This window comes from Pseudomonas sp. W15Feb9B, from assembly GCF_000828175.1.
In the GTDB taxonomy this organism is placed as follows: domain Bacteria; phylum Pseudomonadota; class Gammaproteobacteria; order Pseudomonadales; family Pseudomonadaceae; genus Aquipseudomonas; species Aquipseudomonas parakoreensis.
On the sequence record NZ_JTKF01000005.1, the window covers coordinates 287,695 to 345,365 of the forward strand.

The 57,671-nt window shown below is 57.9% G+C and carries 47 protein-coding genes and 1 pseudogene (2 of these 48 only partly in view); 32 read left to right on the plus strand and 16 right to left on the minus strand.

Going from position 1 to position 57,671, the window contains the following annotated elements:
* From OC71_RS03565 to OC71_RS03585, 5 genes are all read left to right on the plus strand, one after another.
* Positions 1-3,082 carry the 3' portion of an efflux RND transporter permease subunit gene (locus tag OC71_RS03565; protein WP_041064272.1) on the plus strand. 107 nt of this gene lie to the left of the window's left edge, so 3,082 of the gene's 3,189 nt are visible here — the last part of the coding sequence; the start codon falls outside the window, past its left edge; it ends in the stop codon at positions 3,080-3,082.
* Positions 3,082-4,503, plus strand: a complete 1,422-nt coding sequence (locus tag OC71_RS03570) for an efflux transporter outer membrane subunit (RefSeq protein ID WP_041064275.1) — start codon at positions 3,082-3,084, stop codon at positions 4,501-4,503. The genes OC71_RS03565 and OC71_RS03570 overlap by 1 nt, the downstream gene beginning before the upstream one ends.
* Before the next feature lie 257 nt (positions 4,504-4,760).
* The gene (locus OC71_RS03575; RefSeq protein ID WP_041064278.1) at positions 4,761-5,816 is read left to right on the plus strand and encodes a tetratricopeptide repeat protein; all 1,056 of its coding nucleotides are present in this window, start codon (positions 4,761-4,763) and stop codon (positions 5,814-5,816) included.
* Positions 5,817-5,956: 140 nt separating this feature from the next.
* The gene (locus OC71_RS03580) at positions 5,957-7,459 is read left to right on the plus strand and encodes an ATPase domain-containing protein (RefSeq protein ID WP_041064281.1); all 1,503 of its coding nucleotides are present in this window, start codon (positions 5,957-5,959) and stop codon (positions 7,457-7,459) included.
* Positions 7,456-9,126 carry an ATP-binding protein gene (locus OC71_RS03585; RefSeq protein ID WP_041064284.1) on the plus strand — a complete coding sequence of 557 codons (1,671 nt, stop codon included), beginning with the start codon at positions 7,456-7,458 and terminating at the stop codon, positions 9,124-9,126. The genes OC71_RS03580 and OC71_RS03585 overlap by 4 nt, the downstream gene beginning before the upstream one ends.
* 114 nt (positions 9,127-9,240) lie before the next feature.
* Here OC71_RS03585 and OC71_RS03590 read toward each other — a convergent pair whose 3' ends face one another.
* The 5 genes from OC71_RS03590 to OC71_RS03610 are packed head-to-tail and all read right to left on the minus strand — an operon-like array spanning position 9,241 to position 15,794.
* Positions 9,241-9,618: a response regulator gene (locus OC71_RS03590; RefSeq protein WP_016774860.1), complete on the minus strand. Its 378-nt coding sequence runs from the start codon at positions 9,616-9,618 to the stop codon at positions 9,241-9,243.
* 44 nt (positions 9,619-9,662) lie between these two features.
* Positions 9,663-10,877 carry a hybrid sensor histidine kinase/response regulator gene (locus OC71_RS03595; RefSeq protein WP_041064291.1) on the minus strand — a complete coding sequence of 405 codons (1,215 nt, stop codon included), beginning with the start codon at positions 10,875-10,877 and terminating at the stop codon, positions 9,663-9,665.
* Positions 10,871-11,464 (minus strand): chemotaxis protein CheB, encoded by a 594-nt coding sequence (locus OC71_RS03600; protein ID WP_041064293.1) that lies wholly within the window; start codon positions 11,462-11,464, stop codon positions 10,871-10,873. Before OC71_RS03600 ends, OC71_RS03595 begins: the two co-directional genes overlap by 7 nt.
* The gene (locus OC71_RS03605) at positions 11,461-12,294 is read right to left on the minus strand and encodes a protein-glutamate O-methyltransferase CheR (RefSeq protein ID WP_041064296.1); all 834 of its coding nucleotides are present in this window, start codon (positions 12,292-12,294) and stop codon (positions 11,461-11,463) included. The genes OC71_RS03600 and OC71_RS03605 overlap by 4 nt, the downstream gene beginning before the upstream one ends.
* Complete coding sequence (locus tag OC71_RS03610; protein WP_041064301.1) at positions 12,294-15,794, minus strand: response regulator; 3,501 nt, start codon at positions 15,792-15,794, stop codon at positions 12,294-12,296. Before OC71_RS03610 ends, OC71_RS03605 begins: the two co-directional genes overlap by 1 nt.
* A 260-nt stretch (positions 15,795-16,054) precedes the next feature.
* On the opposite strand from OC71_RS03610, the gene OC71_RS03615 reads away from it, so the two are divergent.
* The 12 genes from OC71_RS03615 to OC71_RS03670 all read left to right on the plus strand — a co-directional run bounded on the left by OC71_RS03615 (position 16,055) and on the right by OC71_RS03670 (position 29,244).
* Positions 16,055-16,417, plus strand: coding sequence for a response regulator (locus OC71_RS03615; RefSeq protein ID WP_041064307.1), 363 nt, complete (start codon positions 16,055-16,057; stop codon positions 16,415-16,417).
* Between the two features lie 82 nt (positions 16,418-16,499).
* A complete protein-coding gene (locus OC71_RS03620; protein ID WP_041064310.1) occupies positions 16,500-17,792 on the plus strand; it encodes a glycosyltransferase in 1,293 nt (430 codons plus the stop codon).
* A gap of 145 nt (positions 17,793-17,937) precedes the next feature.
* Positions 17,938-18,807 carry a phospholipase gene (locus tag OC71_RS03625; RefSeq protein WP_041064316.1) on the plus strand — a complete coding sequence of 290 codons (870 nt, stop codon included), beginning with the start codon at positions 17,938-17,940 and terminating at the stop codon, positions 18,805-18,807.
* 68 nt (positions 18,808-18,875) lie between these two features.
* On the plus strand, positions 18,876-19,781 hold the full coding sequence (locus OC71_RS03630) for an AraC family transcriptional regulator (protein WP_041064319.1): 906 nt from the start codon (positions 18,876-18,878) through the stop codon (positions 19,779-19,781).
* Positions 19,782-20,014: 233 nt separating this feature from the next.
* On the plus strand, positions 20,015-21,325 hold the full coding sequence (locus OC71_RS03635; RefSeq protein ID WP_041064323.1) for a sugar ABC transporter substrate-binding protein: 1,311 nt from the start codon (positions 20,015-20,017) through the stop codon (positions 21,323-21,325).
* 173 nt (positions 21,326-21,498) lie between these two features.
* Positions 21,499-22,425 (plus strand): carbohydrate ABC transporter permease, encoded by a 927-nt coding sequence (locus OC71_RS03640; protein ID WP_041064327.1) that lies wholly within the window; start codon positions 21,499-21,501, stop codon positions 22,423-22,425.
* An 8-nt stretch (positions 22,426-22,433) separates the two neighbouring features.
* Positions 22,434-23,264 (plus strand): carbohydrate ABC transporter permease, encoded by an 831-nt coding sequence (locus OC71_RS03645; protein ID WP_034154211.1) that lies wholly within the window; start codon positions 22,434-22,436, stop codon positions 23,262-23,264.
* A 118-nt stretch (positions 23,265-23,382) separates the two neighbouring features.
* On the plus strand, positions 23,383-24,486 hold the full coding sequence (locus OC71_RS03650; RefSeq protein WP_041064336.1) for an ABC transporter ATP-binding protein: 1,104 nt from the start codon (positions 23,383-23,385) through the stop codon (positions 24,484-24,486).
* Between the two features lie 17 nt (positions 24,487-24,503).
* The gene (locus OC71_RS03655; protein WP_041064339.1) at positions 24,504-25,979 is read left to right on the plus strand and encodes a mannitol dehydrogenase family protein; all 1,476 of its coding nucleotides are present in this window, start codon (positions 24,504-24,506) and stop codon (positions 25,977-25,979) included.
* Between the two features lie 152 nt (positions 25,980-26,131).
* Positions 26,132-27,628, plus strand: coding sequence for a xylulokinase (gene xylB, locus OC71_RS03660; RefSeq protein WP_041064342.1), 1,497 nt, complete (start codon positions 26,132-26,134; stop codon positions 27,626-27,628).
* A 13-nt stretch (positions 27,629-27,641) separates the two neighbouring features.
* Positions 27,642-28,580, plus strand: coding sequence for a carbohydrate kinase (locus OC71_RS03665; RefSeq protein WP_041064345.1), 939 nt, complete (start codon positions 27,642-27,644; stop codon positions 28,578-28,580).
* A gap of 46 nt (positions 28,581-28,626) precedes the next feature.
* A complete protein-coding gene (locus OC71_RS03670; protein ID WP_371260334.1) occupies positions 28,627-29,244 on the plus strand; it encodes a hypothetical protein in 618 nt (205 codons plus the stop codon).
* A 111-nt stretch (positions 29,245-29,355) separates the two neighbouring features.
* Here the strand turns inward: OC71_RS03670 and OC71_RS03675 are convergent, their stop codons facing one another.
* Complete coding sequence (locus OC71_RS03675) at positions 29,356-30,657, minus strand: OprD family porin (RefSeq protein WP_041064350.1); 1,302 nt, start codon at positions 30,655-30,657, stop codon at positions 29,356-29,358.
* Between the two features lie 374 nt (positions 30,658-31,031).
* Between OC71_RS03675 and OC71_RS03680 the strand changes: the two genes are divergently transcribed.
* The 7 genes from OC71_RS03680 (at position 31,032) to OC71_RS03710 (ending at position 41,570) form a co-directional block, all read left to right on the plus strand.
* The gene (locus tag OC71_RS03680; RefSeq protein ID WP_041064353.1) at positions 31,032-33,080 is read left to right on the plus strand and encodes a type VI secretion system tip protein VgrG; all 2,049 of its coding nucleotides are present in this window, start codon (positions 31,032-31,034) and stop codon (positions 33,078-33,080) included.
* Positions 33,071-33,928 (plus strand): DUF4123 domain-containing protein, encoded by an 858-nt coding sequence (locus OC71_RS03685; protein ID WP_041064356.1) that lies wholly within the window; start codon positions 33,071-33,073, stop codon positions 33,926-33,928. The genes OC71_RS03680 and OC71_RS03685 overlap by 10 nt, the downstream gene beginning before the upstream one ends.
* A 29-nt stretch (positions 33,929-33,957) precedes the next feature.
* Complete coding sequence (locus OC71_RS03690; RefSeq protein WP_041064358.1) at positions 33,958-37,509, plus strand: LysM domain-containing protein; 3,552 nt, start codon at positions 33,958-33,960, stop codon at positions 37,507-37,509.
* A 13-nt stretch (positions 37,510-37,522) separates the two neighbouring features.
* The gene (locus OC71_RS03695; protein WP_041064361.1) at positions 37,523-38,500 is read left to right on the plus strand and encodes a tetratricopeptide repeat protein; all 978 of its coding nucleotides are present in this window, start codon (positions 37,523-37,525) and stop codon (positions 38,498-38,500) included.
* The gene (locus tag OC71_RS03700) at positions 38,446-39,474 is read left to right on the plus strand and encodes a tetratricopeptide repeat protein (RefSeq protein WP_177327900.1); all 1,029 of its coding nucleotides are present in this window, start codon (positions 38,446-38,448) and stop codon (positions 39,472-39,474) included. Before OC71_RS03695 ends, OC71_RS03700 begins: the two co-directional genes overlap by 55 nt.
* A 141-nt stretch (positions 39,475-39,615) precedes the next feature.
* A complete protein-coding gene (locus tag OC71_RS03705) occupies positions 39,616-40,608 on the plus strand; it encodes a tetratricopeptide repeat protein (RefSeq protein WP_256198911.1) in 993 nt (330 codons plus the stop codon).
* 5 nt (positions 40,609-40,613) lie between these two features.
* Entirely contained in the window at positions 40,614-41,570 is a 957-nt protein-coding gene (locus OC71_RS03710) for a tetratricopeptide repeat protein (RefSeq protein WP_256198912.1), read from the plus strand.
* Positions 41,571-41,663: 93 nt separating this feature from the next.
* Here OC71_RS03710 and OC71_RS03715 read toward each other — a convergent pair whose 3' ends face one another.
* A complete protein-coding gene (locus OC71_RS03715; protein WP_041064366.1) occupies positions 41,664-41,960 on the minus strand; it encodes a hypothetical protein in 297 nt (98 codons plus the stop codon).
* Between the two features lie 484 nt (positions 41,961-42,444).
* Here OC71_RS03715 and OC71_RS03720 point away from each other — a divergent pair, with 484 nt between their 5' ends.
* Positions 42,445-42,714, plus strand: coding sequence for a DUF2790 domain-containing protein (locus OC71_RS03720; protein ID WP_041064369.1), 270 nt, complete (start codon positions 42,445-42,447; stop codon positions 42,712-42,714).
* A 90-nt stretch (positions 42,715-42,804) separates the two neighbouring features.
* Positions 42,805-43,203, plus strand: coding sequence for a hypothetical protein (locus OC71_RS03725; RefSeq protein ID WP_041064372.1), 399 nt, complete (start codon positions 42,805-42,807; stop codon positions 43,201-43,203).
* Here OC71_RS03725 and OC71_RS03730 read toward each other — a convergent pair.
* The gene (locus OC71_RS03730; protein ID WP_041064375.1) at positions 43,200-43,469 is read right to left on the minus strand and encodes a DUF1652 domain-containing protein; all 270 of its coding nucleotides are present in this window, start codon (positions 43,467-43,469) and stop codon (positions 43,200-43,202) included. The two genes, OC71_RS03725 and OC71_RS03730, sit on opposite strands and share 4 nt — an antisense overlap.
* A gap of 370 nt (positions 43,470-43,839) precedes the next feature.
* Here OC71_RS03730 and eco point away from each other — a divergent pair, with 370 nt between their 5' ends.
* Together eco and OC71_RS03740 are read left to right on the plus strand one after the other, a co-directional pair.
* The gene (eco, locus tag OC71_RS03735) at positions 43,840-44,325 is read left to right on the plus strand and encodes a serine protease inhibitor ecotin (RefSeq protein ID WP_041064378.1); all 486 of its coding nucleotides are present in this window, start codon (positions 43,840-43,842) and stop codon (positions 44,323-44,325) included.
* Positions 44,326-44,346: 21 nt separating this feature from the next.
* Positions 44,347-44,652 carry an NIPSNAP family protein gene (locus OC71_RS03740; RefSeq protein WP_003225174.1) on the plus strand — a complete coding sequence of 102 codons (306 nt, stop codon included), beginning with the start codon at positions 44,347-44,349 and terminating at the stop codon, positions 44,650-44,652.
* Positions 44,653-44,676: 24 nt separating this feature from the next.
* On the opposite strand, the pseudogene ilvA reads toward OC71_RS03740, so the two are convergent.
* From ilvA to OC71_RS03755, 3 genes and pseudogenes are all read right to left on the minus strand, one after another.
* Positions 44,677-45,678: pseudogene (ilvA, locus tag OC71_RS03745) on the minus strand (threonine ammonia-lyase, biosynthetic); the annotation flags it as partial.
* Between the two features lie 340 nt (positions 45,679-46,018).
* On the minus strand, positions 46,019-46,942 hold the full coding sequence (locus OC71_RS03750; protein WP_041064381.1) for a magnesium transporter CorA family protein: 924 nt from the start codon (positions 46,940-46,942) through the stop codon (positions 46,019-46,021).
* A gap of 7 nt (positions 46,943-46,949) precedes the next feature.
* The gene (locus OC71_RS03755; RefSeq protein WP_041064384.1) at positions 46,950-48,524 is read right to left on the minus strand and encodes a RimK family protein; all 1,575 of its coding nucleotides are present in this window, start codon (positions 48,522-48,524) and stop codon (positions 46,950-46,952) included.
* Positions 48,525-48,616: 92 nt separating this feature from the next.
* Between OC71_RS03755 and OC71_RS03760 the strand changes: the two genes are divergently transcribed.
* Positions 48,617-49,735 carry a peptidase C39 family protein gene (locus OC71_RS03760; RefSeq protein ID WP_041064387.1) on the plus strand — a complete coding sequence of 373 codons (1,119 nt, stop codon included), beginning with the start codon at positions 48,617-48,619 and terminating at the stop codon, positions 49,733-49,735.
* Positions 49,736-49,865: 130 nt separating this feature from the next.
* Here the strand turns inward: OC71_RS03760 and OC71_RS03765 are convergent, their stop codons facing one another.
* Positions 49,866-51,011 (minus strand): PQQ-dependent sugar dehydrogenase, encoded by a 1,146-nt coding sequence (locus tag OC71_RS03765; RefSeq protein WP_041064390.1) that lies wholly within the window; start codon positions 51,009-51,011, stop codon positions 49,866-49,868.
* Positions 51,012-51,063: 52 nt separating this feature from the next.
* Positions 51,064-51,405: a hypothetical protein gene (locus OC71_RS03770; protein WP_041064393.1), complete on the minus strand. Its 342-nt coding sequence runs from the start codon at positions 51,403-51,405 to the stop codon at positions 51,064-51,066.
* Between the two features lie 192 nt (positions 51,406-51,597).
* On the opposite strand from OC71_RS03770, the gene OC71_RS03775 reads away from it, so the two are divergent.
* Positions 51,598-52,470 carry a Ku protein gene (locus tag OC71_RS03775; RefSeq protein WP_041064669.1) on the plus strand — a complete coding sequence of 291 codons (873 nt, stop codon included), beginning with the start codon at positions 51,598-51,600 and terminating at the stop codon, positions 52,468-52,470.
* 135 nt (positions 52,471-52,605) lie between these two features.
* Here the strand turns inward: OC71_RS03775 and lpxO are convergent, their stop codons facing one another.
* The 3 genes from lpxO to OC71_RS03785 form a co-directional block, all read right to left on the minus strand.
* On the minus strand, positions 52,606-53,505 hold the full coding sequence (gene lpxO, locus OC71_RS03780; RefSeq protein WP_041064672.1) for a lipid A hydroxylase LpxO: 900 nt from the start codon (positions 53,503-53,505) through the stop codon (positions 52,606-52,608).
* A gap of 473 nt (positions 53,506-53,978) precedes the next feature.
* On the minus strand, positions 53,979-54,470 hold the full coding sequence (locus OC71_RS28270) for a hypothetical protein (protein ID WP_161794893.1): 492 nt from the start codon (positions 54,468-54,470) through the stop codon (positions 53,979-53,981).
* A 176-nt stretch (positions 54,471-54,646) separates the two neighbouring features.
* Entirely contained in the window at positions 54,647-55,114 is a 468-nt protein-coding gene (locus OC71_RS03785; protein WP_041064396.1) for an anti-virulence regulator CigR family protein, read from the minus strand.
* A gap of 396 nt (positions 55,115-55,510) precedes the next feature.
* On the opposite strand from OC71_RS03785, the gene OC71_RS03790 reads away from it, so the two are divergent.
* Both OC71_RS03790 and OC71_RS03795 read left to right on the plus strand, forming a co-directional pair.
* Positions 55,511-57,097, plus strand: coding sequence for an ABC-F family ATPase (locus OC71_RS03790; RefSeq protein WP_041064399.1), 1,587 nt, complete (start codon positions 55,511-55,513; stop codon positions 57,095-57,097).
* Between the two features lie 278 nt (positions 57,098-57,375).
* On the plus strand, positions 57,376-57,671 hold the 5' portion of the coding sequence (locus OC71_RS03795; protein WP_041064402.1) for an MFS transporter. It continues 892 nt past the right edge of the window; 296 of the gene's 1,188 nt are visible here — the first part of the coding sequence; its start codon is at positions 57,376-57,378; its stop codon lies off the right edge, out of view.

Below are 57,671 nucleotides of genomic sequence, written 5' to 3' on the forward strand. Positions count from 1 at the left end.
ATACCCGGAAGTGGTGCCACCGACCGTGGTGGTACGCGCCAACTTCCCGGGTGCCAACCCCAAAGTCATCGGTGAAACCGTGGCCGCTCCGCTGGAGCAGGCCATCACCGGCGTCGAGAACATGCTGTACATGTCCTCGCAGTCCACCGCTGACGGCAAGATCACCCTGACCATCACCTTCGCGCTGGGCACCGACCTGGATAACGCGCAGGTACAGGTGCAGAACCGGGTGACCCGTACCGAGCCGAAACTTCCCGAGGAAGTGACGCGCATCGGTATCACCGTCGACAAGGCCTCGCCCGACCTGACCATGGTTGTGCACTTGACCTCGCCGGACAAACGCTACGACATGCTCTACCTGTCCAACTACGCGATCCTCAACATCAAGGATGAGCTCGCGCGTCTGGGCGGTGTCGGTGACGTGCAGCTGTTCGGCATGGGCGACTACTCGCTGCGGGTCTGGCTCGATCCGAACAAGACCGCTTCGCGCAACCTGACTGCCACCGACGTGGTGACGGCGATTCGTGAGCAGAACCGTCAGGTTGCTGCCGGTCAGCTCGGTGCGCCCCCTGCTCCGAATGCCCAGAGCTTCCAGTTGTCGGTCAACACCCAAGGCCGTCTGGTGTCCGAGGAAGAGTTCGAGAACATCATCATTCGCTCCGGCGACAACGGTGAGATCACTCGTCTCAAGGACATCGCGCGTGTCGAGCTGGGTTCCAGCCAGTACGCCCTGCGTTCGTTGCTGAACAACCAGCCAGCGGTAGCGATCCCGATCTTCCAGCGTCCAGGCTCCAACGCCATCGATATCTCGAACGAAGTTCGCGGCAAGATGGAAGAGCTGAAGAAAGGCTTCCCGCAAGGCATGGACTACAGCATCGTCTATGACCCGACGATCTTCGTGCGCGGCTCGATCGAGGCGGTGGTTCACACCCTCTTCGAAGCGCTGATCCTCGTGGTGCTGGTAGTGATCCTGTTCCTGCAGACTTGGCGCGCCTCGATCATTCCGTTGGTGGCGGTGCCGGTGTCGTTGATCGGTACGTTTGCGGTCATGCACCTGTTCGGCTTCTCGCTCAACGCCCTGTCGCTGTTCGGCCTGGTGCTGGCGATCGGTATCGTGGTGGACGACGCCATCGTGGTGGTGGAGAACGTCGAGCGCAACATTGAACTGGGGCTCAACCCGTTCGATGCGACCAAAAAGGCCATGGGTGAAGTGACCGGCCCGATCATTGCGACCGCACTGGTGCTGTGTGCAGTGTTCGTTCCGGCGGCATTCATCTCCGGCCTCACCGGTCAGTTCTACAAGCAGTTCGCGCTGACCATTGCAATCTCGACCGTGATCTCGGCGTTCAACTCGCTGACGCTGTCGCCAGCGCTGGCCGCCGTGTTGCTCAAAGGGCATGACGCGCCGAAAGACCGCTTCTCCAGGATTCTCGACAAGATCTTCGGTGGCTGGCTGTTCCGCCCGTTCAACCGTTTCTTTGACAAGGCCAGCCATGGCTATGTCGGCACGGTGCGCCGCGTGATCCGCAGCAGCGGCATCGCTCTGCTGCTGTATGCAGGCCTGATGGTGCTGACGTTCTTCGGTTTCTCCAGCACACCAACCGGTTTCGTACCCGGCCAGGACAAGCAATACCTGGTGGCCTTCGCGCAACTGCCGGACGCCGCGAGCCTGGATCGCACCGAAGACGTGATCAAGCGCATGTCCGACCTGGCGTTGAAACAACCGGGCGTGGAAAGCGCCGTAGCGTTCCCGGGCCTGTCGATCAACGGTTTCACCAACAGCCCGAACGCCGGCATCGTGTTCGTGACCCTGAAACCGTTCGACGAACGTAAAGACCCGAGCATGTCCGCCGGTGCCATCGCCGGGGCCTTGAACGGTCAGTACGCGAACATTCAGGAAGCGTACATGGCGATTTTCCCGCCACCGCCGGTACAAGGTCTGGGCACCATTGGTGGTTTCCGCCTGCAAATCGAAGACCGGGGCAACCTGGGCTACGACGAGCTGTACAAGGAAACCATGAACATCATCGCCAAGAGCCACAACGTGCCGGAACTGGCCGGACTGTTCACCAGCTACACCGTGAACGTGCCGCAAGTCGATGCCGCCATCGACCGCGAAAAGGCCAAGACTCACGGCGTGGCCGTCAGCGACATCTTCGACACCCTGCAGATCTACCTGGGTTCGCTGTATGCCAACGACTTCAACCGCTTCGGGCGCACCTATCAGGTCAACGTTCAGGCTGAACAGCAGTTCCGCCTCGAATCCGATCAGATCGGTCAGCTGAAAGTGCGTAACAACAAGGGCGAAATGATCCCGCTGGCGACCTTCATCAAGGTCAGCGACACCTCGGGCCCGGATCGCGTGATGCACTACAACGGCTTTATCACCGCGGAAATCAACGGTGCGGCAGCCCCTGGCTACAGCTCCGGCCAGGCCGAAAAAGCCATCGAGAAACTGCTCAAGGATGAATTGCCGAACGGCATGACCTACGAGTGGACCGACCTGACCTACCAGCAGATTCTGTCCGGCAACACCGCACTGTTCGTGTTCCCGCTCTGCGTATTGCTGGCGTTCCTGGTACTCGCGGCTCAATACGAAAGCTGGAGCCTGCCACTGGCGGTGATCCTGATCGTACCGATGACCCTGCTGTCGGCCATCACCGGGGTGATTGTCTCCGGCGGCGACAACAACATCTTTACCCAGATCGGTTTGATCGTACTGGTGGGCCTGGCTTGTAAAAACGCGATTCTGATCGTCGAATTCGCCAAGGACAAACAGCTGGAAGGCCTCGACCCGCTGGCTGCGGTACTGGAAGCCTGCCGTCTGCGTCTGCGGCCGATCCTGATGACTTCGTTCGCGTTCATCATGGGTGTAGTGCCACTGGTGTTCTCCAGCGGTGCCGGTGCCGAGATGCGTCACGCCATGGGTGTGGCCGTGTTCTCCGGGATGCTCGGGGTGACCTTCTTCGGTCTGTTGCTGACACCCGTGTTCTACGTGTTGATCCGTAACTTTGTCGAACGCGGGGAAGCCCGCAAAGCGGCCAGAGCGCACGCTCTTCAAAAGCCACTGGAGGCGCAATAATGAGTCTGAAAGTCTTCCTGCCGAGTCTTCTGGTGCTGGCGCTGAGCGCCTGCGCCGTCGGCCCCGACTACAAGACCCCAGCCACGGAGGCGGCCAATATCACGGCCGCCACCGATGGCGCCGCCGGGCAAAAGAACTTTGACCGTTCGAAATTCGAAGGCATCTGGTGGCAGCAATTCGACGATCCGACCCTCAACCAGTTGGTGACTCAATCGCTGCAAGGCAACCGTCAACTGCGCGTGGCGTTCGCCCGCTGGAAAGCCGCCCGGGCGATCCGCGACGACGTCAGCAACGATGCGATGCCGACCATCACCAGCCGCGCCAGCAGTGATCTGGCCAAGGGACAAATTCCCGGCCAGACCACCAAACGGGTCAACAGCGAGCGCTACGATCTGGGCCTGGACATGGCTTGGGAGCTTGATCTGTTCGGCCGGATCCAGCGCAATCTGGAAGCCAGCGACGCCGACCAGCAGGCGGCCGAAGCCGATCTGTATCAACTGCAAGTCACGATGATTGCCGAACTGGTCGACGCCTACGGTCAACTGCGCGGTGCGCAACTGCGCGAGAAAATCGCCGTGGCCAACCTGGAAAACCAGCAGGAGTCGCGCAAGATCACCATCAGCCTGCGTGACGCCGGCGTCGGTGATCAGCTCGACGTCGAACGTGCCGATGCGCGTCTGGCCTCGGTCGAAGCCAGCGTGCCGCAACTGCAGGCGGAACAGGTACGGCAGAAAAACCGCATCGCCACCCTTTTGGGTGAGCGTCCGGACAAAATGACCGTGGACTTGAGCCCGAAAGACTTGCCGGCAATTGCCAAGGCTTTGCCAATCGGTGATCCGGGTGAGCTGCTGCAACGCCGCCCGGACATCCTCAGCGCCGAACGCAAACTGGCCTCGGCCACCGCGCGGATCGGCGTAGCGAAAGCCGACCTGTTTCCACGGGTCAGCCTCAGCGGGTTCTTGGGCTGGACGGCCGGGCGTGGTTCGCAGATCGGCTCCTCGGCGGCCAACGCCTGGGCACTCGGCCCGAGCATTACCTGGGCGGCGTTCGATCTGGGTAGCGTGCGCGCCCGCTTGCGGGGTGCCGATGCCGATGCCGAAGGCGCACTGGCGACCTACGAGCAACAAGTGTTGCTGGCGCTGGAGGAATCGGAAAACGCCTTCAGCGATTACGGCAAGCGTCAGCAACGGCTGATCTCGCTGATTCGTCAGAGTGAATCGAGCCGCAAGGCTGCCGACCTGGCTGAAATCCGCTACCGCGAAGGCACCACCGACTTCCTCGTGCTGCTCGACGCCCAGCGTGAACGGCTGAACGCCGAAGACAGTCAGGCCCAGGCCGAGGTTGATCTGTATCGCGGCATCGTCGCGATTTACAAAGCCTTGGGTGGTGGCTGGCAGCCAGAAACCGTCGCCAGCAAGTAAAAGTTTTCAAAGCGCTCCTTTGGTTGGCCGCAACCAACCAATTTTTTGCCCCGCGTATCATTCGGTCGCGGGGCTTTTTTGTGCCCGCCCCTATAGGAGCTGACGCAGGCTGCGATCTTTTGATCTTGAACATCAAAGTCAAAAGATCGCAGCCTGCGGCAGCTCCTACAGGCCAATTCGCAGCATGGGTTTGACTCATGGCCTTCTCTGACCGAAGCTTGCCCCTCTGCTAAAGAACACCCGTTCACGGAAATCGCATGCCTCAGTCCCGCCGCTACCTGCTCATCAGCCTTGGCCTCGTGCTGATCATCGTCGTTGCCTGGTTATCTCTGCGCTCCACCGCCCCGGTAGTGCCCGAGGCGATCAAGCGCGGCTACAGCGAAGCCCTGACGGCGGCCCGCTCCGGGCAGCCCGGGGCGGCACGGCAGTTGTACCAGCAATTGGGGCGCCCGGACTTGTCGGCCAAGCGCAGCGTCTGGCTGCTGGCCGAACTGCCCAACTATCCAAGCCCACAAGCGCTGAAGCTGGCCGACGCCCATCTGCAGAACGAAGCCCCCGAAGTCCGGCTGGCAGCGATTCAAAGTGTGGTCGGGCTGGTGCCTGGCGGGCAACGCAGCCTGCTGCTCGGGCCGATGCTCGACGATGACGACCAAAACGTACGGTTCGCCGCGATCAACGCCCTCCTCGGTCTGACGCCGGATGAACTGGGGCTGTATTTCGCCCCGCTGCAGCAGGCGATCGATGGCTGGGAACAAGCGCTCAAGGGACAGCCGGAAAGCGCCGCCACCTATGCGCAACTGGCACGCCTGTATCTGCACAACGCCGAACTCAAACAGGCCCAACAAGCGCTGGACAACACCCTGCGGCTGGAACCGGGCAACCTGCCGGCGCTGGTGATGCAAATCGATGTGCTCGACCGCCAGGGCCAGAGCGACGCCGCGCGCCAGTTGCTCGCCAAACAACTGCAGACCCAGCCGGATTCCGCCTATCTGCAACACGCCTTGGGCCTGTGGCTGTTGCACCACGGCCAGCGCGAATTCGCCCTGCTCGGCTTGTCCAAAGCCGTCGAACTGGAACCGGACAACAAGGATTACCGCTACGACCTCGCCACCACCCTGCATGCCGCCGAAGAACTGGAAGCGGCGCAAAAACAACTGCAGGAAGTCGTGCAGCGTCACCCAGCCGACCGCAAGGCGCGAGTGCTGCTGATCAATTACTGGAAGGAAAGCGGCCAGTTGCAGAACGTGCAGATTCTGCTCGCGCAACTGGAGCAGATGAACCCTGATGACCCGGCGTTACAGCAGGGACTCTGAGCCTTTACCCGCTGATTCAATGACATTTTGATATCGAAACATCGGAACCGTCATGACTGGCAGCGGTCAAGTAATCAGGTAGAGCACAACGGCTGGTAAAGCCTGCTGCCTCGATTCCCCTAGTCATGAGAGGGCATTCTTTGTCTACGTCCAACGAGTTGATCAGTGCAAAAGCCGCCACCGGCATCATTGGCCTGGATGACATCCTCGCCGGTGGTCTGTCCCGAGGGCATGTGTTTTTGCTCGAGGGTGAACCCGGTACAGGCAAAACCACCGTCGCGTTGCATTTCCTGTTGGCGGGCGCCCGTGCCGGCGAACGCTGTCTGTACATCACACTGTCGGAAACCGAGCGTGAACTGCGCCAGGGCGCAGCCTCTCACGGCTGGGAACTGAACGAGAACATAGAGATTTTCGAGCTGACACCGCCGGAAAGTCTGCTCAACGCCGAACATCAGCAAAGCCTGCTGTATTCCTCAGACCTTGAGCTCGGTGAAGCCACCAAGCAGATTTTCGAAGTGGTCGAGCGCTTCAAACCGACCCGCGTGGTGCTCGACAGCCTGTCGGAGATCCGCCTGCTGGCGCAAAGCTCGCTGCGTTACCGTCGGCAGATTCTGGCGATCAAACATTACTTCGTGCGTTACGACGCCACGGTCCTGCTGCTTGACGACCTGACCACCGAGTCCCTCGACAAGACCGTGCACAGCGTCGCCCACGGCGTCATCCGCCTCGAAGAGCTGACCCCCAATTACGGTGCCGAGCGCCGCCGCGTACGCATCATCAAGTACCGCGGGCAGAAGTACCGTGGCGGTTACCATGACTTCACCATCATGGGCGATGGGGTCCATGTATTTCCGCGCCTGGTCGCTGCCGAACACCGTGGCGACTATCCTCGCCTGCAATTGACCAGCGGCATCAAGGAAATGGACGCCCTGCTCGGTGGTGGCATCGAGACCGGTTCCAGCACATTGATCCTGGGCCCGGCCGGTACCGGCAAATCGCTGATTTCAATGATCTTCGCCGCCGCTGCCGTAGCACGCGGCGAAAAAGCGGCGCTGTTCATCTTTGATGAAGAGCTGGGTTTGCTCTTCGAGCGGATGAAAAATATCGGCATCGACCTCAAGGCCCTGCAAGCGACCGGCAACCTGCTGATCGATCAGGTGGACGCCGCCGAACTGTCCCCCGGCGAGTTCTCGCACCGGGTGCGTCGCTGCGTCGATGAGGGCAACATCAAGACCGTCGTGATCGACAGTATCAACGGCTATCAGGCCGCGATGCCCGAAGAAAACGCGCTGGTGCTGCACATGCACGAGTTGCTGCTGTATCTGAACCGCAAAGGTGCGGCGACATTCATGACGGTTGCCCAGCACGGTCTGGTCGGCGACATGCAGGCGCCGGTCGATATCACTTACCTGGCCGACACGGTGATCCTGCTGCGCTACTTCGAAGCCATCGGCAAAGTCCGCCGAGCCATTTCCATCATCAAGAAACGCACCGGCAACCACGAGTCGACCATCCGTGAATACCGCATTTCAAGCCAGGGCATGACCATTGGCGAACCGCTGGAAGCATTCCAGGGTGTGTTGCGGGGCGTACCGACTTACCTTGGCGCCAGCAATCCGCTGTTGCGGGAAGAAGCCTTGTGACAGCCTCCGTTTCACTGCCGGAACGGGCGCTGATTCTCGCGCCCATGGGCCGCGACAGCCAAGTGGCGCTGATGATCCTCAATGAGGCGGGTTACGGTGGGGTCATCACCCCGGATCTGGGCGCATTGTGCACAGAACTGGAACCTGGCGCCGGGCTCTTGTTGATTGCTACCGAAGCGTTGCGCGGCCCGGAACTGGAAACGCTTCTGCATTTTCTGGAGCAGCAACCGGCCTGGTCGGATCTGCCGATCGTCTTGCTGACGCACCACGGCGGCCCCGAACAAGGCCCCTCCTCACGCCTGAGTGAATTATTGGGCAACGTGACCTTTCTCGAGCGTCCGTTTCATCCGGCGACCCTGGTCAGTCTGGTGTCCACCGCCCTGCGCGGGCGACGACGACAGTACGAAGCCCGTGATCGCCTGATCGATCTGAGTGAAAGTGAACGGCGCCTGCAATCAACCCTTGAAACCCTCGAGCAGCAAGTCGAGGAACGCACCGCGCAGCTTCGCCACAACGAGGAAGCCTTGCGTCAGTCGCAGAAAATGGAAGCGGTCGGTCAGCTTACCGGCGGTATTGCTCACGACTTCAACAACATGCTCACCGGGATCATCGGCAGCCTTGAATTACTGCGCCGACGACTGGCTCGCGGGCGCCTTGATGACCTCGACAGCCTGATCGATCTGGGTGTCACCTCAGCCAACCGCGCCGCCGGCCTGACCCACCGTTTGCTGGCATTTTCCCGCCGGCAATCGCTGGACTCCAAAGCCGTGCAGATGAATACCCTGGTGCTGTCGATGGGCGAGTTGCTGCAACGCAGCCTCAACGAAAGCATTCAGCTCGACATGCGCCTGAACGACGATTTGTGGGTCGCTGAAGCCGACCCCAATCAACTGGAAAGCGCCCTGCTCAACCTGGTGCTCAACGCCCGGGATGCGATGCCCGAGGGTGGCAAACTGGTGGTCGAAACCAGCAATCAGATCCTTAAACAGGAATTCACCGAGGCCTACACCAACCTCGAACCTGGCGAGTACGTCATGCTCAGCGTCACCGACAACGGCAGCGGCATGCCACAGAGCGTGATCAACCGCGCGTTCGATCCATTCTTCACCACCAAGCCCATCGGCCAGGGCACCGGTTTAGGCTTGTCGATGATCTATGGCTTCAGCAAACAGTCCCGTGGTCACGTCTCAATCGACAGCGAAATCGATCAGGGCACCACGGTCAAACTGTACCTGCCGCGCTTCCGCGGCGAGGAACTGGAGCATCCGGTGTCCGCTATTCAACAGGCTCCGGAGGCGCTGGACGGCGAGACGGTGTTGATCGTCGAAGACGACCCTGCCGTGCGCGTGCTGGTCAGCGCAGTGCTCAGTGAGTTGGGTTATGCGTTTGTCGAAGCCGGCGATGCCGACGGCGCGGTACCGATCCTCAACTCGACGCAGCGCATTGATCTGTTGATCAGTGACGTCGGCCTGCCGGGCATGAACGGCCGGCAACTGGCGGAAATCGGTCGGCAGTACCGGCCGGGGCTGAAGGTGCTGTTCATTACCGGTTATGCCGAGCACGCCGCTGTGCGCGGCGGGTTCCTCGACCCGGGCATGCAGATGATCACCAAGCCGTTCACCTTTGATCTGCTGACCGCCAAGGTCCGCGAGATGATCAAGAACTGATCCCAAAAACACCTGTAGGAGCTGCCGCAGGCTGCGATCTTTTGATCTTGTTTTTTAAAATCAATAGATCGCAGCCTGCGGCAGCTCCTACAGGGGCATTTCAGTATTTTTTGATCAGGCCAGCAGTTCCTGAATCTTTTCCTGCAACACGTCCAGATCGAACGGTTTTTCCAGGATCGGCGCCTTGCTGGTGATCGGGCTGCCGGTCTCGCGGATTTCCTGCGGGTAGCCGCTGATGAAGATTACTTTCAGGTCCGGACGCAGCTTGACTGCCGGCTCGGCGATTTGCACGCCGGAGATCCCGCCCGGCAGGCGGAAGTCAGTGATCAGCATGTCCAGATGCGGTTTGCTCGCGAGAATCTCGAACGCCTGCTCGCCGTTTTCGGCCTGCAACACGCGGTAACCCTGCCCCGACAGATAGTCTGTCAGCACCATCAAGATAACCGGTTCGTCCTCGACGACGAGTACTACATCTTGTGCATCTACGCTCATGGGAAGCCTTTGTTCGGTCAATAGCTGCTGATACGACCGTGCGGTCACTCAGAGGTTGCGTCGGATATGCCGTTTTCCTGGATTGGCAGACAAACGCGAAACAGGGCGCCCTCGTTGATTTGACTCTCGACGACGATGGAACCGCCATGGGCGGCGACGATCTGCTCGGAAATGAACAGACCCAGCCCGAGACCAGCCACTACCGTCTTGGCGGAAACCCGTTCGAACTGTTGAAAAATACGCTTCTGATTCTCTTCACTGATGCCGATGCCCCGGTCTTGAACCTCGACCCGCGCCTCATCACCTTCACGGTACACCCGCACCTGGATCGGGCTGCGACCACCGTAGCGCAGAGCATTGGTCAGCAGGTTGGACACCACCTGCTCAATGCGGAACTCGTCCCAATAACCTTCCACCGGCCCGGACGCAGTGAACGACACTTCGGTCTCGGCGGCCTCTATCTGCTGGGCAAAATTCTGCAGCAGGTTGCTCACCAGTTGCACCAGATCGAAACGCTCCGGACGGATCGACAACTTGCCGGTACGAATCCGCGAGACGTCGAGCATGTCTTCGATCAGGCGGATCAGGCTTTTGATCTGGCGCTCGTCGCGATCGACCATCGCGTGCATCTTGTCGAGGGTGAACGCGGCGGCGTTGTCCCGGGCCAGGTGCATCTTGCGCAATTGGGTTTCGAGTATCAGGCCATTGAGCGGCGTGCGTACCTCGTGAGCGACGATTGACATGAAGTCATCGCGCATACGCACCGCCTGCTCCAGTTCCAACTGGGTGCTCTGCAGTTGTTGCAGCAGCGCTTCCTGCTCGCGGCGCGCCTGCTCCAGGGCTTCGACCTGTTGCTTCATGGCCTTGCTCTGGCGGTACAGGTCGACGAACACGTTGACCTTGCTCTTCACCGCGTGAATGTCCAGCGGCTTGTGCAGGAAGTCCACCGCCCCGCTCTCGTAGCCCTTGAACGCGTAATTGAGTTCACGGCCGGCGGCGCTGACGAAAATGATCGGGATATTTTTGGTTTTCTCGGTGCCGCGCATCAACTCGGCGAGTTCAAAGCCGTTCATGCCCGGCATCTGTACATCGAGGATGGCCATGGCGAACTCGTGTTGCAGCAGCAGCGAAAGTGCTTCGTCCGCCGACAGCGCCTTGTACACCGTGCGGTCCTCGCGCTTGATCAGCGCTTCGAGGGCCAGCAGGTTCTCCGGCAGATCGTCGACGATCAGCAATTTGGCCTGGATATTACTCAGCATGCGATTCGTTCCAGCTCGACAAGCAGACGGCCGATGCCGTGAATGGGTAGGACATGGTCAGGCTGCTGAATCTTCAGCGCAGCCAGAGGCATGGTGGCGACCTGCGCGTCCTGCGGGTCTTGAACAATGGTCAGTCCACCGCGCCGTTTGACTTGCGCCAGACCGCGAGCACCATCGTGATTGGCACCGGTCAGCAACACGGCAGCCAAGGTTGCGCCGTAAGCATCAGCGGCGGATTCAAACAGGTAATCAATGGCTGGCCGGGAATGGTGCACGCGGTCTTCAAGACTCAGCGACAGACTGCGATCCTGCTCAACCGACAGGTGGTAACCGGGTGTCGCGAAGTAAACCGTACCGGGAGCGATGTCCTGTTTGTCGGTCGCCTCTTCCACCGGCAGCATCAGCCGTCGGGCGAATACTTCGGCCAACTGGCTGCGGCGCTCTTCCGGCAGGTGCAACACGACGATGATTGGCAGCACATAGCCTTGGCGCAGCGGCACGAGCAGGGTCAGCAGGGCCTCGACCCCACCAGCCGAAGCGCCGACCACGATGGCCTCGACACGAGGCAAATCCAAGGCGTCGTTCATAATTTGCGGTAGATCCGTTCTTGTTTGACCAGCGGCTCGAACTGATTCGAGTAGCCGGAAAAATCCAGCGTTTCCTTGCTGCCCAGCACCAGAAAGCCACGGTGGCACAGCGATTCATGAAACAGACCGAAGGCACGGTCCTGAAGTTTCTTGTTGAAGTAAATCAGTACGTTGCGGCAGGAAATCAATTGAGTTTCGGAGAACACACTGTCGGTCGCCAGGCTGTGATCGGCAAAGGTCACGTTCTCGCACAGGCTCTTGTCGAAAATCGCGTAGCCGTAGGCGGCGGTGTAGTAATCGGCGAAGGAGCGCTGGCCGCCGGCCTGCTGATAATTGGCGGTGTAGGCGCGCACGTTCTCCATCGAGAAAATCCCCTGCTTGGCCTTGTCCAGCGAGCGCGGGTTGATGTCGGTGGCGTAGATGATCGTACGCTCGAGCAGGCCTTCCTCGCGCAGCAGAATCGCCATCGAATAGACCTCCTCACCGGTGCTGCACCCGGCAATCCAGATCTTCAGCGACGGGTAGGTACGCAACAGCGGCACCACTTCCTGGCGAATCGCCAGAAAGTGCGACGGATCGCGAAACATCTCGCTGACCGGAATCGTCAGCAACTGCAGCAGCTGCATGAACGCGGTCGGATCGTGCAGCACTTTCTCCTGCAACGCCGAGATCGTCGCGCACTCGAACTGGCTCAAGGCGTGCTGCACCCGGCGCTTGATCGAAGCGCCCGAGTAATCACGAAAATCGTAGCTGTACTTGAGGTAGATCGCCTCAATCAACAAGCGTAATTCGATTTCGCTGTTGCGCTCCACGGAGTGACTGCTGTCCACTAAATGCGTTCCATCTTCGGTAACCACACGCGAATCAACGAGAACAGGCGATCCAGGTCGATGGGCTTGGCCAGGTAATCGTTGGCGCCCGCCTGCAGGCAGCGCTCCTGATCGTCTTTCATGGCCTTGGCCGTCACCGCGATGATCGGCAGTTTGCGCCAGCGCGGATCCTTGCGGATTTCAATGGTGGCTTCAAAGCCGTCCATCTCCGGCATCATCACGTCCATCAACACCAGATCGATGTCCTCGACTTCATTCAACTTATCAATCGCTTCGCGACCATTACGGCCGATCACCACGACTGCACCTTTGTGTTCCAGCGCACTGGTCAGGGCGAAGATGTTGCGTACGTCGTCGTCCACCAGCAACACCTTGCGGCCTTCGAAGACCTTGTCGCGGCTGCGGGCGGTCTTGAGCATCTTCTGCCGTTCATGGGACAACTGCGATTCGACTTTGTGCAGAAAGAGTGTGACCTCATCCAGCAGGCGTTCCGGCGAGCGCGCGCCCTTGATGATGATCGAACGCGAATACTTGCGCAGCTCGGCTTCTTCATCGCGGGTCAGATTGCGCCCGGTGTAGACGATCACTGGCGGGAACGAGCAGATGTCCTCGGTGGACATGCGCTTGAGCAGATCGTTGCCGAGCATGTCCGGCAACTTCAGGTCGATCACCATGCAGTCGTAGATCGTGGTACGCAGTTTCTCCAGCGCATCCTGCGCCAGGCCGACGGCCGTGATCTCGATGTCATCATCACCGATCAGGCGGGCAATGCTTTCGCGCTGCAGATCGTCATCTTCGACCAGCAGCACGCGTTTGACTTTCTGGGTCAGCTTGGCTTCGAGACGGGCGAACACGTCCTTGAGCTCTTCACGGGTGGTCGGCTTGACCGCATAACCGATCGCGCCCATGTGCATCGCCGCTTCAACGCGGTCCTCGACCGAGATCACATGCACCGGGATGTGCCGGGTTTCGGCATGTTCTTTCAGGCGTTGCAGCACCGTCAGCCCGGAATGGTCCGGCAGACGCATGTCGAGCAGGATCGCATCCGGTACGAATTCGCGAGCCAGGTCGTAACCTTCGTCGGCACCGTGAGCCACCAGGCACTGGTAACCCAGTTCGTGGGCCAGATCGTAAAGAATGTGGGCGAAATTCGGCTCGTCTTCGACCACCAGAATGCAGCGGGTGGCGAACGGTGCCTTGCCACGGTCATCGGCAAAGCGCGGGATGTGCACCGGGGCCATGGGCGATACCGCAATCGACGGCGGCGCCACCGGGGCCGGGCTCGATACCGGCGGCGGCGTAAAGGACAACGGCGCGGTCGGTGTGTCGCCCGGCTCGCTGTATTGCTGTGGCAACACCAGGGTGAACACACTGCCCTGCCCCGGCGCGCTGCTGACGCTGATCGAGCCGCCGAGCAAGGCCGCCAGATCCCGCGAAATCGACAGACCAAGGCCAGTGCCACCGTACTTGCGGTTGGTGGTGCCGTCAGCCTGGCGGAACGCTTCGAAGATGCTTTCCTGCTGATCCGCAGCGATACCGATCCCCGAATCGCGCACAATGAAGGCAATGCGCTCGTCTGGCTGGCCGGCGATGGTCAGGCTGACCGCGCCGTGTTCGGTGAACTTCACGGCGTTGGACAGCAGATTCTTGATCACCTGCTCCAGGCGCTGGCGGTCGGTGTACAGCATGATCGGCGCATCCGGCTGCAACTCGACGCTGAAGGTCAATTGCTTGTCCGCCGCCAGCGGCTCGAACACGCTGCGCAGGCCGTCGGCCAGCCGCGCGACACTGGTATTTTCCGGGATCACTTCCAGCTTGCCGGCCTCGACCTTGGAAATGTCGAGAATGTCGTTGATCAGGTTCAGCAAATCGTTGCCGGCGGAATAGATCGACTCGGCGAACTTGACCTGCTCGGCCGTCAGGTTGTCCTGCGGGTTCTCGGCCAGCAGCTTGGCGAGGATCAGCGAACTGTTCAGCGGCGTGCGCAGTTCGTGGGACATGTTGGCGAGGAATTCGGACTTGTACTTGCTCGAGCGCTGTAGCTCCTCGGCGCGCTCTTCAAGCTGCACCTGAGCCTGATTGAGCTCGGTGTTCTTCTGGTCCATGGCGTCGCGCTGCTCGGCCAGGGTTTGCGCCTGTTCGGCCAACTGCTCATTGGTCTGTTCGAGCTCGACTTGCTGGGTTTCCAGATGCGCCTGGGATTCCTTGAGAATCCGCGACTGTTCTTCCAGCTCTTCGTTGGCGGTTTTCAGCTCTTCCTGCTGCACTTGCAACTCTTCGTTGAGCTGCTGGGTTTCGGCCAGCACTTCCTGCAGACGCTGGCGATAACGCGCCGCTTCGATCGAGGTGCCGATGTTGCCGGCAATCAGTTCCAGCAAATCGATATCGCGGTCGGTGAGCGGACGCAAGAAGCCCAGCTCGATCACGCCGTTGACCCGGTCGTCATCACTGGTCGGCACCACCAGCACACTGCGCGGCAGGCCCGCGCCCAGGCCGGAGCTGACCTTGAAGTAGTCGGCCGGAACCGAATCCAGCCGAATCAGTTGCCCCTGCTGGGCCACCTGGCCGACGATGCCTTCGCCGCTGTAGATCTGCTGATCCTTTTCTTCCTGCTCGCGGGAGAACCCGTAGGACGCCACGCGCTTGAGGCCGCCGTGTTCTTCACGCACGTACAGCGCCGCCACCGCCGTGCCGAGGTATTGCGCGCAGAACTGCAGAATATTGCGCCCCAGCAGGTTCAGCGTCAGTTGTCCCAGCACCTGCTCCGCCAGCTCGGTCTGGCCGCTGCGCATCCATGCCTGGCGTTCCAGCCGCTCGGCGCTGGCCTGTTGCGCGGCGAGAGTGGCGCTGTAGCTGTCAGACAGACGAACCAGATCACGGCGACCGACATACGCCAGCAAACCGCTGATCCCGGCGATAAACAGCAGGTACAGGGTGATGCTCCAGATTGTGGTGCGCCGCACCTCTTCGTTGCGCGTGGTGCGCAACTGCTGCTCCATGTCGATCACGTCTTCGAATTGCTTGCGGATCTCGTCGGTCAAGCGCTTGCCGCGCCCGGCCTTGACCGCGCCCCGGTAATCACCGCTGGAGCGCTGCAGATCGATCATCGATTGTGCGTAGTTGGCCCACTCGGTCTGCAGCGCCTGCAAACGACGCAGACGATCGGTCTGCACCGGGTTGTCGGCGGTCAGTTCGAGCAAGGTGTTGAGGGCCACGTTGATCCGCGGCTTGGCGGTCTCGTACGGGTCGAGGAAATGCTCATCGCCACTGAGCAGGAAGCCGCGCATGCCGGTTTCCAGATCAACCGTGAGTTTCACCGCTTCGTTGGCGTTATTGATGACGCGATCGGTGTGCTCCACCCACTGGATCACCGACAGCAGATAAGTAATCAGGGATACAAAGAACACGGCGCTGAGTGCGCCAACGCCCAGCGGCAATCCGATGTTGCGCGTCAGGAGTTTGCGAAACCGTGTTTCATCAATCGAAGACGGAGTGGGCATGGGGCGGCCTTGTCGAACTGTCGAAACCCGGGAGTTTGCCCCAAAACCGTCGTATGGATCCATTTTTCTGACTGCTTTGGCAGCAATTTCCTACATTTTCCTGCGCTTACCGAGCACCAACCGTTATCCTTGCGCCGCGAAGAGCAGCTAATCTTTTTTCCGTTGAATCGGGAACTTGTGGCCATGCGCCACTTACTCATGCAAGAGCCCGGCATTTTCGACCGGCCGCCATTCCGATTTCCTTTTTTGAGAGCCCCAATATGTCCACCCCAGCGCCCACCATCCTTGTAGTAGAAGACGACGACATCGTACGCATGCTCATCGTCGATGTGCTGGAGGAACTGGAGTTCAGTGTGCTGGAGGCGGACGACGGTGAGTCTGCGCTGAATATTCTCGGGGATCAGAGCAAGGGTATCGACTTGATGATGACCGATTACGGCCTGCCGGGCATGACAGGCAGTGAACTGGCCGGCAAGGCACGTGAACTCCGCGCCACCCTGCCCGTCCTGTTCGCCAGCGGTTACGCCGAAAACATCGACGTACCTGCCGGCATGCACGTAATTGGCAAACCGTTCTCCATCGATCAATTGCGTGACAAGGTCAAGGGCATCCTGGGCCAGTGATTGGCCTTGATCCGGCAGCGGCTGCAGATGTGGTCTAATTGCGCGCCATTTTTAGCCGCCTGCCTGCAAGGAACACTTGTCAATGACTGCATCTCCCGCCACGAAAGTTCTGGTCATCGGTTACGTCTGGCCCGAACCGCGCTCTTCGGCAGCCAGCGGGCACGTGATGCAGATCCTCGATACATTCCTGCAGCAAGGCTGGGACATCACCTTCAGCAGCCCGGCCGGCCCGGGCGAGCACAAGGCTGACCTGACCGCGCTGGGCATCCGTGAGGTGCCGATCGAACTCAACAACAGCAGCTTCGATGTTTTCATCCGTAAACTGGCCCCGGATATCGTGCTGTTCGACCAATTCATGATGGAAGAGCAGTTCGGCTGGCGCGTCGAAAAGCAATGCCCGAATGCCTTGCGGGTGCTGGAGACTTCCGACCTGCAGAGCCTGCGCCACGCCCGCCACCAACGGCTCAAGGAGCATTTGAAAGACGACCCGGACAATCAGGACTTCAGCGCTCTGTTCGCGCCGGCGCTGCGCGAGGAGTTCGAGTTGATGGCCGATACGGACCTGGCCAAACGGGAAATCGCCGCGTTGTACCGCTGCGATCTGAATCTGATGATTTCCGAAGTGGAAATCCAGTTGCTGGTCGAACAGTTTCAAGTCCCTGGCGACCTGCTGCACTGGTGCCCGCTGATGCTCGAACCGCCGCGCGGTTCGTTCATTCCCTTTGAAGAGCGCGCGCACTTTCTGAGTATTGGCAACTTCCGTCACGCGCCCAACTGGGACGCCGTGCTGTGGATGAAGACCGCCGTCTGGCCGCTGATCCGCCAGCAATTGCCCAGTGCCCAACTGCATATCTACGGTGCCTATACGCCGCCCAAGGCCACAGCCCTGCACAATGCGGCGCAGGGGTTTCATGTGATGAACTGGGCAGAAGATGCACTGCAAGTGATGGCGCAAGCGCGGGTTTGCCTGGCGCCTTTGCGCTTTGGCGCCGGGATCAAGGGCAAGCTCGTCGATGCGATGCTCTGCGGTACGCCCAATGTCACCACGCCCATCGGTGCCGAAGGCATGGGCGGTGCGCTGTCATGGCCGGGTGAAGTAGCGCTGTCGGCACAGGCCCTGGCCGATGCCGCGGTCGCCCTGCACGAAGACCAACACCGCTGGACCGCCGCACAACAGGCCGGCGTCGCATTGTTGGACGCGCGTTATCGGCAGACTGATCATGGCCCTGCGCTGATCGCTCGCTTGCACTATTGCCGCGACAACTTGTCGGCATTAAGGCGCGCCAACTTTACTGGCAGCATGCTGCGTCACCACTTGCACAAAAGTACCCAATACATGGCGCAGTGGATCGAAGCCAAAAATCAGAAAAGTTGATAAGCCAAAATCGCGAAAACCCAGTACCAACACTTTGCAAAGAGTGCTGACTTGTACTTTTTCCGACTGCATCAAAGAATAACTTCCGAACTGACCGAGTAATGTGACTGGTCGGAATAAAACTTTATCTGCAACGGAATGCATCATGAGCAACTACCCTTTAAAAAACTGGATAGCGTCCGCACCCGGTATCGACCAACTGACGCTGGGTGAAGTGGTCTGGCCTGGAGCCCATAACGCCGGGCTGGATTACGACTTTTCGTACCCGGCGTATGTGCAGCCGGCGAAAAACTGGTTTGTCTGCCAGGATGGCCCGTTCATTCAGCAACTTAATGAAGGCGTGCGCGTTTTCGACGTGCGTCTGCATGCCGATGAACACTGGCTGGGCATCAAGAAGTTCCATACGTTTCATGGCATGAAACTGTTCCGGGGGCGTGCCTTGAGCGAACTTGTAAAAAGTCTCAAGGTCTTCCTGACTGACAACCCGAACGAGTTCATCGTATTGGACATACATGAACTCAAGGCCATCAATAATCAACCATTCGATTACAAGGGCTTGCACGAAGTCATCACCACGGAGCTGGGTTCGCGGCTTATTCCCAGAAACAACAGCCAGCTGACCATTGAACAACTTAAAAAGATCAGTCCGATACAACGAGTGGTGTTGGCAAGCGACTCGCATCCGGATTTCAGGTCGCCCCTGTACTGGCCGCAAATCCGTCATGAGTGGAGCGGTTCAGATATCACCTCTGCCGAGCAACTCAAGCAACACATCACACGAACACTGGCCAATCCGCCGCCGTCCGGCAGCCTCTGGTCATTATCGGCCACCAGCTATGGCGAACTGGCCGGCGTAAAGCGGATCACCCGCGAACTCAATCAATGGTTTGGCCCGGACTCGGGCTGGGCGCCAAAGTGCAGCATTATCAATGCCGATTTCGTCGGTGCCACGCGGCTCGCGGAATATTGCCAGCAGATCAACCATGCCAAAGGCCTGGTCAAGGCTCGGGGCTGAGGTGCTGGCACTGTCCGTGACGCGCGTGCATGATGAGCATCCGGACATAACAACAGAACGTATCGGACATGACTCGGGCAACCAGAATCACTGATCCCTCCTACGAGCTGATGGACGATCACAACGGGTTGTCCATCATCTACCGTCAGCATGGTTTTCCCTGCCCTTTAGTGCGTTGGCATTTTCACAAGGAATACGAACTGCACCTGATCGTCGCCAGTTCCGGCAAGGTCTTCATCGGCGACTACATCGGCAACTTTTATCCGCAAACGCTGTTCCTTACCGGGCCCAATCTGCCGCACAACTGGATCAGCCAGGTGGCCGAAGACGAAGTGGTGGAAAAGCGCGACATGCTGGTGAACTTCACCGATGAGTTGTTCGACAGCGGGCACCAGGTATTTGCCGAACTCAAGACTCTGGCGCCGCTGCTGGAGCGCGCGCAATACGGCATCGAGTTTCGCGACAAAGACACGATCCGCCAGGCCATGACGCTGATGCAGCGAATTGCCGATACGCGCGGTATCACTCGTCTGGGGCATTTTTTCATTCTGATGGAGTTGCTGGCGGCGACAGACGACTATCAGTTGCTGTCCGGCGCCACCAACACGCAACTGGCCGACGAGCACAATATCGACCGCACCAACCGCGCCGTCGATTTCATCTTCGACCATTACGCCCGGGAGCTGACGCTGGAAGAAGTCGCCGAGCATCTGGGGATGAAGCCGACCTACTTCAGTCGCGTATTCAAACAGGCCACCGGGCGCAACTTCATCGAGTTCGTCAATCGCCTGCGCATCAGCAAATCCTGCGAACTGCTGGCCGACGGCGACAAGCCAGTGACCGAGGTGTGTTTCGAGTCGGGGTTCAACAATATTTCCAACTTCAATCGGCGCTTCCAGCAACTCAAGGGCATGACGCCTTCACACTATCGACGCCTCGCGGTGCAGCGCCTGACGGAACAGAATCACGCATAACAGCCACATCAAAAGATCGCAGCCTGCGGCAGCTCCTACACCGATCCCTGTAGGAGCTGCCGCAGGCTGCGATCTTTTTTGCCAGTGCAAAAAAGTATCGGTTCAAGTGCGATGGATGATTTGTCAGTCCGTCGATAGAGGGCTGTAATCAGCACACATTCTTCCTGCACAGGAAGACACAAAAACAATAACTGTCCTTCTGCTTCCCAACGGACGTAGAAAAGGAGTGCACGATGCAACCCACTGCAAAAGCTCTGCTTGCCCTCACTTGCATGACCCTCAGCAGCGTCAGCCTTGGCGCCCAGACCCTGACCATCGCCACCGTCAACAACAGCGACATGATCCGCATGCAAAAACTCTCGAAAACCTTCGAGGCCGAGCATCCGGAGATCAAGCTCAATTGGGTGGTGCTGGAAGAAAACGTGTTGCGCCAACGCCTGACCACCGACATCGCCACCCAGGGCGGGCAGTTCGATGTGTTGACCATTGGCATGTACGAAGCCGCACTCTGGGGCGCCAAAGGCTGGCTGGAACCGATGAAGGACCTGCCGGCCAGTTACGCCCTCGACGACGTGTTCCCGTCAGTGCGCGAAGGGCTCTCGGTCAAGGGCTCGCTGTACGCTTTGCCGTTCTACGCCGAAAGCTCGATCACCTACTACCGCACCGACCTGTTCAAGGACGCCGGTCTGACCATGCCCGAGCGTCCGACCTGGGAACAGATCGCCGGCTTCGCCGAAAAACTCACCAACAAGGACAAAGAGCAATACGGCATCTGCTTGCGCGGCAAGGCCGGCTGGGGCGAGAACATGGCGCTGATCACTACCGTCGCCAATGCCTACGGTGCGCGCTGGTTCGATGAGAAATGGCAGCCGGAATTCAATGGACCGGAGTGGAAAAACGCGCTGAACTTCTACGTCGACACCATGAAGAAATCCGGCCCGCCGGGCGCTTCCAGCAACGGTTTCAACGAGAACCTCGCGCTGTTCAACAGTGGCAAGTGCGCGATGTGGGTGGATGCGTCTGTCGCCGGTTCGTTCGTCACCGACAAGACCCAGAGCAAGGTCGCCGATCACGTCGGCTTCACCTTCGCCCCGCATCAGGTCACTGACAAAGGTTCGGCGTGGCTGTATTCGTGGGCACTGGCGATTCCGACCAGCTCCAAGGCCAAGGACGCCGCCAAGGCCTTCAGTGCGTGGGCGACCTCCAAGGAATACGGCGAGCTGGTGGCCAAGACCGACGGCATCGCCAACGTACCACCGGGCACCCGCGCCTCGACCTACAGCGATGCTTACATGAGCGCGGCGCCGTTCGCCAAGGTCACGCTGGAATCGTTGAAAGCGGCAGATCCGAGCAAACCGACGCTGAAACCGGTGCCGTATATCGGCATTCAGCTGGTGACCATTCCTGAATTCCAGGGCGTGGGCACCCAGGTCGGCAAGCTGTTCTCGGCGGCGCTGATCGGCCAGACCACGGTGGATCAGGCCTTGGCCGCCGCGCAGCAAACCACCGAACGCGAGATGAAGCGCGCGGGTTATCCCAAGTAACCACTACTTGACCTGTGGGAGCTGGCTTGCCAGCGATGGCGATTGAGCAGCCAACATCAATGTCGGATGTGCCTGCCTCATCGCTGGCAAGCCAGCTCCCACAGGATTCGCGTCGATGTCAGGACGGTTGTCTTTCCTGAACATGTATCTGCACCCAAACGGTTGTGATCACCATGAATACTTCAACTGCCAAAGCCCACCTCGACCTGGCGCAACCCCAGCGCAAAGTCCGCGTACGCAATCCCGGCTGGTTTCTGGTCAGCCCTTCGGTGGCCCTGTTGCTGCTGTGGATGATCGTGCCGTTGGGCATGACCCTCTACTTCTCGATGATTCGCTACAACCTGCTCGATCCGGGGGTGAACGAATTCGTCGGGCTGGAGAACTTCACCTACTTCCTGACCGACTCCGGTTTCCTGCCCGGCGCCACCAATACCCTGTTGCTGGTGGGCAGCGTGCTGCTGATCAGCGTGGTGTTCGGCGTGTTGATCAGCGCTTTGCTCGAGGCCAGCGAGTTTCTCGGTCGCGGCATCGTGCGGGTGATGCTGATCTCGCCGTTCTTCATCATGCCCACGGTCGGCGCGCTGATCTGGAAAAACCTGATTTTCCATCCGGTCTCGGGGATTCTCGCTTACGTCTGGCGGCTGTTCGGCGCCGAGCCGGTGGACTGGCTGGCGCACTACCCGCTGCTGTCAATCATCATCATTGTTTCGTGGCAATGGCTGCCCTTCGCGATCCTGATCCTGATGACCGCCATGCAGTCCCTCGACCAGGAACAGAAGGAGGCCGCGCGTCTGGATGGCGCCGGCCCCGTCGCGATCTTCTGGCACCTGACCCTGCCGCACCTGGCGCGGCCGATTGCCGTGGTGGTGATGATCGAAACGATCTTCCTGCTGTCGGTGTTCGCCGAGATTTTCACCACCACCAACGGCGGCCCCGGCTACGCCTCGACCAACCTCGCCTACCTGATCTACAACCAGGCGCTGGTGCAGTTCGACGTCGGCATGGCCTCGGCCGGCGGCTTGATTGCCGTGGTCATCGCCAACATCGCCGCGATCATTCTGGTGCGGATGATCGGCAAAAACCTGACTGACAAAGCCTGAGGCCTGCCATGACCCTTCAACAATCCCGCCGGCTGCAAAGCCTGCTGCTCGGCACCCTGGCCTGGGCCATCGCGATCGTGATTTTCTTCCCGATCTTCTGGATGGTGATGACCAGTTTCAAGACCGAAATCGACGCGTTCGCCACGCCGCCGCAATTCATCTTCACGCCGACGCTGGAGAACTACCTGCACATCAACGAGCGCAGCGACTACTTCAGTTTTGCCTGGAACTCGGTGGTGATCTCGTTCAGTGCCACGGCGCTGTGCCTGCTGATCGCGGTGCCGGCTGCCTACTCGATGGCGTTCTACGAAACCCAGCGCACCAAAGGCACGCTGCTGTGGATGCTCTCGACCAAGATGCTGCCGCCGGTGGGTGTGCTGATGCCGATCTACCTGCTGGCCAAGAGTTTCGGCCTGCTTGATACGCGCATCGCGCTGATCGTGATCTACACGCTGATCAACCTGCCGATCGTGGTCTGGATGGTTTACACCTACTTCAAGGACATCCCCAAAGACATCCTCGAAGCCGCCCGCCTTGACGGCGCCACGCTGTGGCAGGAGATGGTCCGCGTGCTGCTGCCGATCGCCAAGGGCGGCCTCGCGTCCACCGTGCTGCTGTCGCTGATCCTGTGCTGGAACGAGGCCTTCTGGTCGCTGAACCTGACCTCGTCGAAAGCCGCGCCACTGACCGCATTGATCGCCTCGTACTCCAGCCCCGAAGGCTTGTTCTGGGCCAAGTTGTCAGCGGTCTCGACCCTGGCCTGTGCGCCGATCCTGATCTTCGGCTGGATCAGCCAGAAGCAACTGGTGCGCGGCCTCTCATTCGGTGCCGTGAAATGAAGATTTAAAAGCAAAAGATCGCAGCCTGCGGCAGCTCCTACAGGGGCACTGTGTAGGAGCTGCCGCAGGCTGCGATCTTTTGATCTTAAAAAAAACAACAATGCGGAGGCCCATCACCATGGCCAACCTGAAAATCAAGAATCTGCAAAAAGGCTTCGAAGGTTTCTCCATCATCAAGGGTATCGACCTTGAGGTGAACGACAAGGAATTCGTGGTCTTCGTCGGCCCGTCCGGCTGCGGCAAATCCACCCTGCTGCGGCTGATCGCCGGGCTGGAAGAAGTCAGCGGCGGCACCATCGAACTCGATGGCCGCGACATCACCGAAGTCAGTCCGGCCAAGCGCGATCTGGCGATGGTGTTCCAGACCTACGCACTGTACCCGCACATGACCGTGAAAAAGAACATGTCGTTCGCCCTCGATCTGGCCGGTGTGCCAAAAGCCGAAGTCGAGAAAAAAGTCGGCGAAGCGGCGCGCATTCTCGAGCTCGGACCGATGCTCGAGCGCAAGCCGAAACAGCTCTCCGGCGGCCAACGGCAACGGGTCGCCATCGGCCGCGCCATCGTGCGCAATCCGAAGATCTTTCTGTTCGACGAACCGCTGTCCAACCTCGACGCCGCCCTGCGCGTGCAGATGCGTCTGGAGCTGCTGCGTCTGCACAAGGACCTGCAGGCGACCATGATCTACGTGACCCACGATCAGGTCGAAGCGATGACCATGGCCGACAAGGTGGTGGTGCTCAATGGCGGCAAGATCGAGCAGGTCGGCTCGCCGCTGGACCTCTATCACAACCCGGCCAACGTGTTCGTCGCCGGGTTCCTCGGCACGCCGAAAATGGGCTTCCTCAAGGGCAAGATCGCCCGCATCGACGGCCAGAGCTGCGAAGTCTCGCTGGACGCCGGTACACGCATCACCCTGCCGTTCAACGCCGCCAATCTGAGCGTCGGCAGCGCCGTGACCCTGGGCATTCGCCCGGAACATCTGGAGCTGGCGCAACCGGGCGACTGCACCCTGCAAGTCACCGCCGACGTCAGCGAACGCCTGGGCAGCGACACCTTCTGCCACGTCACCACCAACGCCGGCGAAGCCCTGACGATGCGTGTGCGCGGTGACTTGGCGAGCCGCTACGGCGAGCAACTGAACCTGCACCTGGACGCCAGCCATTGCCACCTGTTCGACGCCAATGGCGTGGCGCTGACCCGCCCGCTGCGCGCCGCGGCTTGAACCTCGAGACTTGTCCGATGAAACTCAATAAGCAAAATCTGCAGCGCCTCGCCCCCGAGGTGCAACTGCCGGCCTACAGCCTCAGCGACACCCGCCAGGGCATCGCGCACATTGGCGTCGGCGGCTTCCATCGCGCGCATCAGGCGTATTACACCGATGCACTGATGAATACCGGTCAGGCGCTGGAGTGGGCAATCTGCGGCGTCGGCCTGCGCACAGAAGACCGCCGTGCCCGCGACGATCTCAAAGAGCAGGATTACCTGTTCACCCTGTTCGAACTCGGCGACAGCGACGACACCGAAGTGCGGGTGATCGGTGCGATTCGCGACATGCTTCTGGCCGAAGACGGCGCGCAGGCGCTGATCGACAAACTCGCCGATCCGCAAATCCGCATCGTCTCGCTGACCATCACCGAGGGCGGTTATTGCATCGACGACAGCAACGGCGAGTTCATGGCGCACCTGCCACAGATCCAGCACGATCTGGCCCATCCGCTGGCGCCAAAAACCGTGTTCGGCTTCCTCTGTGCAGCACTGGAAAAGCGCCGTGACACGAGCACACCGGCGTTCACGATCATGTCCTGCGATAACCTGCCGCACAACGGCGCGGTGACCCGCAAGGCGTTGCTGGCCTTCGCCACCCTGCGTGACCCGGGGCTGCGTGACTGGATCGCGCAGAACGTCAGTTTCCCCAACGCCATGGTCGATCGCATCACACCGATGACCAGCACCGCGCATCGCCTGCAACTGGCCGACAAACACGGCGTCGACGATGCCTGGCCGGTGGTCTGCGAACCGTTCGTGCAATGGGTGCTGGAAGACAAATTCGTCAACGGTCGCCCGGCCTGGGAACAGGTCGGCGTGCAGTTCACCGATGACGTTTCACCCTACGAAGAGATGAAGATCAAGCTGCTCAACGGCAGCCACCTGGCCCTGACTTACCTGGGTTTTTTGAAGGGCTATCGCTTCGTCCACGAGACCATGAACGACCCGCTGTTCGTACGTTACATGCGCGCCTACATGGACCTCGACGTCACCCCGCAACTGGCGCCGGTGCCGGGCATCGACCTGACCGACTACAAAGACACATTGGTGGCGCGCTTTTCCAATCAGGCGATTGCCGATCAACTGGAACGGGTGTGTTCGGACGGTTCATCGAAGTTTCCCAAGTTCACCATTCCGACGATCAATCGCTTGATTGCCGATGGCCAGGAAACCAGGCGCGCAGCGTTGGTGGTGGCTGCCTGGGCGTTGTATCTGAAGGGCGTGGATGAAAATGGCGACACTTATTCGATTCCTGATCCACGGGCGGAATTCTGTCAGGGGCTGGTGGCGGATGATGCGTTGATCACTCAGCGCTTGTTGGCGGTCGAGGAGATTTTCGGCACGGCGATTCCACGTTCGGCAGCATTTGTGGCGGCGTTTGAGTGGTGCTGCAACAGCTTGCGTGAGGGGGGTGTGACGAGCACGTTGGAGCGGGTGCTGGCTGAGTGATGCGGTGAAACCACCGACGCCATCGCTGGCAAGCCAGCTCCCACAGGATTTTCAATCGTTGATGAATTTTGCGTACACCCGAGAACCTGTGGGAGCTGGCTTGCCAGCGATTGGCTTCACCTTGACTCACCTGACACCCTGAGGACCTCACTGTGACCACCCGACAACTCTTCCTCGGCATCGACTGCGGCACCCAGGGCACCAAGGCGATCATCCTCGATGCGGCCAGCGGTCAAGTGCTCGGCGAAGGCGCCGCCACGCACACGATGATCAGCGGCGCCAATGGTCGCCGCGAGCAGGACACCCGACAGTGGCTCGACGCCTTCGCCCTCGCCTCCCGCCGCGCCCTGCTCGCAGCCAGTGTCGACGGTCAGGCGATCCTCGGCATTGGTGTCTCCGGCCAGCAACACGGCCTGGTGCTGCTCGACGATCAGGGCCAGGTGCTGCGCCCGGCCAAACTGTGGTGCGACACCGAAACCACGGATGAAAACGATCGTCTGCTCAAACACCTCGGCGGCGAAAAAGGCTCGCTTGAGCGCCTCGGCGTGGTCATCGCCCCGGGCTACACCGTTTCGAAATTACTCTGGACTAAAGAACAGCATCCTGAGGTGTTCTCGCGCATCGCACGCATCCTGCTGCCCCACGATTACCTGAATTTCTGGCTCACCGGGCGCGCCTGCAGCGAGTACGGCGACGCTTCCGGCACCGGCTATTTCAACGTGCGCAGCCGCCAGTGGGACTTGCAGTTGCTGCGTGACATTGACCCCACCGGTCGCCTGCAAGCCGCGTTACCGGAGCTGATCGACGCGCATCAGGCGGTGGGCACACTGCTGCCAGCGATTGCCGAGCAGTTGGGCCTCAACCCGAACGCAGTGGTCGCCAGCGGCGGTGGCGACAACATGATGGGCGCCATCGGTACCGGCAACATTCAACCCGGGGCGATCACCATGAGCCTCGGTTCCTCCGGCACGGTGTACGCCTACGCCGAGGCGCCGCAGGTCAGCGCGGATGCTTCGGTCGCCACGTTCTGCTCGTCCAGCGGCGGCTGGCTGCCGCTGATCTGCACCATGAACCTGACCAACGCCACCGGTGCGATCCGCGAGCTGTTCAACCTCGACCTGGAGCAGTTCAATCAACTCGTGGCCCAGGCGCCCATTGGCGCGGAAGGCGTGAGCATGCTGCCGTTCCTCAACGGCGAACGCGTCCCCGCCCTGCCCCATGCCACCGGCAGCCTGCACGGCTTGACCCTGAGCAACCTGACCCAGGCCAATCTATGTCGCGCCGTGGTCGAGGGCACGACCTTCGGTTTGCGTTATGGACTGGATCTGTTGCGCCACAATGGTTTACAAAGCCGCAGCATTTGCCTGATCGGCGGCGGCTCGAAAAGTGCAGTGTGGCGGCAGATCGTCGCCGACATCATGAACACCCCGGTGATCTGCACCGAACACAGCGAAGCCGCAGCCCTCGGCGCGGCGATTCAGGCGGCGTGGTGCAAGTCCTGGTCGAACGGCCACGAGGACTCTTTGGCCGATCTGTGCCAGCGCTGCGTAAAGCTCGATCTGCACAGTGAAACCCTGCCGGTTGCCGCCCATGTCGCGGCGTTCCAGCAGGCCTATGAACGCTATCAACAGCATGTCGCAACCCTATAAAGAGCAAACAATCATGTACTTGGTGTGTGGCGAAGCCCTGTTCGATTTTTTCAGCGAAGACGATGCCAGCGGTCTGGCTTCGAAGGTCAATTTCAAGGCGATTGCCGGCGGCTCGCCGTTCAACGTCGCGGTCGGCTTGCGCCGTTTGGGTGTGGATTCGGCGCTGTTTGCCGGGCTGTCCACCGACTATCTCGGCCGACGGTTGCAGCAAGTGCTGCGGGATGAAGGCGTGCGGGCGGACTACCTGATCGACTTCGCCGCGCCAACCACGCTGGCGATGGTCGCGGTCGGTGCCAACGGTTCGCCGCATTACAGTTTTCGCGGCGAGGGCTGTGCTGATCGCCAATTAAGCCTCGCCCATCTGCCGCAACTCGGAGATGACGTGCGTGGCCTGCACATCGGCTCGTTCTCGCTGGTGGTACAGCCGATCGCCGACACCCTGCTGACCCTGGTGCAGCGCGAAAGCGGCAAGCGCCTGATCACCCTCGATCCCAACGTGCGCCTCAACCCGGAACCGAACATCGACCTCTGGCGCGAACGCGTGGCGACCCTGGTGCAACTGGCCGACATGATCAAGGTCAGCGACGAAGACCTGAGCCTGTTGTATCCCGAGCAGGACCCGCAGCGCGTGATCGAAGGCTGGCTGCAGCATCGCTGCCAGTTGGTGTTCCTGACCCGTGGCGGCGAAGGCGCAACGGTGTTCAGCCGCGCCCATGGCTCGTGGTCAGTACCAGCATGCTCGGTGCAAATCGCCGATACCGTCGGCGCAGGCGATACCTTTCAAGCAGCGCTGATTACCTGGTTGACCGAGCAAGCACTGGATTCGGTCGAAGGGGTTCGGGAACTCAATCGCGAACAGATCGACGCGATGCTCAAGTTTGCCGTACAGGCGGCCGCCCTGACGTGCAGCAAGACCGGTCCGGACTTGCCCTATCGTCACCAGTTGAGCTGAGCGCGTAGACTGTCGGCCTTTTTGCGCGCATGGGGATGACGGTTTGATGTCGGGGCGGACGGCGGGACTTTTGATACTGGCGGGATTACTCAGCGGCTGCGGCACCTCGCCGCCGCGTTCGCCGGAAGACATCTGCGAAATCTTCCGCGAAAAAAGCGACTGGTACGACGCGGCGCAAGTCACGCAAAAGCGCTGGGGCGTGCCGATCCAGGTGCCCTTCGCGATCATGTATCAGGAGTCCGGCTACCGCTACGACGCCAAGACGCCGCGCAAATACCTGTTGTGGGTGATTCCGTGGGGCCGGGTGTCGACGGCCGCCGGCTATGCCCAGGCCAAGGATGAGGTCTGGGCCGATTACCAGAAGAGCACCGGGCGCAATTGGGCTGACCGCGAAGACTTTGACGACGCCATCGACTTCGTCGGCTGGTACATGGACAAGACCACCTCGATCAACGGCGTGTACAAATACGATGCCTATAACCAGTACCTGAACTACCACGAAGGCTGGGGCGGTTTCCGCAACAAGACCTACGCCAGCAAAGCCTGGTTGATGCCGACTGCGCGCAAGGTGCAGGCACGTTCCGATGTGTATGCGCGGCAGTATGCCGGGTGCAAAGAGGATCTGAATCGCGGCTTCTGGAGCCGGTTCTGGCATTGGTTGTAGGCCGCCGCAGTCCCCCTGTAGGAGCTGCCGCAGGCTGCGATCTTTGATTTTGTTTTTTACAATCAAGATCAAAAGATCGCAGCCTTCGGCAACGCCTACAGGGGGTGAGGTTTACAGGACGGAGAAGTTGTAACTCACAATCAACCGGGTCTCATCCACATCCCGCGCAAATTTCTCATAATTGGTGCGGTAAGTCGCATTGCGCAGGCGCAGGCTGACATTCTTGAACGTGCCCGTCTGGATCACGTACTTCAACTCGCTGTCGCGTTCCCACTCTTTGCCTTCCTGATCGCTGCCCGGGACTTTGATGTGGTCACCGTTGACATAACGGGTCAGGAAGCTCAGGCCGTTGATGCCGATGGCCTTGAAGTCATAGTCGTAACGCAGCTGCCAGGAGCGCTCCTGCGCCGCCGCGAAGTCGTTGACCTGCACGTAGTTGACCAGATACGGATTGCTGCCATCGAGGTACGGCATCGAGTTGTCGCCGTTCATGCGCTGCCAACCGGCACTGAAGGTGTGGCCGCTGATGCCGTAGGAGAGCATGCCGCTCAACGCGCGGTTGTCGATGGAGCCGGCCTTGGCATCACCGCTGTCGGCGCTTTTCAGCAAACGCACATCGGCCTTCAGCACACCGTCACCCAGCGGCTGGTTAGCCAACATCCCCACAAAGTGCTGGCGATAGATGTCTTCCAGTTCCGCGTAGTGATACTGCGCGGTCAGGCGATCATTGATCTTGTAGTCGAAGCCGTACATGTCGAAATGGTCGGCGGTGGTGTTACAGGCGTAGCGCTTGTTCTTGCAGTGCACGCGGATGTCTTGCGAATCAGTGGAATCCCGTGCCGTGTACTTGTCCAGACGCGCGGCCATGAAGGTCAGATCCTTCACTTCTTTAGAGGTCAGCATCGCACCGTTGAACATGGTCGGCAGCAGGCGGCCGTCGTTGTACTTGAGCAGTGGCAGATCCGGCAGCAGCGCGCCGTACTTCAACACCGTGTCCGAGACCTTGACCTTGGCGGTCAGGCCCATCTTCGCGTACTGGCCCTTCGAGCCGCGCGGGTTCTCGCCGCTGGACGGCAGCAAGCCGCTGTTGCTGCGATCAGGGCTGGAGTCGAGCTGAAAGCCGAGCATGCCCAGCGCATCGATACCGAAGCCGACCGTGCCCTCGGTGTAACCCGATTGCAGATTGAGAATAAAGCCTTGCGCCGACTCTTCACGCTTGGAAGCGCCCTGGTCGCTTGAGGTGTGCCCATCACGGAAATCGCGGTTGAAATACACTGTGCGCGATTCGATTTTCGCCGTGGTGTCTTCGAGAAAACCGCTGGCCTGAACCTGCGCGGCAAAACCGGCGCACAGCAAAGCGGCTCCGAAGCCAAACGACTGGCGCGGGGTGATGAGAGGGAATGGGGGACGCATGAAAAACTCCAACAGTACAGCGTTTGCGCCAGGGCGCAGTCAGCCAGAAAAATAGCTCCCGTCCCGGGTCAGAAACAGCCGGGAAGAAGTGGACACGCAGGGGTGAGCGACAATGATGGCAGATGGCTTTGACGGCCTGAAGGCGACTTTAGTCTGAAACTGACTGGCGATTCTCAAGCACTGAACCGCTCTGAACCACGCATTGCCGGCTCCTTCAGAACGGCGCAACCCGCGGTTTCACTGGCTCGAAACGCCGATCTAAGGGTTTTTCCTATACGTCGCAGCTCCCGCGCCTACGGCATTTGCGCCTTGAACGAGGCGGTCTAATCCTCCATCATCCGTCACCTGCTTATTCAATGGACGGAATTCAAGGCATGCTGGACGCCAACGCTACCCACATTACCCTTACCCTCGAAGGCGCCTCCGCCGACCTGCAAGTGCTCAGCTTCACCGGTCGCGAAGCCCTCAACGAGCCTTTCCGTTTCGACCTCGAACTGGTCAGCGCCCGCCCCGACCTCAAACTCGAAGAGCTGCTGCACAAGCCCGGCATCCTGACCTTCGGCGCCACCGGCGAAGGCAAGATTCATGGTCTGGTGTATCGCATCGAACAAGGCGATTCCGGCAAGACCCTGACCCGTTACAGCATCAGCCTGGTGCCGCAACTGGCCTATCTGCGGCACAACCATGACCAGCAGATTTTCCAGAACCTCACGGTGCCGAAAATCATCGCCCAGGTCCTCGAAGATCGCGGCATCCTCGCCGACGCCTACAGCTTCCAGCTCAACGCCGAGTACCCGCCGCGCGATTACTGCGTGCAGTACGACGAGTCCGACCTGCATTTCATCCAGCGCCTGTGCGAAGAGGAAGGCATTCACTTCCACTTCCAGCACAGCAGCAGCGGGCACAAACTGGTGTTCGGCGACGATCAGACGGTGTTCCGCAAACTCAAGGCCGTGAGTTATCAGCAAGACTCCGGCATGAGCGCTGACAAACCGGTGATCAAGCGCTTCAACCTGCGCCTGGAAACCCGCACCACCCGCGTCAGCCGCCGCGACTACGACTTCGAAAAACCGAAGATCCTGCCCGAAGGCGCGGTCAAATCCGAGTTCGCCCCGGACCTTGAGGACTATGACTACCCCGGCCGCTTCACCACCCGCGAGCGCGGCAAATTCCTCTCGACCCGCGCCCTTGAACGCCATCGCAGCGACTACAAACTCGCCGAAGGCAAAGGTGACGAACCGACCCTGACCAGCGGCCACTTCCTGACCCTGGCCGAACACCCGCGCGCTGAATGGAACGACTTGTGGCTGCTGCTGGAAGTCTTCCACGAAGGTAAACAACCGCAGGTGCTCGGTGAAAACGTCACCAGCGACGTCACCGACAACAAAAGCGATTTCCACCAGGGCTACCGCAACAGCTTCCTCGCCACCCCGTGGGACGCGCACTACCGCCCTGCCCTCGAACACCCGAAACCCAAAGTCCTCGGCAGCCAGACCGCGGTCGTCACCGGCCCGGCCGGCGAAGAAATCCACTGCGACCAGTACGGCCGCATCAAGGTCCAGTTCCACTGGGACCGCGACGGCCAGTCCGACGACAAAACCACCTGCTGGCTACGCGTCGCCAGCGGCTGGGCCGGCGCGGCCTACGGCGGCATCGCCATCCCGCGCATCGGCATGGAAGTCCTCGTCACCTTCCTCGAAGGCGACCCCGACCAGCCACTCGTCACCGGCTGCCTGTACCACAAGGAAAACGTCGTCCCCTACGACCTGCCGGCGAACAAAACCCGCAGCACCTTCAAAACCCTCAGTTCCCCGGGCGGCAAGGGCTACAACGAGTTTCGGATTGAAGACAAAAAGGGTGTCGAGCAAATCTACATCCATGCCCAGCGCGATTGGGACGAGAACATCGAGCACGACCAGAAGATCCGCGTGGGCAATGAGCGGCATGACACGGTTGAGGCCAACACCTACAGCGAATTCAAAGTCGAAGAGCACCGCATCACCCATTTGAATCGCGTCAGTGAAATGCGCGCAGATGATCACCTGACCGTTGCAGTCACCCAGCACCTCAAAGTGGGCACGGCGCAATTCGTCGAAGCCGGCAGCGAAATCCATTACTACGCCGGCCAGAAAGTCGTCGTCGAAGGCGCAATGGAACTGACCGCCAAAGCCGGTGGCAGCTTCGTCAAGGTTGACGCCGGTGGCGTGACCATCAGCGGCGCCGAGGTGAAGGTCAATACCGGCGGTGCACCGGGTGTAGGTACGCCGGCCGCGCCGTTGCTGCCGGGGCCGATGAAGGTGGCGGATGCGGATAAGGCGGGCAAAGCACCACTACCCGCTCGTCTCAATGAATCAGGCATCACACCGTTGTGCGGCAAACAGAGTAACGGCGCTTGCAGCCGTAAGGATTGCACATGCATGTAAAAGCGCTGAGCGCTCTGCTGGCAGAGCCTCGTTACAACTTCTCGGATCTGCCCGCTGCAAGCGAATCGCTGTGCTTCATCATCGATCAGGGCCTCCAGCCGCAAGCCTTGAGTCGGCTCTATCGAGTCGGTGATCCCGTTGTTTCTCAAAAGCTGTTCTTCGGTACCGACTTCGCAGAGATCCCTGAGGGCCCATTGTGGTTGGTCGCCCCCAGAGGCAGCAAACTGGCTGCAGAAGCGACAAAACTTTGTGAGGAACAGTTTTCGGGAATTGCGATCTCAACACCTGACCCGGAAAAAGCCTTGGCTCACGCACGCTGGCTCCTCAGAGCCAACGACGGTTCTGGGGGGCAGAGTTTGTTGAGTTTCCACAAACCGAGCCTGTGGGCAGCATTGGCCTACACCGCCGATAAAACCTTTGATCAGTTACTGGGTTGCTGGAACGCCGTTTACTCCCCCGCACCAAAGAACTTCGGCGAGCAGCGTGGTCCATGGTTAGCCTGGGTAGCCAACAAAGAATCGACATGGCCCGGTGACAACGCACCATTCAACCTTCCGGAGGCAGCCGCGCAAGTTCAAGCTCGCCTCGGCTGGGTGTATTGGGTAGACGAGGAATACACCGCTTTTGAAGAGCCAAGTGATGATCGTCTGAACGATATCGCCGATAACCTCGACCTGCTGCTCAAGAGCAACATCTATGAAGGTGATCACCTGCTCAAGCTTGGTCATGCCGTGAACGGCCCACTGTTTGAAACACAGCCCGAGATCATGGCAATCCTGCAATCAAAGGACGAGTCGTTTATCAAAGTAGATCGGCTCCTGGAATCAGCCGCTGTCGCCCAACGTTAACGGCGACGCGACAACAGAACGGAATCACCATGGAAATCACGAATCACGCCGTCATGCCCGGCGAAACCCTAAGCCAGATTGCCTCGCGCTACAACAGCACCGTGGCGCAACTTCGCCAACTCAACCCCTTCATCACCAATCCGAACAACGTCAAAGTCGGATGGAACCTGAGCGTCCCTAAAAGCGTGCAAGCCGCCTCAGCCACACCCGCTGCTTCGGCGCCCGCTGCGCCTAAAGCGCCTGCCGAGACGGCTCCAAATGCTGCAACACAGTGTTCCGCCGAGGATCTGGTTGAGCTGGATCCGGTCAAGGACTCTCCCGATGGTTCCTCAAAGACCTTCAAGCCTCACGCCCCACCCTGCTCCAAGACTTTTGCGAGCGCCATTTATGCGACAGAGGAACAAGAGTTCTGGCTACTCCCTGAGCGGGCAAAGTCCGCCATTAAAGAGTCGATGTTTGCGCTGGAAAAAATGATCGCACCGAACAAGGCGCGTGATGCACGCCTCAACGGGCTGCAGGAGTCAGGTCTACTTGAATACTTCCTCGAACCAAAGTTGAGCAATTTCCTCACGGGCGCTCAGCGCACGCGTATGGAAGAGTTCGAGGCGATGGGAGATGAGATCGAAATCGATCCCGCAACCGCTAAGAAGAGACAAAACGAAGCCAATCGAAACAAGCCGGTAGCCGCACCTGCTCAAGCTCCGCAGGAAGACACTGCACAATCGCGCATTGACCGTTTGAATGCGGACATAGCTACCCAGCAAAGTATTCGCAAAGAGTTTGTAGATTTCCACAAACGGCGGACTGAGTGGCTTGAGCTGAAAAAGGAAGCGATAAAAGCGGCGAAGCTTCAGGGCTACTCCTACGAAAGTGGATCGCTGTACTCCAAGGAGGCAATTGAAGCCCGCGCGCGCGTGCAAGCATATCTTGAAGCGCGAAAAAAAATACTCAGCAATAAAGACTTCAAACAAGTACCCCTTGAAGACGTTGCAAAGGCGCTAGCTGAGCAGAAAAAAAGTTACGAAAGCATATGCAGCGGTATGAGCGACTGTACAGCGGACATGTCTGGGTATGTCTACACGCTGATCAAGAACGCCGACGCACTGAATTACCATGCTTACACCGAGTCCATTATCAAAGTTTCGGAGTACGGTATCGCACTTCCGGAGTTCGCGCTTATCAGTGACGGCCTTCCATCGGGCATCGCGCAATTCAAGTTGTATCTGGACACAGAGAAGAAGCAGGCAGAAGTCACGGCTCAGCTTCAGGAAAAATACAAACGCTGGATCGAGGCGACCGGTCAAAATGCCCAAGCGCCAGCGGGCTTGGTTGACGTAGAGCGAGCCGAGTGGGATCGGCTGCAAAAAATCAAGGACGACCTTCAGGCAACAGCCCAAAGTAATGTCAATGCAACCAAGCCTGGGCGTCATCTCATCTGGGAGCCAGAAGAGTTCCAGCCTAAACCAGTCGACCGCATGGTTAAACCCGGGTTTCCTCTTCGTGAGGTCAGCCTTTCGGACGCCAAGGGTACGCCTTTGGGCTGGTTCAGCATGACAAACCTGAAAGATGCTAAAAAAATCCTGAAGGAGGATGGAAAAAGTTTAGGCGGCTCGTTAAAAAAGGTCATGAAAAGCCCACCGACCGACGCGACAGAAGATTCTGATAAAAACAGTGAAACCAGCTCATTCCGCGAATGGCTCCTTGCGCAGGGAGCAGTCAAGTTCAGCGACCAAGTAGGTGACTGTTTTGATGAAAAGGGCTGGTTTAAAGCCAACGATTTCTACGCTTATTTGAAAAAACAGGGCTACACCGTCACTGAACTGGAGAACAGTGCAGCATTGACCAGTTGGGGCAAGCACCTTCAGCAGTTGGTCTTCCGGAAAAGCGTTCGCGGAAAAATCCGACTCTTCGATAACAGCCCTCAGGCGCAATTCGTTCGCTGCCTGACTCCTCCCCAGCCAAGCATTCACGGCGAAGTAAAGCTGGAAGGCCCCAAAATGTCCGCGGCCGAAGGCTTTCAGATGTCGGCCAACGTAGGTCTGAGCCTGGACCTGGCACGCGGCGAAGTACAGTTGATGAAAATCGACATGCCTGCCAAAGCGAGCGCTAAAGATATAACGCTGGATTATTCTTTGGACGGCGTGCCGCAGAAAATGAGCTTCGGCCGGTTCTCCTTCCACTTTGGCGTGAAAGCTTGGGGGTACGCCGGGGCATCGCTGCTACTGGCGGGCACCGTCGAGTTGAGCCCGATCCTCGGCAACGTCAAATACGGCGCCTCCCTCAGCCCGGTCAAACGCGCACAGCGTGAAGACGCATCAGCCAAAGAAGAACGTGCAGATCACGATGCGGCCAAGAAAGCCAAGGCCGACAACGGTGACAACAGCCCTACTCCCGATCTTGAACACAAGTCCAAATCCGGCACCGTTGCCAGCACCAAAAGCACAGACCAAGTGCTGACCGGGCGTGCCGCCAATGTCCAGATCGAAAACGGAGCGAAAGCGACTTTCAATGTTTTTGGAGGCTTGCAAGCCGCCATCGAACTCACCGGCGCACTAAACTGGGCACCACCTAAAGAACTGGTCGCACTGCGCACCGCACCTACGATGGGTATCGGCAGCGATAAAGACGCGAAAAAAGCCAATCCATGGCTAACCCTTGCCAAGCTGAGTGGGTCTGTGGGGGTTGCGCTGGGTGCAGGATTCCAGGGAACGGCGCAGATTTCTGTGGATAAGGGCCGCTTTATTCTCAATCTGAAGGCCGCGGTAGTGCTAGGCCCTGGTGCTAATGGCAGCTTTAAGTTTGAAATTGGTTATGAGGCGGTGGTTGATATCCTTAACCTATATCGAAAAGAACTGCATAAAGCGAAAGGCAGAAAGGTCGAGTGGATGGATCCTGAAGCAAGCGAATATGCTTCTGCTCTCAACGCCCTCGGGGCTACCGGCCTGAACGTGCCTATGGCATATATGATGGGTTGGGATATCGTCATGAACCTGTATGAGGCTATGACCCGCGGTGGTAAAGGTGGTCCAATTGCAGATGCGATTATCGAATATGGCAACCAAAGCGAACTCGAAGAATGGTTTGTGAACGCGATTCCAAGTGCTCTCGGCCCATTATTAATGACCCTTACAAGCGCACCAAAATCATTTTCAGTATCAGATAACTCCAATGCATCCCTTACCAACGGCAAGCGAGAGTATGACGAAGTTCAATCTCACCTCCTTCAACAAAGAGCGATCGAACGCATTCTAAGTTGGATCGTGAAGAACGCTGAAGAAAAAAACAATATCTCTCAAGCGCAGACTCAATTTGAATTAGCGTGTTCCAGCATGAATGGTTTTGGCGTGCAAGCTGTAAACTCCAACCAAGAGTACTGCAACAGTCGCCTGATCTTAGATATATTTATGAAAGAACCTGTTTTGAGCCTAGTCAGCCCCGCAAACGACAGAATGCGAGATCGATACAAGAGCCATGCAAGCAAACTCGGTGCAAATTTAGATGGGTCCTGCCGGCGCAGCAATTACTATGGAAAAACATACACACCGTCTCAGAGATCGACTTTCGTTGGGCAGTCCCGTTAAACAGGGTAATAACATGAAGCGCTTAAGAATCATCTTGACCATTGCTACCTTTGCATGGTCATTAAATGCATTTGCAGAAATGACGACCGAACAAATCTTAGCAAAAAAAAATGGCATCACTCTTTACAACCAGCTTAAAATTTCATCGGCACTCCCCTACTTAGACATCGCATCCAAAGCAGGCGACCAAGACGCTCAATATTATCTTGGGGAATCGCTTAGAAAAAGAAATCAATATATGACCCTGGAGGCTCACAAGTGGTATGAAGCTTCGGCGACTCAAGGGAACTTATACGCAATGATACAACTCGGTCGAAGTTCCGATGACCTTTGCGTAACGATGAAAAACTGCCAAAACTCAGAAAAAACACCTCAAGAGTGGCTGCTTAGCGCAGTTTCTTTGGCAAAACCCAAAGCCGAGCATGGTGATTCTGAAGCCATGTACATTATGTATGAAGCAACTCTAGATCATACATGGTTAGAAAAATCTGCAAACTCCGGAAATCCTACCGCTCAATTTTGGATGGCAATCAGCACCAGACAGGGAGAAGGATTCTTTCTCCCATGGAAGCGAAAAGAATCGGTCGGAAACTGGTTTAAAGCATCTGCCGAAGGCGGAAATCCGCGAGCAATGATGGAGTATGCAGCCTATATACATGAAAGCGGCGGTGATCTTGAGGTCGCACGACACTGGATAAAAGTTGCCGCCGAAAAAGGATATGAAAGTGGAGTTACTAGCTATGGCGCTTATTTAGCTCATGCCCCTGAACGGTTCGGCTTTGAACTTGACTTAGTAAAGGGATATGCACTTACATCTCTTCTCAAAGAGCTTAATGAAGGCGGAAGCATGCAGTCATATGTGGAGGAAGTGCTGCCTGAAATAGCAGAGAAAATGACTCCCGATCAAATAAAGGAAGCAGAGAATTTTGCTGCTCAATGGAAGAATTCACATCCACCACTCTCTTTTTTTCCAGACAAATTAAGCCGCTGATTTTGATGAAAGCGTTAGCATTTCTCCTAGCAGCTTCACTTTTTACCATCTGTGAAGCCAGCCCATTGAAACAGCAAGAGCAAGTAGTCTCGCCGGGCGCAGTCCTATATAACCAACTAAAAATTGACGCAGCTTTTCCCGAATTAGAAAAAGAAGCAAAATCTGGAAATACAACCTCGCAATATTACTTGGGCGAGGCTATTCGAAAGCGCAACAGCTACATGACTCCAGAGGCACTTCACTGGTATGAGTCCGCAGCAGAAAATAACAATGTATATGCAATTATCCAACTGGGGCGATTCAAAAGTGAAACCTGCCAGGAAATACGCAACTGCTCACGATCAAAAAAAACACAAGCAGAATGGTTTGAATTAGCTAATGAGCTAGTTTTGCCAAGAGCACAACAAGGTGATCCTGAATCCATGTATCTGATGTATGAGATCACTCTTAATCGTGAATGGCTAGAGAAATCCGCAAATGCAGGATATCCGACTGCACAATATTGGATGGCTGTAAGCGAACGCCAAGGTGAAGGTTTTTTCTTGATTCCTGGAAAACGCGAGGCCTCTGTCAAAAAATGGCTACTACTTTCATCTGAGGGCGGATACCCAAAAGCAATGATGGATTATCTACAAGTTTTATTCGAAGAAGGAGATGTCATAGGCATGCGCCACTGGCTTGAAATTGCAGCAGCGACTGGCGATCAAGCCGCCATAAGCAATTACGGCGCCTACATAGCGCATACACCAGACAAAATAGGCTACCCACTAGATTTGGTCAAAGGTTATGCGCTATTCACGCTTCTTAAAGAGCTTGAGGACAGTGGCGGAATCGGGAGATATGTTGAGAGAAAAAGTGAAGAAATACGCGAAAAAATGACACAAAAACAAATTGAAGAGTCACTAAAAGTGGCAAAGGACTGGAAAGCCACTCATCCACCACTTTCTTTTTTTCCAGACAAGCTTGGCAATTAATTCAGATTATTTATAGACTTGTCGACATACTTATGGATTGTAGGCTGCCTGCATTTCTGCCAACTTACAATCCTTATTTTTATAGCCTCCTTTCAGCAACCCATACAGCTCCGACCCGAGATCCTGAAGGAGCAAAATAAGATGTCACGCAGAATACTCATGACAACCAGAATAATTTTCACTTTATTACTACTGCTGCCACTTGGCTGCCAAGCAAATACCCAGATAACGCCAAACCAAGACTCCGCAAAACAACAAGGCATAAATCTATACAACCAATACAAAGCCACTTCTGCAATCCCATTTTTAACAACAGCAGCAGAAGCCGGCGACCACGAAGCTCAATATTATTTAGCAGAAGCTCTTCGTAAGAAAAATCATTATATGAACGAGGACGCCAAGAAATGGTATGAAGCGTCAGCAGGCCAGGATGATCTCTATGCCATGATCCAATTGGGCCGCATTGAGCATGACATGTGCGAAATCTCTAACGACTGCTCTGCTTCGCAGAAGCCGGCAATAGAGTGGTTAAATCAGGCAAAAAAAATAGCGAAAGAAAAAGCAGATACTGGCGACGCGGAAGCGATGTACATAATGTATGAGATTACGCTAGAGGATGCTTGGTTGGAAAAATCCGCATCTGCGGGAAATGCACTTGCACAGTACTGGATGGCAGTCTCCATCAAGCAAGGTGACGGCTTTTTTCTGCCCTGGAAGCGAAGCGAAGCAGTTGAAAAGTGGTTTAAGCTTTCGGCTGAAGGTGGCTACCCTAAGGCGATGATGAATTATGCTGCTCTTTTGTATGAACGAGGCGATGTAGAAGGATATCGTAGCTGGGTTGAAAAGACAGCACTTACAGGGTACGCAACTACTGTTTTCGGATATGGTGCAGATTTAGCACATGAGCCTGATACATTCGGATATCCCCTCGACCTAATCAAAGGCTATGCACTTATATACTGGCTGTCCGAGCTAGACGGGGGTGGTGGCATGAAGGAAAACGTTGAATACACGCTACCTCGAATCGCCGCAAAAATGACCGCTGAACAAATTGAAGCAGCCAAAAAGTTTTCTAAAGAGTGGGCTGCGTCGCACCCTCCCCTTTCTTTCTTTCCTGACAAACTTAGCCGCTGAGCATGATGAAACTTTCTATCGCAGGATTTTTGCTAGTCACTTTTGCCCCTGCTACATTGGCACTCACTGACTCCGAACTTGCAATTAAGTCCAGCGGTATAATTCTTTACAATCAGCTTAAAACTATCTCTGCAACTCCTCTACTGAGAATAGCAGCAGAGGCTGGAGACCATGAGGCACAATATTATCTTGCTGAGTCATTACGGCAAAAAAATAGCTACATGAATCCTGAAGCTAAAAAGTGGTATGAAATGGCAGCTGACCAAGGGGATCTTTACGCAATGATCCAGCTTGGGCGAGTAAAAAATGATCTATGTAAATTATCAGAAGACTGCCCTGCCACAGACAAAATACCGTCGGACTGGTTGAATCAAGCATCTAGCATCGCTAAGCCTAAGGCTGAAGATGGAAATGCTGAAGCCATGTACATAATGTATGAATTAACGCTCGATACAACTTGGCTAGAAAAAGCAGCCGCAAAAAATCACCAAATCTCACAGTATTTATTAGCTAAAAGCTACAATCAGGGAGACGGTTTTTTCCTTCCATGGAAACGCTCGGAAGCGGTTGAAAAATTATTCAAAGCTTCAGCTGAGAGTGGGTACCCGCCCTCCATGATGGAATACGGAGCCCTTCTTTATGAAAAAGGTGACATTGAAGGCTTCCGTCATTGGAATGAGCAAGCAGCTTTAGCAAGCTACGCCACAACAGTTTATGGTTACGGTTCTGATCTTGCTCATGAGCCAGACACGTATGGATTCCCATTCGATGTCGTTAAAGGTTATGCCCTCGTTTACACCTTGAAGGAGCTAGACGGCGGTGGAGGCTTACAAGAAAGAGTGGAGAGTAAGCTACCGAAAATTGAAGCAAAGATGACAGCTGAGCAAATTGCAGAAGGTAAAAATTTGCAAAAGAATGGAAGGCGACTCACGCACCACTTTCGTTCTACCCGGACAAACTAAGTCGTTGAAAACCTAGCTTAACGTTCAAACGGGAGGAGTAGATGGCGTGGGGGCCGCCCACTCGCAATCCTACTCCCGTTCTCATTCAAGGCATCAAACCGGCGCCTTCCAATCCAGCATCTGCTGCTGTGCCACCTGCAGCAAATCATTGCCGTCCTGCGCCAGCAGATACAGCGCATGGGTAATGTGTGGAATGTCCTGAACATCGCCATGGCGGAAGCACATGCAGTGCAGGGTTTCGAGCAGGTCGCTGCAGGCGCGGATGCGCTGGACGGCGGACTCGAGGATGTCTTGGGGGTTGGCTTGGGTGTCGATGACCATTGGCGCGCTGTCGGTACAGCCGCTGTTTAGAGGGTGATAACGATTGGGTAACGGATTTAATATCGGCATCAGAGTTATCTCTTGCTGGGTAAGGTAACCCGCCGACACCGTGACCAAACGATGGGAGGCGGACTGTATGCAAGTTTGGTCAACTGAATACCCAATCAGCTCGCCCGAAGGCGTCCTGCACACAGCCGCCACAGCGATGCACTACGAAGACATAGATTTCCGCGGTGCGAATGATGGCACACATGTGTGAGTATTTTCAGGTGACCAAACCCGAGCCGCTGATTTTGCAGCGACGCCAAACCATACCCGCCCCGCTCCCGCCGCCGAAAGCAGACAAGGCATCACCCCTTGTAGGAATCGGCACCGCATCCCCGAGAAATCCTCCCTCCGCCAGACAGCCGGCGTTCAGCCAGGTTAACCATCGCTTAACGCCGCAGTCCAAGACTGTACTGAACCGCACACCTCAGCCCCTGGTTGACGCCGAGTGCGGCAGGTTCGGCCGTATGGCGCCGAACGCTCATTCCGTCGCACGGGAGTCTGATTCATGAACATTCGCACGCTATTGCTCACCTCCGCCCTCGCCTGCAGCGCATTCGCCGGGCTGGCCCAGGCCAATGACACCACCGCTACGACCAAGTCCGTTCCCTACCAGTACGGCATGCCGTTGCATGTGAACAAAGTGATCTCCATGACCGAGCAGCCCACGCGCCAATGCAAGGTCGTGAGCGCTGATATGAAGTACATCGACAATGCCGGCAAGCCTGCGGAAATCACCTACCGGAAAATGTCTGACGCCTGCAGCGAGCAGAACTGACAGAAGGCTCTGATTTGCGGCTTTGCGGTAGGCGATGAAGGCTTCGCGGGTTATGCTCGGGGTCCCTTCTTACTGCCGCAAGGACTCGCCATGCAGTTGTCGTTTCGCACACTGTCGATCATCACCGCTTCGTTGTGTTTTGTACTCGCGCTGGTCTGGGGCTTTTTCCCGGAGGTGTTGCTGGCGATCTGGAGCATTGAGTATTCGAGCTCGGTCGGCTTTGTCGCGCGGCGCAGTGCGGTGCTGTTTGCGGCGTTGGGGGTGATGTTTTATCTGGTGCGCAGCGCGCCGCCGTCGCTGGGTCGCAATGCCCTGAGCAACGGGTTTATCGTCGGTTGTTTTGGTCTGGCGGTGCTGGGGTTTGGCGAATGGCTTAACGGCCATGCCGGCCCCGGGATTCTGCTCGCGGTGCTGGTCGAGTTCGCGCTGGGCCTCGGCTTTGTGCAGGCCCGGCGCGTGACGGTCGAACTGGGTGAAACGGTGAGTTAAAGCGCTCTGGAGCGAGGACTGTAATGCTGTAGTGTGGTTTGTTGCGCCAGATCCGAACGCAGGCCGGCAATCAGTTCATTGATCTCGCGACAGCCGTTGAGGTGGCTGGCGTCGATACCGCTGACGTGCAGATCAACCTGGTCAGTCTGGTGGTCGCCGAAGACCTTGACGGTCATCGACAGGTCTGGTGACAGCGTGCACTGGCAGCGTTTAGGCAGAAAACTGCTTTCAATGATATTGCGTAGTTCCAAGGCAGACAGAAACATGGTGAACCTCTCCTTATTGATGAAACTGCCAATCAACTCTTCACGTTGACCGCTTTTGCTGCCCCTGCACGGGTGTGTCCCCGCTGATTCCCTGGTGCGGCAAACGGTTGTACTGCGAAATGCCCATTGGAGTGTAGGCGCCCGAAGCCGGTGCGCTGCACCAAAGCGACGCATAAAACGTGCCTTTCATCGGGTCATTTCGACCCTCATGAAATCAAGCACTTGGCGCGGTGGCCAGCAGTTGGCCAGTTGCAAAATGCAAGATCGGGCCTTCTGCGCACTGCAATTTGCAAGTCGACGCCGGTTTGCATTCATCGCTGATGACAGTGAGAATGCCCGACATCCACCCTACACCCGCCAGGAGGCTTTCATGGGTTCTTTACGCGCTCGCGCGACAATCGGTCTGCTCATTGCCGGCCTGTCCACCCTCGCCCACGCGGCCAAACTCGAAGACGTCGCGCCGTATCCCAAGGCGGAAAACGGCTTCACCCGCCAAGTCATCTACCTGCCCAAACAGGATCAGGAAGAGAACTTCCAGGTTGAAGTCCTTGCCGGCAAGACCCTGGAAGTCGACTGCAATCGCCAACGTCTGGGTGGTGTTCTGGACGAGAAAAATCTCGAAGGTTGGGGCTACCCGTTCTACCGGCTGGAAAAAGTCATCGGGCCGATGAGTACGCTGATGGCTTGTCCGCCCGGCAGCCAGAAAAAGCGCGCCTTTGTCCCGGTCGTCGGTGATGGCTTCATGCTGCGTTACAACAGCAAGCTGCCGCTGGTGATTTACGCGCCCAAGGACGTCGAAGTGCGTTACCGCATCTGGTCGGCTTCGGACAAGGTCGGTACCGCCATCGCGGAATGACCTGAAACAGGAGCGCCAAACTTGATTACTTGCCATGTGCGATACGTGATCGATCCGTACCAACTGACCGAGTTCGAAGCCTATGCCAAGGCTTGGCTGGGCATCGTCGAGCGCTTGGGCGGCACCCATCACGGCTACTTCCTGCCCTCCGAGGGCGCGAGCAACATCGCCTATTGCCTGTTCAGCTTTCCTTCGCTGGCCGATTACGAAAGCTACCGGCACATCGCGCTGACCGACCCGGAAAGCACGGCGCTGGTGGAATCACTGGTGCAGAAGAAATTCATCGTCAGCTACGAGCGCAGTTTCCTGCGCCCGTTGCTGCCCTGAGCGGTATCACGCCGGGACGCCGCACATCGCGGCGCGCTCGGCGACGTGGCGCAGGCTGTCGAAGTTGATGTTGGCGCCGGAGTCGACCGCGACGAAGGTCTGCTCGCGAACACCGCTGCGCGCCACGTATTGCTTGATGCCGGCCACCGCCAATGCCCCGGAAGGCTCGGTGATCGAGCGGGTATCGTCGTAGATATTCTTGATCGCCGCGCACAGCTCGTCATTGCTGACGGTGACCACCTCGTCCACGCAAAACCGGCACACCTCAAATCCATAAGCGCCGATCTGCGCCACGGCCACACCATCGGCGAACGTACCGACACTGGGCAGCACCACCCGCGCATCCGCGTGCAGCGCCGCCTTAAGGCAGGCCGAGTGCTCCGATTCGACACCGATGATCCGTACCTCCGGCCGCAGGTATTTGACGTACGCCGCGATGCCGGCGATCAGGCCACCACCGCCCACCGGGACGAAGATCGCATCCAGCGGTCCCTGATGCTGACGGAGGATTTCCATGGCCACCGTGCCCTGGCCGGCGATCACCTCCGGGTCGTCAAACGGCGAGACGAAGGTGCACCCGGTCTGCTCGGCCAGTTGCAGCGCATGGGCCAGGGCAAACGGAAAACTCTCGCCGTGCAGCAGCGCCTCGGCACCCCGACTTCGCACCCCAAGCACCTTGAGTTCGGGCGTGGTCGAGGGCATGACGATGGTCGCCGCGACCCCCAGTTCACGCGCCGCCAGCGCCACGCCCTGCGCATGGTTGCCCGCCGAAGCGGTGATCACCCCGCGTGCTTTCTGCGCATCGCTCAATTGCACCAGTTTGTTGTAGGCGCCACGGATCTTGAAGGAGAACGTTGGCTGCAGGTCCTCGCGCTTGAGCAGAACCCGATTGCCCAACGCCTCGGACAGCGCTGGCGCCGCTTGCAACGGCGTACGCACGGCGATGTCGTAGACCGGCGCGGCGAGGATCTTTTTCACGTACTGTTCAAGCAGGGTTTGCTGGTCAGGGCTGTATTTCATCGTCATCTCCGGGCGCTCTGTGCAGGAGCTGCCGAAGGCTGCGATCTTTTGACTTTGTTTTTCTCAAATCCAAAGCAAGATCAAAAGACCGCAGCCTTCGGCAGCTCCTACAGGGAGCCTTCGTTGGTAAAACCCAGGAGACAGAAAATGAAAACCCGCCTCTAGGGCGGGTTGGGTGCTGCAGTCGTGAGCTAGCCCGCCAAATGAGGAATGGCGGTAATAATGCTTGGCTGGCAGCGCAATACGGTGGAAGTCATGGGCCTGAAGTTAGCCCGGCGGCGAGCGGCGAGTCAATGGCTTATTTGACACTGGCGTTATAGGCTGGCGTCGACCAAGTCACCACGGATCACTTGGCCAACCGCCGCAACCCAAACAACATCCCCCCGGCCCCCAACAACATCACCAGCAGAAACACCGGGTAGGAAATCCACCACGGCGTGCCCGCCGTCATCATGCTGAATTCCGACATCCCGCCAATGCTCGCAATCAGGTTCAACGGCAGAAACACCACGTTGATCAACGTCAGTTTGCGCAGCAGATTGTTCATGCTGTTGTTCATCAAGTTGCCGCGCGCATCGATCAACCCGGAGAACACCGTGGAGTAGATCTCCGCTTGCTTGTAACACTGGTTGTTTTCGATGATCAGGTCGTCGATCAGTCCGATCGCCTCGCTGCCGAAATGCTGTTTTTCCGCATGATTGCGCAGACGCGTCAACACCGCGCCGTTGCTGTGCAAGGCATTGATGTAATAGATCAGGCTTTCGCTGAGGTTGAACATCTGCACCAGATGCTGGTTCTGCATCGAGGCGTTGAACTTCTGTTGCAGCTCGCGGGCGACCAGTTTGATCACCTTCAGATGGCCGAGGTAATGGTGGATGTTGTTGAACAGCAGATCGAGCAACACATCCAGCGGCGCATTGAGCGGCTGGCGCGTGCCGATGCCGTGCAGCGGCGTGTCGTCGGTGGCGATCACCAGCAATTGACCGGGCGCAAACAGCAGGCCGCAGGACGACACTTCAAACGCCAGGCTGCCACCGCCGGAATAGTTTTCCGGGCGCTTCCAGATCAGAAACAAATGATCAGGGTGAAACTCGATTCGCGAGACTTCGTCCGGGTCCAGCGCCGAGGCCAACGCGTGTTCGTCGACCTTGTAGTGGCTGTGGAGCAAATCGCGCTCGGCCGCATCCGGGTTGCTGAACAGCATCACCTCGGCGTCCAGCCGCTCGACCCGCTGCAACGCGCCATGAGTCAGTGCGAAACTGCTGATCATCGGCGCTTCACCAGGCCTGGCCGCGACGTTTGAGCTCCAATCGTCGCACAAACTCCTCCAGCACCAGTGAATACAGATCGTCCTGCAAATAGGCATCCTCGATGCCGGCGTCGAGGTTCGGGTTGTCGTTGACCTCGATCACCACCACTTTGTCGCCGGCCTGTTTCAAGTCCACGCCGTAGAGGCCATCGCCAATCAGGTTGGCGGTCTTCACCGCCAGTTCCACCACCGCTCGCGGCGCCTCGTGCACGGCCAGGGTACGGCACTCGCCGTTGACGTCCTGGCCCTTGGCTTTGTGGTTGTAGATTTGCCAGTGGCCCTTGGACATGAAGTATTGGCAGGCGAAGATCGGCTTGCGGTTGAGCACGCCGATCCGCCAGTCGTACTCGGTGTAGAAAAACTCCTGAGCCAACAGCAACACCGAGTGTTCGAACAGTTCGGCGGTGGCCTCCAGCAGCGCCTGCTGACTTTCGACTTTGATCACTCCGCGAGAAAAACAGCCGTCGGGGATCTTCAACACCAGCGGAAAACCGAGGCGTTCACCGACCCGTTCGAAATCTTCCGGTCGCTCCTTGTAGAGAATTTCCGTGGCGGGCATGCCCAATTGATGGCTGTTGAGCAGGTCGGTCAGGTAGACCTTGTTGGTGCAGCGCAGGATCGACGTCGGGTCGTCCATCACCACCAGGCCTTCGCTTTCAGCCTTCTTGGCAAAGCGGTAGGTATGGTTGTCGACGCTGGTGGTCTCGCGAATCAACAAGCCGTCGTACTCAGCGATCCGCGCATAGTCCTTGCGCTCGATCAGCTCGACGTCGATGCCCATACGCTTGCCGACCCGGACGAAATTCTCCAGTGCCTTGGCGTTGGATGGCGGCAAGGCCTCCTGCGGATCGTGCAGGATCGCCAGGTCGTAACGCGCCACTTGCGGCGAGCGTGGTGCTCGCCAGACTTTACGGCTGAAACCGTCCAGCGCATTGGCGAACTGATCTTCCTGATCGTCGCGCAACTTATGCAGGGCACCGGACTTAATGCCTTCGATGTGCCAACCGTTAGTTCGCCGAAACTCAACTAACAGAATCGGGCACGGAAACACTTCAAACAATTGTCGAGCCAGATCCTGTAGTGGCTCGATATGCGTTTTTCCGAAGTAAAGCGTCAGGGTGAAACCTTCGGTATCGCTGTACAGATGATGAGTGAGGGCTTTTTCCAGAGTTTTATCGAGATCGTCCAGTGCCAGACCGTAAAGCGATTTTTTCGTCAGTTCGCTGATGGTGCGCACCGATGGAATCACCTTGTGGCCGCGGGCTTCTGCCAGCAGCGAGCAGTAGTAACCGTGCCCCAGATACTTGTAGCTGCGGCACAGATTGATCACCTGCACGCGCTTGCCCGGCTCGTTGTCACGGGTTTGCTCGAGGTATTCCTGAGCGGTGACGATGTCCTCGCTGGGGAAGTACGAGGCCCAATCTTCCTTGCGTTCGACGATGATCAACACTTGACTGGAAGTTCTGATGGCTGAATTTAAAAAAGTTGCCGCCGGCAAACTTTGCTCGGATACTTCGCGCCAATGACCCTGTACCGCTGACATAGAGATTGATCCGTTGGAGAACAAGACCATTTCTATTAAGCACGAAGTTTTTCGAAAGTCCCGTTTCGTTACGCAACTTTTACGGTGGTCATATGAGTGCTGTTTTTCGTTTGGCGGTAGTTGAAGATTTGCCAGCGCTGCTGGCTCTGGAAATGCAATGTTTCACCAGCGACCGGCTCACCAGTCGCAGCTTTCAATGGATGATCACCCGCGCCCATGCGCAACTGCTGGTCGCCGAACTTGACGGTCGATTGCTCGGCTACGCCCTGGTGCTGTTTCATCGCGGCACATCACTGGCGCGCCTGTATTCCATCGCCATTGCCGGCGAAGCTCGCGGTACTGGGCTGGGAAAACAACTGCTGCAACGTATCGAGGCCTGCGCCGTGGAGCATGACTGCGCGTACCTGCGTCTTGAGGTGCGCATCGACAACCCCAGCGCCATCGCGCTTTACGAGCGCAACGGCTATCGGCGCTTTGCGTTGATTCACGATTACTACGAGGACCACGCCGATGCGCTGCGCCTGGAAAAGCGCATTGTTCAGCACCGTGATTCGCGCAATATCAAGGTGCCCTATTACCTGCAAACCACCGATTTCACTTGTGGCCCGGCCTGTCTATTGATGGCCATGGGCGCGTTGCAGTCGGCGCGCTCACTGGAGCGACGTGAAGAATTGCAGATCTGGCGTGAGGCGACCACGGTGTTCATGACGTCCGGCCATGGTGGCTGCAGTCCTCAGGGCTTGGCACTGGCCGCTTGGCGTCGAGGTTTCCAAGTGCGTTTGCAGCTCAGCATGGCCGGGCCATTGTTTCTCGATGGCGTGCGCGATGAGCATAAAAAAGACGTCATGCGCCTGGTGCATGAGGAGTTCAGCGCACAAATGCACGAGACCGATATCGAGCGCAAAATTGGCAACCATCTGGATTTACCGCGCCTGCTGCAGGCTGGCGGACAGCCTCTGGTGCTGATCAGCAGCTATCGCCTGACCCGTTCCAAGTCCCCGCATTGGGTGGTGGTCACCGATTGCGATAAAGACTTTGTGTATCTGCACGATCCGGATGTCGACCACAGCCAGCATCGTCAACCGATGGACTGCCAGCATGTGCCGGTCAGCCATGGCGAGTTTGAGAAGATGAGTCGGTTTGGGCGTGGGAAATTGCGCGCGGCGGTGGTTTTGTATGCCCGCGCTACGCCAACTATCGTCAGGCCCTAGAGGTTTTTTTTTGGCGAGGGAGCTTGCTCCCGCATTAGTTCGTAGTGCTCATAAGAGCTTAGGGCTGCTGCGCAACCCAGCGGGAGCAAGCTCCCTCGCCACAGGACATCAGTGAAAATTAGAAGTGAAGTCACTTCAGGCCAATCTTGTACAGCGCACCGTCCTGCTCATCCGTCAGCACGTACAGATAGCCATCCGGCCCCTGCCGCACATCACGAATCCGCTGTTTAAGTTCGCCCAATAGCCGCTCCTCGTGCACCACCTTGTCCCCATCGAACTGCAAGCGGATCAGCTCCTGACTGACCAGCGCGCCGATGAACAAATTTTGCTGCCACGGCTTGAAGCGATCAGCGTCATAGAACGCCATGCCGGAAACACCCGGTGATTTCTCCCAGACATGGTGCGGGTCAACCGCACCTTCGACACTTTTGCCCTTGGCTTCGGGTATTGGTTGCAGGGAATAGTTGACGCCGTGGGTCGCCAGCGGCCAGCCGTAGTTTTTCCCACGCTCGATGATGTTCACCTCATCGCCGCCACGGGGACCGTGTTCGTTCTCCCAGAGAGTACCGTTCCACGGATTGAGCGCCGCGCCCTGCGGGTTGCGGTGGCCGTAGGACCAGATTTCCGGACGTACGCCGGACTGGCCCACGAACGGGTTGTCATCCGGCACCTTGCCGTCGGGGAAAATCCGCACGACCTTGCCCTGCAGTTTGTCGAGATCCTGCGCGGTCGGCCGATCATTGTTTTCGCCGAGGGTGATGAACAGATAGCCATCGCGGTCAAACACCAGACGTGAACCGAAATGGTTACCGGTCGAGAGCTTCGGCTCCTGACGGAAAATCACCTTGAAATCGCTAATCGTCTTCAAATCGTCCGACAGCCGGCCTCGCCCCACCGCCGTCCCGGCCTTATCCCCGGCGCCCCCGCCCTCGGCGTAGGACAGGTAGACCAATCGATGCTGTTTGAAGTCCGGCGACAGCACCACGTCGAGCAAACCGCCCTGGCCTTTGGCCCAGACCTTGGGCACGCCGCTGACGGGCTCGGAACGCTTGCCATCAGCGGTAATCACCCGCAGGTTCCCCGGACGCTCGGTCACCAGCATGCCCTGACGATCGGGCAGAAACGCCAGCGCCCACGGATGCTCCAGGCCTTGAGTAATCGTGGTGACTTCAAGGGCGCCCTGCTCGCTCTGCAGCTCTTTGGGGGGCGCGGCGAAGGCTGGCACGCTGATCAACGCGCCGGCGCACAGCGTGGCTAGAAGGGTTTTACGCAACATGCACGATTCCTTTTATTCGTTTCGAAGGCTGACAGGCGCTCAGGCCTGATGTTCAACGGTTGCTGTCTCCATCACGCGGCGGTGGGTTGGGAATGAATTTGGGTGGTGTACTCGGTACCGAGCGTTGCTGCTGACCATTGCCGATGCCGCCATTGCCAACGGTGGGCGTACTGGGCACCGGCACTGTATTCGGCCCGCGAATCACCGGCGTACTGGGCTGGGTGCCCTGCATGCTGTTGGGATTGGCGCGGCGAATCGGGCTGTTGTAGGGATTGTTGCTGTTGCCGGTGGGACTTTGTGCCAGCAACAGCGGCGCGGACGGTGCCGTGACCTCGGCATGTGCAAGACCTGCCCCAAGGAGCAGAACGATCATGCCGGGCAATACTCGGTTCATGGGATGGCCTCTCGATGCACAGGTGATAGAGCCTTCGAGTCCACGCTACGCCCCGGGTTCGGATTTGTTAACCCATCGCCCTTAAACAAGATGTAACACGGCTTGACCGACAGCACTGCTGTCTCCGGCAAACGCTGGAAACTTTCGCCGCCGGCTGCAGGTCACCTGAACATCATTCGCGGAGGACTCACCATGGCTCGGGCAATCTGGAAAGGCGCAATCAGTTTCGGACTGGTGCATATCCCCGTTGCGCTGGTGTCGGCAACGTCTTCGCACGGCGTCGACTTTGACTGGCTCGACAGCCGCAGCATGGATCCGGTGGGTTATAAACGGGTAAACAAAGTCACCGGCAAGGAAGTCACCAAACAGCACATCGTCAAAGGTGTGGCCTATGAGAAGGGCCGCTATGTGGTGCTCAGCGAGGAAGAAATCCGCTCGGCGCACCCGGTGTCCACGCAGACCATCGACATTTTCTCCTTCGTCGATGCCGAGCAGATTCCACTGCAGAACATCGACACGCCTTATTACCTTGCCCCGGACAAACGCGGCGGCAAGGTCTACGCCCTGCTGCGCGAAACATTGAGCAAAACCAACAAGGTCGCACTTGCCCGCGTCGTTCTGCACACTCGCCAATATCTGGCGGCGCTGATGCCGCTGGAATCGGCGCTGGTGCTGGTGAAACTGCGCTGGCCGCAGGAGGTGCGCGGCCTCGACGAACTGGAACTGGGCAGCGAGGTGACCAAGCCGCAACTGGCCAAGGGCGAGTTGGACATGGCTAAACGTCTGGTGCAGGACATGAGCGGCGACTGGAGCCCGGAGGACTACAAGGACGAGTTTGAAGACAAGATCATGGCCCTGGTCGAGAAAAAGGCCCACGAAGGCAAGATCGAGGATGTCGAAACCGTGGGTGGCGAAGCGGAGCGCAAGTCTGCGGATGTGATCGACTTGACCGAGCTGCTTAAACGCAGTCTGGGTGGGAAAGCGCCGGCCAAGTCCAAGGCTAAACCGGAGAAACCCACGAAGTCCACGCCGGCAAGGAAAACCAAAAAAGCCTCTGGGGAATGAATATTCAACACCTGTCAGGTAACTGACAGGATGCTTTTGAGACAGTCATCGCCAGCAGGCTGGCTCCCACGGTTCGGAATGCATTCCCCTGTGGAAACCAGTCTTCGGCAATGACAAACAGGCGCGACACAACAGTCAGATCAGAATGAAGATCGCCAGCAAACCGCCAAAGATCGCCCACTTTTCCATGTAATAACGCGCGCGATTGCGCTTTTTCAGCTCTTTGCCACGCAGTCGCACTTTGTAGATCTTGGTAAACAGACGGTTGATCCCGCCGGTACGGTCGCCCGCATCGTTAGGCGCGCCTGCCGCCGACATCACGGTGCGACTGAACCATCTATTGAACGCTGCCGCCCAGCGATATTTCATCGGACGCTCGATGTCGCAGAACAGGATGATGCGGTTTTTGTCGGTGGTATTTTCGGCGTAATGGATGTAAGTCTCATCGAACATCACCGCTTCACCGTCGCGCCAGTGGTAGCTATCACCGTCGACGTTGATGTAGCAACCCGCGTCGTTCGGCGTATCCAGGCCCAAGTGGTAGCGATAGGAGCCCGCATACGGGTCACGGTGACGAACCAGTTTCGAACCCGGTGGCAGTTCGGCAAACATCGCGGCCTTGATCGAACCGATGCTCTGCACCAGTTCTGTGGTGCGCGGGCACAGTTTCATCGCCGACGGATGACTCTCGCCGTACCACTTGAGGTAGAAACGCTTCCAGCCACTTTTGAAGAACGAGTTGAAACCCACATCGTCGTACTGATTCGAGCGTTTGATCTCACCGGCACGCAGCAGGTCTTGCCCTTCCTGGCGAATTTCTTCCCAATGCGCCTGCAACGGGCTCAGGTCCGGAAACTCGGACGGATCGAGATAGGGCTTGTTTGGTTTCTTTGAAAACAGGTACAGAAAGCAGTTGATCGGCGCCAGAAACGTCGAGTGGTCGCTCAACTGACGGCCCAGTTTGTGACGCACACGACCACGAAGGTGAACGTATGCAATGGAAATGACATAAATAGCGGCAATGATGAGTTTCACGGAAATCGTCACACGTCAAAAGTGAACAAACTGCGCGCCTGCCGGCCAAAGGCCCAGGGTCTGATGCAGTGGCATGAATACAAATACTGTCCCGGTGGCACTTCCTTGAGCCCATGCCGTGAGCGGCTATTGGGTAATCGGATGGCATTTTAGCCATACTTTGTAACCAATGGTGAACCTGATCTGTGAAAAACTGTCGGCTGAATCTGCCAAACTGCAGACGCGACAGTACGCTCGTGCAGGCGCATGAGTGCTGACGCAGAGCAAAACAGCGGTTATTCCGGGAAGCGCCGCAGCGTTTGCGCTGAGCTTTGACGTGTACGTTTCAGCCGCTGCGTACCAAGCCAGATGTAATCCGCACCTGACTTGAAAATGGTCCGCGGGCAATGAGAAATGAGTTTGAAAGGGTGAAGCGAAACCCGCCAGGTTGGAGCTCAACCGAGCATGACACCTGGCGGGTTGCGAGTAAGGGCTTATTTATCGGTGGAAAGGCTCGCCTTGCTCAATCCCTTGGTATTGTGATCGCCTGGCGTCGTGGCGGAGACCGCCGTGGCTTTCGACAACCCCTTGGTGTCCTTGGAATGCGCTACACCTGAAGTCGCCAGGCCGTGCCCGCGGTCGGTATTGTGGTCGCGTCCAATATGTTGGCCACTGACGCCATGATCCCGTACGGCCCTGCCGTCATGATCCGTTTCCTGGCCTTCAGCGCGGCCATTGCTGGAGACGCTGCCTGAGTGCCCGGCACTGTCGCCGCTATGGCCAGCGCTGCCGGCACCGCCGCCGTGACTGCCTCCACCGCCAGCGCCACCGGCGCCACCACCACCACCACCACCACCACCACCACCACCACCATCTTTGGCGTGGGCAGAGGCCATGATGGACAGTTGAGCAGGCAGTAACGGCGCAGCAGCAAACATCATTACGCAGGACATGACGGCAACCAGATTTTTCTTTTTAAAACGCATGACGGCATCCACAGGGGTTGGTTTTACTGCCATCTGAGATGCATTCATTTAGATCTGATTCACCCACAAGCGATCAGCGGAAGCCAATCGCCTTATATATAAGGTGGGTGAGAATGTATTGCTTTTACCTTAGGTGAACAGATTCAAAAAATCAGGTTCATTGACCTGCCATCAGACTAATCGAAAGCGCCATTCAGCACTTCGTAGATAAGCCCGCTCGCAATGGCCACCAGAATCAAGTCGGTGCCCGCCTGCTGCCACTCATATCCGTCGTAATGAGGCAGTCGCCCCGCCAGACGTCCATCCAGTTTTTTGGCGATGCCCGGCGGCAGCGGTTTGCCGCGCGCCAGATTCTTTTGAATACCGGGAGGCAACGCCGGACCAGGGCTCCAGTAGTCTCTGTAGCCGTTGAGCACGGTCAGCACACCGCTTCGATCGACCACAGGTGCATGATCCCAGTTGCCCGAACTGGATCCTTTGTTTTTGCCCCCTTGATTGCCATGTCCCTGGCTGTTCTGCGGGCCGCCCTTGCCGTTCCCTTTGCCGTTGCCATTGCCATTTCCGGGATCGGCCAATGCCGTTACAGAACTCACCGCCAAGGCCAGACAAGTAACAGACGCAACCAGTAAGCGTTTTTTAAACATGACCGTCCTCTCATCGGAAACTCCTCGATGAAATGTAGACGACATCAGGCGTTTTAGTTCTTCCCATGATTGTTGGGAGCCCGCATCGACACTCGTGAATTCGATAGACCACGGCGTGAACGCGCATTTCACGCTCCCCGATGCAGGCAGTCTGCCGGTTCGTCAGCCTCCGCCATACAACTGCCGCATGACTTATGCGACAATGCGCGCAATGTCTGGCATGAATCCCGCCTTTAATGCCCAACAGCCTGGACGCCGTGTCCAGTTGCTGCTCTCACCCCTCGCCTGCTGGCTACCGCCAACACTGACCGGGTAGGGAAAAAAACGCTCCAAAATGCCCCAGAAATGGCCCAAGCGCCAAATGTGCGGCTCGCAACCCATTGATAGGTAAAGCAATTGATCTCCACAGCTAACATCACGATGCAGTTCGGCGCCAAGCCGCTCTTCGAAAACGTTTCGGTCAAATTCAACGGCGGCAACCGCTACGGTCTGATCGGCGCCAACGGTTGCGGCAAGTCGACCTTCATGAAAATCCTCGGTGGCGATCTCGAGCCGTCCGGCGGTCAGGTCATGCTCGAGCCGAACGTTCGCCTGGGTAAATTGCGTCAGGATCAGTTTGCCTACGAAGAATTCACCGTGATCGACACCGTGATCATGGGTCACGAAGAGTTGTGGAAGGTCAAGGCCGAACGCGATCGTATCTACTCGCTGCCGGAAATGAGCGAAGAAGACGGTATGGCCGTGGCCGAGCTGGAAACCGAGTTCGCCGAGATGGACGGCTACACCGCCGAATCCCGTGCCGGTGAACTGCTGCTGGGTCTGGGTATTCCACTGGAACAGCATTTCGGCCCGATGTCTGAAGTGGCGCCAGGCTGGAAGCTGCGGGTCTTGCTGGCTCAGGCACTGTTCTCCGATCCGGAAGTGCTGTTGCTCGACGAACCGACCAACCACCTGGACATCAACACCATTCGCTGGCTGGAATCGATTCTCACCGTGCGTAACAGCACCATGATCATCATTTCCCACGACCGTCACTTCCTTAACAGCGTGTGCACCCACATGGCTGACCTGGACTACGGCGAACTGCGTCTGTTCCCGGGCAACTATGACGAGTACATGACGGCCGCGACCCAGTCCCGCGAGCAACTGCTGTCGGACAACGCCAAGAAGAAAGCCCAGATTGCCGAACTGCAGACGTTCGTCAGCCGCTTCTCGGCCAACGCCTCGAAAGCCAAACAGGCCACTTCCCGCGCCAAGCAGATCGACAAGATCCAGCTGGCCGAGGTCAAGCCATCGAGCCGTGTCAGCCCGTTCATCCGTTTCGAACAGACTAAAAAGCTGCACCGCCAGGCCGTGACCATCGAGCAGATGTCCAAGGGCTTCGACGGCAAAACTTTGTTCAAGAACTTCAGCTTCACCGTTGAAGCCGGCGAGCGCGTGGCGATCATCGGCCCGAACGGTATCGGCAAGACCACACTGTTGCGCACCCTGATGGGCGAGCTGACGCCCGACGCCGGTTCTGTGAAATGGACCGAGAGCGCGGAGCTGGGCTACTACGCTCAGGATCACGCCCACGACTTCGAAGACGATGTCAGCCTGTTCGACTGGATGGGTCAGTGGACGCAGGGCGAGCAGGTGATTCGTGGCACCCTGGGTCGCATGCTGTTCTCCAACGACGAGATTCTCAAGTCGGTCAAGGTCATCTCCGGCGGTGAGCAAGGTCGTATGCTGTTCGGCAAATTGATCCTGCAAAAGCCGAACGTGCTGGTGATGGACGAACCGACCAACCACCTCGACATGGAATCGATCGAGGCGCTGAACCTGGCGCTGGAAAACTACCCGGGTACGCTGATCTTCGTCAGCCACGACCGTGAGTTCGTATCGTCTCTGGCCACGCGCATCATCGAGCTGAGCCCGAACGGCGTGACTGACTTCAGCGGCACTTATGATGACTACCTGCGTAGTCAGGGTGTGGTGTTCTAAAGATAGCGGCGAGCTTCCCGCTCCAAGCTTCAAGCGAAAGCCCTGTCGGTGTGACAGGGCTTTTTGCATTTCAAGGGATCGTGATTTTGTGCTGCGAAGCCCTTCGCGAGCAGGCTCGCTCCCACATTTGGAACGCGATTACCGTGGGAGCGAGCCAGCTCGCGAAGAGCCCCTCAAAAACACCACCGGCTCCAAGTAAATTAGTTAGCCTGCTTCCTTTTATTTCAGCACCCAGCCATGATGCCGACTCTCCCACCGCCGCCCGCGAACGAGTCCACATGCCTGCGCAGCAACAGCCTTTGCAAAGCTCCCTGGCGATCACCCTGCAGATCGTCTCCATCGTTTTCTATACCTTTGTCGCTTTCCTGTGCATCGGCCTGCCGATTGCAGTGTTACCCGGCTATGTTCACGAGCAACTGGGATTCAGCGCGATCGTTGCCGGACTGGTCATCGGCTCGCAATATCTGGCGACTTTGCTCAGTCGACCGATGGCCGGACGCATGTCGGACACGCTGGGCACCAAACGGGCGATTGTTTATGGCTTGTCGGGGATTGTGCTCAGCGGGCTGCTGAC

Excerpts from the sequence above, each read along its gene's own strand:
- OC71_RS03650 (WP_041064336.1), top strand. The coding sequence starts at position 23,383 with ATGGCCAACCTGAAAATCAAGAATCTGCAAAAAGGCTTCGAAGGTTTC.
- OC71_RS03620 (WP_041064310.1), top strand. The coding sequence starts at position 16,500 with ATGACTGCATCTCCCGCCACGAAAGTTCTGGTCATCGGTTACGTCTGG.
- OC71_RS03725 (WP_041064372.1), top strand. The coding sequence starts at position 42,805 with ATGCAGTTGTCGTTTCGCACACTGTCGATCATCACCGCTTCGTTGTGT.
- OC71_RS03635 (WP_041064323.1), top strand. The coding sequence starts at position 20,015 with ATGCAACCCACTGCAAAAGCTCTGCTTGCCCTCACTTGCATGACCCTC.
- OC71_RS03675 (WP_041064350.1), bottom strand. The coding sequence starts at position 30,657 with ATGCGTCCCCCATTCCCTCTCATCACCCCGCGCCAGTCGTTTGGCTTC.
- OC71_RS03655 (WP_041064339.1), top strand. The coding sequence starts at position 24,504 with ATGAAACTCAATAAGCAAAATCTGCAGCGCCTCGCCCCCGAGGTGCAA.
- OC71_RS03680 (WP_041064353.1), top strand. The coding sequence starts at position 31,032 with ATGCTGGACGCCAACGCTACCCACATTACCCTTACCCTCGAAGGCGCC.
- OC71_RS03645 (WP_034154211.1), top strand. The coding sequence starts at position 22,434 with ATGACCCTTCAACAATCCCGCCGGCTGCAAAGCCTGCTGCTCGGCACC.
- OC71_RS03765 (WP_041064390.1), bottom strand. The coding sequence starts at position 51,011 with ATGTTGCGTAAAACCCTTCTAGCCACGCTGTGCGCCGGCGCGTTGATC.
- OC71_RS03610 (WP_041064301.1), bottom strand. The coding sequence starts at position 15,794 with ATGCCCACTCCGTCTTCGATTGATGAAACACGGTTTCGCAAACTCCTG.
- OC71_RS03710 (WP_256198912.1), top strand. The coding sequence starts at position 40,614 with ATGAAACTTTCTATCGCAGGATTTTTGCTAGTCACTTTTGCCCCTGCT.
- OC71_RS03595 (WP_041064291.1), bottom strand. The coding sequence starts at position 10,877 with ATGCTGAGTAATATCCAGGCCAAATTGCTGATCGTCGACGATCTGCCG.
- OC71_RS03570 (WP_041064275.1), top strand. The coding sequence starts at position 3,082 with ATGAGTCTGAAAGTCTTCCTGCCGAGTCTTCTGGTGCTGGCGCTGAGC.
- OC71_RS03665 (WP_041064345.1), top strand. The coding sequence starts at position 27,642 with ATGTACTTGGTGTGTGGCGAAGCCCTGTTCGATTTTTTCAGCGAAGAC.
- OC71_RS03730 (WP_041064375.1), bottom strand. The coding sequence starts at position 43,469 with ATGTTTCTGTCTGCCTTGGAACTACGCAATATCATTGAAAGCAGTTTT.
- OC71_RS03640 (WP_041064327.1), top strand. The coding sequence starts at position 21,499 with ATGAATACTTCAACTGCCAAAGCCCACCTCGACCTGGCGCAACCCCAG.
- OC71_RS03775 (WP_041064669.1), top strand. The coding sequence starts at position 51,598 with ATGGCTCGGGCAATCTGGAAAGGCGCAATCAGTTTCGGACTGGTGCAT.
- OC71_RS03695 (WP_041064361.1), top strand. The coding sequence starts at position 37,523 with ATGAAGCGCTTAAGAATCATCTTGACCATTGCTACCTTTGCATGGTCA.
- OC71_RS03720 (WP_041064369.1), top strand. The coding sequence starts at position 42,445 with ATGAACATTCGCACGCTATTGCTCACCTCCGCCCTCGCCTGCAGCGCA.
- OC71_RS03690 (WP_041064358.1), top strand. The coding sequence starts at position 33,958 with ATGGAAATCACGAATCACGCCGTCATGCCCGGCGAAACCCTAAGCCAG.
- OC71_RS28270 (WP_161794893.1), bottom strand. The coding sequence starts at position 54,470 with ATGCGTTTTAAAAAGAAAAATCTGGTTGCCGTCATGTCCTGCGTAATG.
- OC71_RS03685 (WP_041064356.1), top strand. The coding sequence starts at position 33,071 with ATGCATGTAAAAGCGCTGAGCGCTCTGCTGGCAGAGCCTCGTTACAAC.
- OC71_RS03705 (WP_256198911.1), top strand. The coding sequence starts at position 39,616 with ATGTCACGCAGAATACTCATGACAACCAGAATAATTTTCACTTTATTA.
- OC71_RS03600 (WP_041064293.1), bottom strand. The coding sequence starts at position 11,464 with ATGAACGACGCCTTGGATTTGCCTCGTGTCGAGGCCATCGTGGTCGGC.
- OC71_RS03590 (WP_016774860.1), bottom strand. The coding sequence starts at position 9,618 with ATGAGCGTAGATGCACAAGATGTAGTACTCGTCGTCGAGGACGAACCG.
- OC71_RS03575 (WP_041064278.1), top strand. The coding sequence starts at position 4,761 with ATGCCTCAGTCCCGCCGCTACCTGCTCATCAGCCTTGGCCTCGTGCTG.
- OC71_RS03615 (WP_041064307.1), top strand. The coding sequence starts at position 16,055 with ATGTCCACCCCAGCGCCCACCATCCTTGTAGTAGAAGACGACGACATC.
- OC71_RS03760 (WP_041064387.1), top strand. The coding sequence starts at position 48,617 with ATGAGTGCTGTTTTTCGTTTGGCGGTAGTTGAAGATTTGCCAGCGCTG.
- OC71_RS03755 (WP_041064384.1), bottom strand. The coding sequence starts at position 48,524 with ATGTCAGCGGTACAGGGTCATTGGCGCGAAGTATCCGAGCAAAGTTTG.
- OC71_RS03750 (WP_041064381.1), bottom strand. The coding sequence starts at position 46,942 with ATGATCAGCAGTTTCGCACTGACTCATGGCGCGTTGCAGCGGGTCGAG.
- OC71_RS03700 (WP_177327900.1), top strand. The coding sequence starts at position 38,446 with ATGGAAGAATTCACATCCACCACTCTCTTTTTTTCCAGACAAATTAAG.
- OC71_RS03625 (WP_041064316.1), top strand. The coding sequence starts at position 17,938 with ATGAGCAACTACCCTTTAAAAAACTGGATAGCGTCCGCACCCGGTATC.
- OC71_RS03670 (WP_371260334.1), top strand. The coding sequence starts at position 28,627 with ATGTCGGGGCGGACGGCGGGACTTTTGATACTGGCGGGATTACTCAGC.
- OC71_RS03785 (WP_041064396.1), bottom strand. The coding sequence starts at position 55,114 with ATGTTTAAAAAACGCTTACTGGTTGCGTCTGTTACTTGTCTGGCCTTG.
- eco (WP_041064378.1), top strand. The coding sequence starts at position 43,840 with ATGGGTTCTTTACGCGCTCGCGCGACAATCGGTCTGCTCATTGCCGGC.
- OC71_RS03715 (WP_041064366.1), bottom strand. The coding sequence starts at position 41,960 with ATGCCGATATTAAATCCGTTACCCAATCGTTATCACCCTCTAAACAGC.
- OC71_RS03630 (WP_041064319.1), top strand. The coding sequence starts at position 18,876 with ATGACTCGGGCAACCAGAATCACTGATCCCTCCTACGAGCTGATGGAC.
- OC71_RS03770 (WP_041064393.1), bottom strand. The coding sequence starts at position 51,405 with ATGAACCGAGTATTGCCCGGCATGATCGTTCTGCTCCTTGGGGCAGGT.